The sequence below is a fragment of the Paracoccus stylophorae genome (assembly GCF_028553765.1).
GTDB classification, from domain to species: domain Bacteria; phylum Pseudomonadota; class Alphaproteobacteria; order Rhodobacterales; family Rhodobacteraceae; genus Paracoccus; species Paracoccus stylophorae.
The window spans coordinates 3,251,652-3,305,264 of the sequence record NZ_CP067134.1; the positions used below are offsets into that span (position 1 = coordinate 3,251,652).

Genomic DNA, 53,613 nt, shown 5'->3' on the forward strand with positions numbered 1-53,613 from the left:
ATGATGAAGCTGCGCCAACCCTGCCGGATTCCTTGGAAATTTCGCCTCCGCGACCCCCGATGAATAAAAATATCCTGCTTTATCAAACTCTTGATCTTCTGCCTATTTTAGCGGCAGGTTCACGAAACCGTAACGATTGCTGGCCCGGGGCCGCCTCTCTCACAGCTCGCCCACAGAGTTATCCACAGGAGTCGTGGACAGCTTCACCCTTGCATTCGCCCTGCGGAACTTGCAGCCGGGGGCGGGAATCACTTTCTAAGCTGACATGACGCAAAAGACCGGCCACGCGCTGATACACGACTATCTGCGAACCCTTGACGGCAGTCCCGGCGTCTATCGGATGCTGGATGCGCAGGGGGCGGTTCTGTATGTCGGCAAGGCGCGCGACCTGAAGGCGCGGGTGTCGAACTATGCACGACCCTCGGGCCACTCGGCGCGGATCGCGCGGATGATCCGCGACACCGCCTCGATGATGTTCCTGACCACGCGCACCGAGACCGAGGCGCTGCTGCTGGAACAGAACCTCATCAAGCAGCTGAAGCCGCGCTATAACGTGCTGCTGCGCGACGACAAGTCGTTCCCGAACATTCTTGTCGCCAAAAGCCACGACTTTCCGCAGATCAAGAAACATCGCGGCGCCAAGTCGGAAAAGGGCGACTATTACGGCCCATTCGCCAGCGCGGGCGCCGTCAACCGCACGCTGACCCAGTTGCAGCGCGTCTTCCTGCTGCGCAACTGCACCGATTCCACGTTCGAATCGCGCACCCGGCCCTGTCTTCTGTACCAGATCAAGCGGTGCAGCGCGCCCTGTGTCGGACGCATCGACAAACGGGAATACGGCGCATTGGTGGCCGATGCCGAACGGTTCCTGCAAGGCAAGACGACCGACATCCAGGCCGCGCTGGCCGACGAGATGGCCCGCGCCGCCGAGGCGATGGAATACGAACGCGCCGCCGCGCTGCGCGACCGGATCAAGGCGCTGACGGCGGTGCAATCGGTTCAGGCCGTGAACCCGCGCGGCGTGGCCGAGGCCGATATCGTCGCGCTGCACATGGAAAGCGGTCAGGCCTGCGTTCAGGTCTTCTTCATCCGCGGCAATCAAAGCTGGGGCAACCGCGATTTCTATCCCCGGCTTGGCGGCGTCGAAAGCCCGGACGAGGTGATGCAGGCGTTCCTGCTGCAATTCTATGACGACAAGCCGCCGCCCCGGCAGATCCTGCTGTCCCATGCGCCCGAAGATCCCGATCTGACCGCCGATGTGATGGCCGGCCGCGCGGGCCGCAAGGTCGAGGTGCTGGTCCCGCAGCGCGGCGAGAAGGTCGAACTGGTCGCCAACGCCCTGCGCAACGCCCGCGAAAGCCTGGCCCGGCGCATGTCCGAAAGCGCGGCGCAGGCCCGGCTGCTGGAAGGGGTCGGCGAGGCGTTCGACCTGCCGGTCACGCCGCGCCGGATCGAGATCTATGACAACAGCCACATCATGGGCACGAACGCGGTCGGCGGCATGGTCGTCGCCGGTCCCGAAGGCTTCATCAAAAGCCAGTATCGCAAGTTCAACATCAAGGGCACCGAGATCACGCCGGGCGACGATTTCGGCATGATGAAAGAGGTGCTGACGCGCCGCTTCAGCCGCCTGCTGAAGGAAGACCCCGACCGCCGCACCGACGCCTGGCCCGATCTGCTGCTGATCGACGGCGGCGCCGGGCAGGTCTCGGCCGTGGACGGCATCCTGGCCGATCTGGGAGTTGACGATATTCCGGTGGTCGGCGTCGCCAAGGGCGTGGACCGCGACCACGGGAAAGAGGAATTTCACCGCCCCGGACGCCGCCCCTTCGCGCTGCGCATGAACGATCCGGTGCTGTATTTCATCCAGCGCCTGCGCGACGAGGCGCATCGGTGGGCCATCGGCACCCATCGCGCCAGGCGCGCCAAGTCGGTGATGGCCAACCCGCTGGACGAGATCGCGGGAATCGGCGCGGCGCGCAAACGCGCGCTGCTGGCCCATTTCGGCAGCGCCAAGGCCGTCAGCCGCGCCGGGGTCGAGGATCTGCAGGCGGTCGAGGGCATCTCGGCCGCGATGGCGCAGAAGGTCTATGACCATTTTCATGCCAAGGGCTGACGGCTTTTGCACCGCCTCATCTGATCGGTCAAAATTTACGGTAGCTGCTTACCGCCTGCCCGGCGTTGCTTCACGTTATGGTTGCGACCTGCTCATCCGAACCCTTGATGAAGAAGAAGGAGGCTGCCATGCCCCACCTCCCCCCTTTCGGCCGTGTCGTGGACCGCAGGCCGGTCCACGCCCCCGACGATGCGCTGTCGCAGGACCGATGGACCGATTCCGGCGATGAACTGATCCGGCTGAACGCCAGAATCACCGACAACAATATCGGCGGCAGCGATCCGACCTTGCAGGTTCGCGCCCATGACGGCGTCAACTGGACCATCGAACTGGCCAGCCGCAGCCGCAATGCCAGGGCGGGGCTGACCGAATCGCAGGCGCTGCCCGGCGATCAGGTCTCGGTCGTCGGCCGCCGGACGGCGCAGTTCGGCGAGAACCGCATCAAGGCCACGCATGTCACCATCGGCGACAAGACGTTCGATCTGTCCGAGGAGGGCGCGGCCTGAGGCCTTGAACCCGCGCGCGGCAATGCGCCGCACCGCGGCCGGCGGACCCGGCGGGCCGATTGGCCCGGCGCGGCACCGCCGCCTCTTCCCAACCGGCGCGGCAAGGACTAGCCTGCCGCCATGCCCTGGAACATTCCCAATCTTCTGACCCTTCTGCGGCTGCTGGCGGCGCCGGCGGTGCCGCTGATGTTTCTGTATTTCCACCGTCCCTGGGCTGACTGGGCGGCGCTGACGATCTTCCTGATCGCGGCGATCACCGACTGGTTCGACGGCTATCTGGCGCGCGCATGGGAACAGGAAAGCCGCTTCGGCGCGGCCATGGACCCGATCGCGGACAAGGCGATGGTGGTGATCGCCATCGTCGTCATCACCGGCTATTCCGGGATGAACCCGTGGCTGATCCTGCCCGCGACCGTCATCCTGTTCCGCGAGGTGTTCGTATCCGGCCTGCGCGAATTTCTGGGCTCCAGCGCAAAGCTGCTGAAGGTCACCAGGCTGGCCAAGTGGAAGACGACCTGCCAGATGGTCGCCATCGCGGTGCTGTTTCTGGGCACCGGGCTTGCCTATGTCGAACATGGCCGGCCGCCTCTGGTCGGCGAAGGCCAGTTGCCGTGGTCCGACAGCTGGTCCGATCTGGCCAACCAGATCGGTCTGGCGCTGATCTGGATCGCGGCCGCGCTGACCGGCTGGACCGGTTGGGACTATTTCGCCAAGGCGCGGCCCCATCTGAAGGAGCCCGGACATGACGCTTGACGTGCTTTACTTTGCCTGGCTGCGCGAACGCATCGGCCTGCCGCGCGAAACGGTGCAGACGCAGGCGGTCACCGTGCGCGATCTGGTCGCGGAACTGTCGGCACGCGACGATTGGCACGCCGCCGCCTTTGCCGATCTTGGCGCGGTGCGCTGCGCCGTCGATCAGGTGCTGACCGATCTGGACGCGCCGCTTGGCGAGGCCCGCGAAGTGGCGTTCTTCCCGCCGATGACCGGAGGTTGAGATGTCTGCCCGCGTCCAGTCCGACCCTTTCGATCCGGCGGCCGAACTGGCCGGCTTTGGCCGGGGCGCGGGTGCGGTCGTGACCTTCACCGGCATCGTGCGCGACGACACCGGCCGAATGGCCGCGCTTGAGATCGAACATTATCCCGCCATGACCGAACGCGCCCTGGCCGAATTCGGCGAACGGGCGGCACGCCGGTTCGACCTGACGGACTGGCGTATCGTCCATCGCCACGGCCGGCTTGCGGTCGGCCAGCCGATCATGATGGTCGCCACCGCCGCGCGTCACCGCAAGGCGGCCTTTCAGGCGGCGGATTACCTGATGGACTGGCTGAAATCGCGCGCGCCGTTCTGGAAACGCGAAATCGCTCAGGACGGCGGCAGCCGATGGGTGGACGCGAAAGCCGATGACGAAGACGCGCTGACCCGCTGGCAGCACGACCTCTAGACCGCCGCCGCAGGCCGCGTCGCGGAACCCGCGCCCCGCCCTGTCGTTGGGACCCAAAGCCCCCTCGACAGGAGCGTTCCATGACCTATTCCCGTTTTCTGGCCACCATCGCGGTCTCGACCGTCGCCATGTTCGTGATGATGTATCTCAACACCTATGCCTGGGGTCATGTCTGGTTCAGCCAGACGCGGGCATGGATGGCGCTGTATATGGGCGGCGGCATGGCGATCGTCATGCTGGCGGCGATGTGGGGGATGTTCCCCCACCGGACCGCCAACATCACCGGTCTGGTGCTGGCGGCTTTGATCTTCCTTCTGGGCGTGTTCATGGTGCGCAGCCAGACCACGGTAAACGACGTGTCGTGGATGAAGGCGATGATCCCGCACCACTCGATCGCGATCCTGACCAGTTCGCGGGCCAATATCGAGGATGCGCGGGTGCGCGCCCTGGCCGACCGGATCATCGAGGCGCAGCGGCTTGAGATCGCCGAGATGGAGGCGCTGATCGCCGATCTTCAGGGTGGACCGACCGCAACCCCCGCCGTGGATGGCCGGTGATCGGCGGCAGGAAAGGAGACCACGCGATGTCCAGAACCGCCACACTTTACCGCATGGTGATGCCCAAGCATCTGTGCCCGTTCGGGCGCAAATCGAAATGGCTGCTGGAAAGGCACGGTTTCGAGGTCGAGGATCACAAGCTGCGCACGCGCGAGGAAACCGACGCCTTCATGCAGGAACACGGGGTGGACACCACGCCGCAGGCCTGGATCGACGGCGAACGCATCGGCGGATACGACGATCTGCGCGCACATTTCGGAAATCCGCTGCCGGAAGAGGGCGACACCAGCTATACCCCCGTCATCGCGATCTTTGCGGTCGCGGCCCTGATCGCGCTGGCGATGTCATGGCTGATCGGCGGTCCTTGGTGGATGGTGGTGCCGCGCTTTGCCGCGACCGCGATGGTGCTTCTGGGGCTGCAGAAATTGCAGGACGTGGAAAGCTTTTCCACGATGTTTCTCAACTATGACCTGCTGGCGCAGAAATGGGTGCCTTACGGTTATGCCTATCCGTTTCTGGAAACCGGGGCGGGCATCCTGATGATCGCCTCGGTCCTGCCGTTCCTGTCCGGGCCGGTCGCGCTGTTCATCGGCTGCATCGGCGCGTGGTCGGTGTTCCGCGCCGTCTATATCGAGAAACGGGAACTGAAATGCGCCTGCGTCGGCGGCAACAGCAACGTGCCGTTGGGCTTCGTGTCGCTGACGGAAAATCTGGTGATGATCGGGATGGGGGCCTTTACGCTGCTGCGCGCCGTGATGTGAGGCCCGGTCCCGCCCGCTGCCTCAGATCGGCAGGGGCGAGTGTCACGACGCCAGCTTCATCATCGCGATGCCGCCCACGATCAGCGCCGCCGCCCCCAGACGGCCGGGCGTGACAGCCTCGCCGAACAGCACGATGCCCAGAACGAAGCTGCCAAGCGCGCCGATCCCCGTCCAGACCATATAGGACGTGCCAAGCGGCAATTCCCGCATCGCCAGCGCCAGCAGCCAGAATGAGCTGATCATCCCCAGAACCATGATCGCGGTGGGCCAGAACCGGGTGAAGCCGTCGGATTGCTTCATCGCCGTGGCCCAGACGATTTCCAGCAATCCGGCGACAAGCAGGGTAAGCCAGGGCATCGAAACTCTCCGAAAAAAAAGGCCGGGCCGTCCCGGCGCGCATGACCCGAACAAAGCAAGGTCGTCCTTGACGCGGACCCTAATTGCGGCGTCGGCGGCGGGCAAGCCTGCGCCGCTCCTCGCCCTCTTTCCAAATACCTCCGGGGGTCGGGGGGCAGGCAGCCCCCCGCCGTCGCGGGACGCAGGGCAAGGCCGCCATCGTGGTGCCTCAGCGCAGCCCCAGACCGGCGCGCATCATCAGGCGGCGCACCGGGGCGATGCCGTAAAGCCCGCCCAGGGCGGCTGCGCGCAGATCGCGCAGGGGCCGCGCGCGCGCCTGGCTGGCGCGGTTCAGCGCGTCGATGCCCAACAACCGCGCATAGGCGTCGGGACGACGCGCCCGGTCATAGTCGCGCAGCGACTCCGCCCGGCCCGGATCGTCGCCCGACAACTCGATCAGCGCGCCAAGATCGGCCAGGCTCATGTTCAGGCCCTGCGCGCCGATGGGCGGCACGACATGGGCCGCCTCGGCGATCAGCGCCGTGCGCGGCCCGGCGAACCGATCCGCGATCTGGCTGATGATGGGCCAGCGGGTCAGCTGCGTCGCCTGCGTCAGATGGCCCAGCACGCCGGCGGAACGGGCGTTCAGCTCAACCTCGAACGCCTCGCGCGGCAGCGCCGCCAGCCGCGCGGCCTCGCGCCCGTCCTCCATCCACACCACGGCCGAGCTGGGCCGGCCGTCGCGATCCGGCAGCGGGACCAGCGTGAACGGCCCGCCCGAACGGTGGATCTCGGTCGAGACATTGTCGTGGGGCCGCTCATGCGTGACGGCGAATGCCAGCGCCTTCTGGCCATAGCGCAGGGTCCGCACGCCGATGCCCAACGCGCGGCGCACCGGCGAATCGCGCCCGTCGGCCCCGATCAGCAGGCGCGCGCGCAGACGCCGCCCGTCCGACAGGCCGACCAGCGCGCCTTCGTCGCGGGCCACGACATCAGCGGTGCCGGTGCCGGGCTGAAAGCGCACCGTCTGCAACTGCGTCAGCCGCGCCGAGATTTCGCGCCGCAGCAGCCAGTTGGGCAGGTTCCAGCCAAAGGGCTGATCGCCGATCTCGGAGGCATCGAATTCGCGGGTCAGCCGGGCCTCGGGGCGCGCGCCGCCCGCATCCACGATCCGCATCACCTGCAAGGGCGTGGCAAAGGGCGCCAGCCGGTCCCACAGCCCGATCCGCCGCAGCAGGTCGACCGAGGGCGCAAGGAACGCGGTGGACCGCAGATCGGCGCCCGAGGCGGCCTCGTCCGTCACCGGCGGCGCGGGATCGACGCACAGCACCGAAAACCCGCGCGACCCGAAAGCTGCGGCGGCGATCAGCCCGGCGATGCCGCCGCCCGAAATCAGGATGTCGATATCTTCGAAATCGCCGGCCATTACCGCCCCCGCATGGATGCGCCGACCCTGCGCCAGCCACGCGGGCGGCGACAGGGGACGCGCTGTCGCAGCCTAGTTGCCTGCGGTGAAGGCCAGCATGATCGCGAACACGATCACCGTCAGGACGATGCCGATCAGGCCCAGCACGTGCAGGCCGAAGGCCAGGACCAGCAGCACGGCCACGACCAGCACGGCGGCGATGGCCAGATAGATGCGGACGGCAAGGCGGTGGCTTTCGGAATCGGAAAGATCGGACATGGCATGGGCTCCTTCAGGGATCGGCGCGTTCCGCCTTCATCTAGCCCGGATCAGGACCGCGCGGCAATCGCCTGCAGAAAGCCGGTCAGATCGTCGGTCCGGTGGCCGACATGATCCATCGCGTCGTCCGCCGCGTCGTCAACCGCATCGGCATCGCTGCTCGGTCCGCGATGCCCCGGCCCGACCAGAACGGTGCGCATCCCCATGCTGTGGGGAATCTCCAGATTGCGGGGATCGTCCTCGAAAAACGCGGCGCGGGTCGGGTCGATCCCGGCCATCTCGATCACCGCGTCGAATGCGGCGCGCTGCGGCTTGGGATGGAAACCGGTTTCCTCGACGCCATAGATCGCCTCGAACAGATCCAGCCCGCGCGCGGCCAGCACCTTGCCGGCATAGGTCGAATCGGCGTTCGTGTGCACGATCTTGCGCCCCGGCAGCGCGGCGATGGCGGCGGCCAGATCGGGCGCCGGGGCAAGCGCGGTGAAATCGATGTCGTGAACCTCGGCCAGATAGGAAAGCGGGTCGATCGCGTGTTCGGCCATCAGCCCGGCCAGCGTCGTGCCGTGCCGGCGCCAGTAATCGCGCCGCAGATGATCGGCGTCCCCCTGTTCGACCGCAAGCAGCCGCATGACATAGGCGGTCATCCGCGCCTCGATCTGCGGAAACAGCGCCATGTCGGGCGGGTAAAGCGTATTGTCCAGATCGAAGATCCAGACATTCACATGCGCGAAATCCATATGCGCCGCATATCCCGGCCACGGCGCGCTTGCAATCGCCGACGCCAGCGCCAATCGTGTCGGCCATGAAGGACGACGCCTATTCCCTGATCCTGACCGCCATCGAGGCGGGCACATACCGCCCCGGCGACCGGCTGGTCGAATCCGAGCTGGCCGAGCGGTTCGGCGTCAGCCGCACCCCCGTGCGCGAGGCGTTGCAGCGGCTTGAGACGCAGGCGATGCTGGTCCGCGACGGGCGCAGCCTGATCGTCGCCTCGCTGGATCACAACCAGCTGGCCGAACTGTATGTCGTGCGCGCCGAGCTCGAGGCGCTGGCGGCGCGGCTGGCCGCGCGCCACGCCACCCCCGAAGAGGTCAGGGTGCTGGCGCAGATGGTGGCCGAGGATCACAAGGCCATCGGCAATCCGCAGATGCTGGCCCGCGCCAACAAGCGGTTTCACCACCAGATCCATCTGGCCTCGCATAACCGGTATCTGGTCCAGCAGCTTGATCTGGTCCATCGCAGCATGGCGCTGATGGCGCGAACCTCGCTGGCCGCCGACGGGCGGGGCGAAACGGCGCTGGCCGAACACAAGCGGATCGTCGATGCCATCGCGGCGGGCGATGGCGACGCCGCCGACCGCGCGCTGCGCCAGCATATCTCGATGGCGTGGGAAACCCGCCTCAGGCTCGAGGCGCAGGGCGATCATGCCTGACCCGGCGCCGCTGACCCTGACACAGGCCGATCCCAAGAACCTGATCCGCGAAAGTTTCCGGATCGAGGGGATCGGCGCACCCGAATGCCGGTCGATCTTCGTGGACTGGGCGCTGTCGCTGCCCGATCACGTCGCGCCGGTCTCGGCCATCCGCCTGCTGCTGGATCACTATGCGCCGCAGGCGGCCCCCGGCGCGCAGGCCCATCCGATGGTCGCGGTGCTGGTCGAGGGGGCGCAGTCGGGCGCATCCGTCGCGCGGCGGCGCGGCGGCCGCGCCGCCCGGCTGGCGCGATGATCCCGTGACCGGCCGCCTGATCCGCACCGAAGACGATCTGGCCGAGGGCGCGGCCCATCTGGCGCGGGTCTGCCCGGTCTGGGCGCGCATCCTGCCCCGGATCGGTCCGCTGCCGCTGCGCCGCCGCGAGGACGGGTTCGACGCCATCGCCAGCGCCATCGTCGGGCAGCAGATCTCGGTCGCGGCGGCGGCCTCGATCTGGGAGCGGATGGCGGTGGCGGGTCTGCTGACGCCGCAGGGCATCGCCGCCGCCAGCGACGAGGATCTGCGCAAGGCCGGGCTGTCGCGGCCCAAGGCACGCTATCTCAGGGGCATCGCCGCCGCGAATCTCGACTGGCACGCGCTGCGCGAGATGAGCGACGATGATGCCATTGCCACACTGGTCGCGCTGCCGGGTATCGGCGTCTGGACGGCCGAGATCTATCTGAAATTCGCGCTTGGCCGCCCGGATGTCTTCGCCGCCGGCGATCTGGCCCTGCAAGAGGCCGCGCGCCAGATGTACGGGCTGAAGGATCGTCCCGGCCCCGCCGCCCTGCGCGAGATGGCGCAGCCCTGGCGTCCCTGGCGTGCGGTTGCGGCGCGGGGGCTGTGGGCCTATTACCGGCTGGCAAAAGGACGCGAGGGAATCCGATGACAGAACTGAAATCCGCCCGCAAGGGACCGCAGGACGCGGATGCGGTGGTCGTGTTCCTGCACGGCTATGGCGCGGACGGCGCCGATTTGCTGGGTCTGGCCGACCCGCTGGCCCCGCATCTGCCGAAGACCGCGTTCTACGCCCCCGACGCGCCCGAACGCAGCCGGAACAATCCGCTTGGCTATCAATGGTTTCCGATCCCGTGGCTGGACGGGTCGTCCGAACAGGACGCGAAGACGGCGATGGAGGGCTCGGTCGCGGCGATCAACGGGTTCCTGGACAAGGTCCTGGCCGATGAGGGGCTGTCTGCCGACCGGATGGTGGTGGTCGGATTTTCGCAGGGAACGATGATGGCGCTGCACGTTCTGCCCCGCCGCGCCGAGGCGGTGGCGGGCATCGTCGGATTCTCGGGCCGGCTGCTGGCGCCCGAATCGCTGGCGGCCGAGGCCCGCGTGAAGCCGCCCGTCGTGCTGATTCATGGCGATCAGGACCCGATGGTTCCGTTCGAGGATATGGCACTGGCCGGCGAGGCGCTGGAAAAGGCCGGGTTCACCGTCTATGGCCATGTGATGAAGGGCACCGGGCACGGCATTGCGCCCGACGGCTTGTCCGTCGCGCTTGCCTTCATCAAGGATCGGTTGGGCAAATAGGCGACACTCGCGCCTCAGCGCCAGATCGCGGGGTCGGCAATCTCGATCGAATTTCCGGCCGGATCGCGGAAATAGATCGAGCGGGCGCCGTTCGGCCAATGGAAATCCGCCTCGATCCCGATTCCGTGCGCCAGAAGATGCGTGCGCCACGCATCCAGCATGTCCCCTTCGGCGGCAAGGCAGACATGGCCCGGCCCGCGCGTACCGTGCGGCGGAACCGGAAACCGCGCGTCCGTGGACGGCGGTTGTTCGGTCGCGTCGGGCCGAAAGACCAGCAGGACCTGCGGGCGCGGCGTGTCGGTCACGCGAAAGAAGACGTGGCGGCCCGGGACGGACTGGAACGGGTGCAGCCCGATCACATCGCGCCAGAAGACCGTGGCCGCCTCCAGATCGTCGGCGTAAAGCGCGGTTTCCAGCGTTCCAAGCAGGTCGGGCGGGGTCTTCGACATACCGATACAGTGCCATTGCGGCCGTCAAAGGGCAATCTTCCCGCGCGGCGTGATCGCGGCGGACGCGACAACTGCGCGTGACAGATACATGCGGGGGGTTGTCAGGGCCTCGACCCGATATATAGTCGCTTTTGCGAATCTGACGGGCTCCCCCGCCGCGCCAAGTGGGGGGCAGGCGGGAAGGCACCATGCTGGACGAATATCATCGGACGGAATTTCGGACCCGGTTCGTGCGCGAACCCGGCAATCTGCGCCATCACCCCGCACTGGTGCTGAACGCGGATTATCGGCCGCTCAGCTATTATCCGCTGTCGCTGTGGCCCTGGCAGGAGGCGATCAAGGCCGTCTTCCTTGATCGCGTGACCATCATCGCCGAATACGACGAGGTGGTCCGAAGTCAGCGGCAGGCGTTCAGGATCCCGTCGGTCGTCGTTCTCAGAGATTACGTGAAACCCCAGAAGCGCGTGGCATTCACGCGCTTCAATCTTTTTCTGCGGGATGAATTCTGCTGCCAGTATTGCGGCGCGCGCGGCGATCTGACCTTCGATCACGTCGTCCCTCGATCTCGCGGGGGGATCACCAGTTGGGAAAACGTGGTCGCAGCCTGTTCGCCCTGCAATCTGCGCAAGGCCAATCGCAGCCTGCGCCATTCCGGGATGAGCCTGCGCCGCAAACCGCGCCAGCCCTCGCCCGAAGAAATGCATTCGGTCGGACGCCGCTTTCCGCCCAATCACCTGCACGAAAGCTGGATGGATTTCCTTTACTGGGACGCCGAACTGGAAAGCTGAGCCAGAACGCCCGGCAGATCGCCATATCCGGTCGCCCGCCGTTCATATCGCAATCCCAACCGCTCGGCCGCCTCTTGCGCCCGCGCGTCCAGATCCGGATCGTCGGTCTGCGCCAGATAGATCAGGCGGTCGTAATGGCCGAAATACATGTCCCGCAGTTCCGGGTGCCGGTCCAGCCACAGCGCCCGCCACACGAAGGCATCGAACTGACGGACCAGAAAATCGGTCAGGTAGAACGCGGTGAATTCCTGTTCGGCGCGTCCCGCATGGGCCGCCACACCATCGAAAAACGCATAGCAGTGCGGACCGGGAATCATCTCGACGCCCAGCTTCGCGCAGCGCGCCTGCAACAGCCCGCCGGTGCCGCAATCGGCATAGACGACGACGATCCGGTCGTAATCGTCGCGATATTTCAGAACCGCGGCCTCGACCGCGTCGGGGATCCGTTCGGGACGCAGATGCAGATCCGCGGGCAGGCAATGCAGGTCCATGTGGTGCCAGCCATTCGCATCGCGGATCGCCAGCAACTCGCGCGCCAGCGCGCCGCAGGCCAGCATCAGGCAGCGCGGGGCTGCGGCGATCGGAAAGGCGGGCTCAGCCCTCGTGGTCATGCCGGTTGCGCTGACCCAGATGCAGCAGGGCCGCAGCCGTCAGCACGATCAGCGCCAGCGCGATTTCGGGCACGCCGGCGGCGAAGAACACGAACAGGGTCAGCGCCGCGGCCAGCAGCACGGCGACGATCAGCAGCAGGAAATGCGGCAATGGCATGACGACCCCTCTTCTTCCTTCCAATATGGGTCGCGGAAACGGGGATGAAAAGCCCGCGAAAGAAGAAAATCCGCGACGGTTTCATGCGCGACAGGGGGCGGCGGCGCAGCGCCGATGCGGCGGCCACCTACCAGCGCAACATGCGCCGCCCGGCCAGCGCGCCGACGGTCGCCACGATCAGGATGCCGATGCCGTACCAGGTCAGGAAGAACAGCGGCAGATCCTCATTGCAGTGCAGCGCATAGACGCAGGCGGCCAGCCCGCCGCAGGCCAGCCCCAGCATGGCACCGCTGCGCGCGGGCGCGGGGCTGGCCCCCTCGGCCAAGACGCGCAGCCCCGGAAACAGCGGCAAAAGACCGAACAGCGTGATCGAGATCAGGCACTGGATCGCGGAATTGCCGCGCATATCCGGCCACAACGTCCCCGGCGCGGCCGAGATCGCGGCCACCAGCCACCACAGCAGCGCCCCGCCGCCGATCAGCACCGGCAGCCACCTTGCCGGCACCGCATGTTCCTGCGGCCGCGTCATCCGCAGCGCGGCGTAAAGCGCAGGCAGCGCCACGGCCAGCGGCAGCAGCCATTTCATCCGCGTCACCGGCTCGTCCAGCGCCGCACGCAGATCGGGCCGAATCCCCAGCACCAGCATCAGCAGCACGACCGCCGCCAGCAGCCCCGCCCCCGCCCGCAGCAGCAGACGCGGCGCAATCGGGCGGGGCGGCGTTGCATCGGCCGCCAGCAGCGCGATCAGGGTTGGGGTGCGCATCACGCCCCCTCCCGGCGCAGCCGGGCCAGACGCTGCAACGCCCGGTGCAGCGCCACGCGCAACCCGCCGGCGGTCAGGCCCAGGCGCGCGCCGCATTCCGCGTGGCCACGCTCTTCCAGCGCCAGGCATCGCAACAGGGCGGCATCGCGTTCGGGCAGCCGGCCGATCAGCGATTCGGCATCGCGCCGTTCCAGCGGATCGGGCGCGGGGTCGGCGGGCAGCGAATCGGCAAAATCGTCCACCGGGACATGCACATGCCGACCGCGACGGCGAAAGGCATCGACCAGCTTGTGACGCGCGATCGCATAGACCCAGGGGCGCAGCGGCCGGTCGCTGTCCCATGTCGTACGCTTCAGATGGATCGCCAGCAATGTTTCCTGCACCACATCCTCGCACCAGGCCGCATCCATGCCCGCCGCCCGCGCCCGAACAAGGCCGCGCACGACCGGCGTCACATCGGTCAGCAACTGCCGATAGGCCCGCCGATCGCCCGCGATCGCGTGCCGCATCAGTTCGGACCAGTCCGCGTCAGCACGTCCGCCCTGTGTCATCATCGGTTTTCCCTACGCGCTGACCCGCCCCATCGTTACAGCATCGGCGCTGCCCGGTCTGCACGTCACGACCTCGTGAACGATGTAACGCATCGCGCCCCTTCGGCGAATGGCCTTGCGGGACGGCCCTGCCGCCCATCCAACACAGGAGAGTCAGAAGATGAGCCCGAAACTCGCAGCAGCAATCGCCACCGCCGTCAGCCTTGCCGGCGCGGCCGCCCATGCAGACGACGCCAAGAAAAGCGCCGAGATGGAAAAATGCTATGGCGTCGCCCTGGCCGGTCAGAACGACTGCGCGGCCGGCCCCGGCACGACCTGCGCCGGAACCTCGACCAAGGACTATCAGGGCAACGCTTGGAAGCTGGTGCCCGCCGGCACCTGCTCCGAGATCGAGACGCCGGCCGGCCATAACGGCGCGCTGGAACCGATCGAGATGTGATCCACGACGGGCGCGGGTCGTTTCGATCCGCGCCTGACGCGCCGCAGACACGGCGCAACCCGATCAGGTTTCAGAAAGGCATCCGATGACCCTGCCCGCCTTGCCCGGTGTCGGCTTCAAGCCGCAGCATTTCCCCGCGATCCGGAAGACCCGCCCCGATCTGGGTTTTTTCGAGGTTCATGCCGAAAACTACATGGGTGCCGGCGGCGCCCCGCACGCCATGCTTGCGGCGCTGCGACGCGATCACGCCATCTCGATCCACGGGGTCGGGCTGTCGATCGGCGGCCCGCAGCTGAACGAGGATCATCTGGCCCGCGTGAAGGCGCTGTGCGACCGGTATCAGCCCGACAGCTTTTCCGAACATCTGGCCTGGTCAAGCCACGGCACCGAGTATCTGAACGATCTGCTGCCTCTGCCTTATACGCGGCAGACGCTGGACCGGGTCTGCGATCACGTGGACCGCGTGCAGGAGGTTCTGGGACGCCCCCTGCTGCTGGAAAATCCCGCCACCTATCTGGTCTTCGCGCACAGCGATATTCCCGAAACCCGGTTCTTGGCCGAGATTGCGCGGCGCACCGGATGCCTGCTGCTGCTGGACGTCAACAACGTCTTCGTCAGCTGCGTCAATCACCGGACCGATCCGCTGGCGTGGCTTGACGACTTCGCGCTGGATCTGGTCGCCGAGATCCATCTGGGCGGCCACGACCACGAGGATCTGCCCTCGGGCCCGCTGCTGATCGACGCCCACGGGGCCGAGGTGGCCCAGCCGGTCTGGGCGCTGTACGACGCGGTTCTGGAACGGGCCGGGCCGCTGCCGACGCTGATCGAATGGGACAACGACGTTCCCGAATGGAACCTGCTGCTGGCCGAGGCCGACCGCGCCGCCGCCATGCTGTCGGATCGGAGGCGCCATGCCGCGGCCCAGTGACAGCGACGCAGAATTCACCCGCGCTTTCCGCGCCGCGCTGGCCGGCGGTGCGGTGCCCGATTTCGTGCGTGCGCCGGACCCGGCCGAGGCTGCAAGCCGCTTTGCGGTCTATCGCAACAACGTCGCCCACAGCCTGCGCACGGCCCTGTCGCGGCGGTTTCCGGCGATCCGGCGGCTGGTCGGCGGGACGTTCTTCGATGCCATGGCGGCCGAGTTCGTCGCCGCGCACCCGCCCGCCTCGCCGGTCATCCAGGAATGGGGCGATGAGTTTCCGCGCTTTCTGACGATGTTTCCGCCCGTCGCCACCCTGCCCTTTCTGGCCGATGTGGCGCGGATCGAATGGGCGCGCGGCCGCGCCTATCACGCCGCCGACGCGGTGCCGATGCCGGCCGGAAACCTGGGCCAGACCGGGCCGCTGCGGCTGCACCCGTCGCTGCATCTGCTGCATCTGGACCATCCCGCCGTCAGCATCTGGCAGGCCAACCAGCCAGACCGGGACGGCCGGACCGACGCCGTGGGCGCCCAGATCGCGCTGATCTGGCGGCGTCCAGATTTCAGCGTCTCGGTCCAACCGCTATCCCAGATGGACGGCGGCTTCATCGCGGCGCTGATGCAGGGCGCGCCGATGGCGGCGGCCGCCGTGCTGACCGACCCGGTGCCGATGCTGACGCTGCTGCTGCGCGACGGGCTGATCTGCGACCCGGGGGCGCCGTCATGACCGCCCGCCCCGCAGGTTCCGGCCCCGCCGCAGGGCTGCGGTGGGCCAACCGGCTGGCCGACCGCATCCCGTACGCGCCTGTCGCGCTGGCCGCGCGGCTGTTTCCGGCGGCCGTCTTCTGGGCCAGCGGGCGCACCAAGCTGGACGGGTTCAGCCTGAAACCCTCGGCCCTGTATCTGTTCCAGACCGAATATGCCCTGCCGCTGATCCCGCCCGCAGCGGCGGCACGGCTGGCGGCGACGGCCGAACATGTGTTGCCGGTTCTGCTGGTGCTGGGACTGATGACGCGGCTGTCCGCGCTGGCGCTGCTGGCGATGACGGCGGTGATCCAGATCTTCGTCTATCCGTCGGCCTGGCAGACCCACGGGTTGTGGGCCGCCTGTTTCCTGATCGTGATCGCGCGCGGACCGGGCGCGTGGTCGCTGGACGCGGCACTTGGGCTGGACCGTGCCGCGCGCTGAGGCCACGCGGACCGGCAGTCACGCCGGCTCAGATCAGCCTGGCATGTTCCAGCGCCGCGTCGATCAGGCGGCGCGTCGGTTCGGTCAGCGCGACCAGCGGCAGGCGCACGCGTTCGTTGCACAGCCCCAGCCGCGACATCGCGTATTTCGCCCCCACAAGGCCGGGTTCGACGAAGATCGCGTGATGCAGCGGCATCAGCCGGTCCTGGTATTCCAGCGCCAGCGCATAATCGCCGCGCAGCGTCGCCTCTTGAAACTCGGCGCACAGTTTCGGCGCGACATTCGCCGCCACGCTGATGCAGCCGACCCCGCCATGCGCGTTGAAGCCAAGCGCGGTCGCATCCTCGCCCGACAGCTGGATGAAATCCGGCCCGCAGGTGATGCGCTGCTGGCTGACGCGCTCCAGCCTACCGGTGGCGTCCTTGACGCCGATGATCTGCGGCAGATGCGACAGCACGCCCATCGTCTCGGGCAGCATGTCCACGACCGACCGGCCCGGGATGTTGTAGATGATGATCGGCAGGTCCACCGCCTCGGCCAGGGCGGTGTAATGGGCGATCAGCCCGGCCTGCGTCGGCTTGTTGTAATAGGGCGTGACCACCAGCGCAGCGTCGGCCCCCACCTCCTGCGCGTGCCGGATCAGGCCGATTCCCTCGCGGGTCGAGTTCGACCCCGCCCCCGCGATCACCGGCACCCGGCCCGCGGCCAGCCGCACGACCTCTTCCACGACCAGACGGTGTTCCTCGTGCGTCAGGGTCGGGCTCTCGCCCGTCGTGCCCACCGGCACCAGCCCGTGGCTGCCCTGATCGACGTGCCAGTCGACCAGTTTCTTCAGCGTGTCCAGATCCAGTTCGCCGTCCTCGGTGAACGGCGTGACCAGTGCGGGCAACGAACCCTTGAACATGACACGCTCCTTGGTGATCCTTTCATGTGGCGCCTAACTACGCCCGGGCGCGGAACTTGCCAAGGTTGTGAATTGCGTCCGCCCGCCGTGGCGGCCACACATGTGGATGATGCGACTTCTGCGCGACATGTTGGGGGCCGCGCTTCTGGCGATGATGCCCCTTGCCACCCCCGCCGCACTGGCCGAGGACCGGGGCGCGATGGCGCTTGCGCTGGCGGCGGCCGATGCGCGCGATTGGATCACGGCGCGCAACGCGGCCGTGCGCTCTGGCCCGGTGGCCGAGGCACTGGTCGGCTGGCAGGCGCTGCGGGCGGGGTTCGGCGATTTCGACGATTATCTGGGCTTCATCCGCAACCATCCCGACTGGCCGGGCCTGGCCCTGCTGCGTCAGCACGGCGACACGCGGCTGCGCCCCGATCTGCCGCCACAGGCGATCCGCGAATGGCTGGGCGACCGTCTGCCCACGACTCTGCGCGCCGAGACGGCCTTGCTGGCGACGCTTGCCCCCGACGCCGCACGCGCCGAACGGGCGCGTTTCTGGACCGCCACGCCGCTTGATCCGGCCGAGGAACGGGCGTTTCTGCAACGCCACGAGCCGCAGTTGACGCCGCTGATGACCGCCCGCGCGACCGCGATGCTGGATCAGGGCGAATGGCGGCAGGCCGAGCGGTTTATGGACCGCCTGCCCGCAGCCGACCGCCCGCTGCTGGCGGCGCGAATCGCGTTGCAGGCCCGCAGGCCGGGCGTGGACGATCTGATCCTGGCGCTGCCCGAAGCCCGGCGCGCCGATCCCGGCCTGACGATGGACCGGTTCCGCTGGCGCGTGGCGGCCAAGCTGCATGACGGCGCGCAAGAGCTGATGCTGGCGGCCTCGACCGGGGAATCGGCGCTGCGGGTGCCGGAAGTCTGGGCCCAGATGCGGGTGGATTACGCCCGTCTGGCGATGCGGCGCGGCGACTGGGCGCTGGCCGAGAGGCTGGCGGCGGCGCATTACCTGCCGCAGGACAGCCGCCATTATGCCGATCTGGAATGGCTGGCCGGGTTCGCGTCACTGAAACAGGACGCGCCGGATCGCGCGCTGGATCATTTCGCGCATCTGGAAACCGTCGTCGGCAGCGCCATCAGCACCGCCCGCGCCCTGTATTGGCAGGGCCGCGCGCATGAGGCCTTGCGCGACGACCGCGCGGCACGGCGCGCCTATGCCCGCGCGGCGCAGAAGCCCGGCGTCTATTACGGCCAGCTGGCGGCGGAAAAGGTCGATGCGGTCATGCCCGCCGCCTATGCCGTGCCCGGCCGCGCCATCGACAGCCTGCCCGACTGGCGCGGCGCGATGCGCGACAACGGCGTCTATCAGGCGGGATTGTGGCTGCTGGCGACGGGCCGGACCGACGAGGCGCAGCGATTCTTCCTGCACCTGGCGGAAACCGCGCAGCCTGCGGACATCGCCCGCATGGCCCGGCTGATGATCGAGGCGGGCGCGCCCTGGCACGGCCTGCGCCTGTCCAAGCGCGCCGCCGATCAGGGCGCGATCTATCCGGCCGCGCATTTTCCGCTGACCGGGCTGGAAAACGCCGAGCTGGGCCTGCCGCCGGAACTGGTGCTGTCCATCGCCAGACAGGAATCCGAATTCAACCACACCGTCAGCAGCCATGTCGGCGCGCGCGGGCTGATGCAGCTGATGCCCGGCACCGCACGACAGATGGCGCAGGCTTTGGGCGAACCCTATCAGCTTGCCCGCCTGACCCGCGATCCGGCCTATAACGCGCGTCTCGGCGCGGCTTATCTGGCGGGGTTGCGCGACCGTTTCGGCACCTCGACCGCGCTGACCGCGTCGGGCTATAACGCCGGGCCGGGGCGGCCGGCGCGCTGGCTGCGGGATTTCGGCGATCTCAGGCGCGAAACCGACCCGGTCGATTGGGTCGAACTAATCCCCTTCGACGAGACGCGCAACTATGTCATGCGCGTGACCGAGGCGATGCCGGTCTATCGCGCCCGCATCCACGGCAAGCCCGCGCCCATCGTGCCGACATGGGATCTGACCGGCGGCGGGCTGATGCCGGCCCCGCCGGTGCGACTGACGCTGGCGCTGTCCGCGCGCCCTGTGCCCAAGCCCTTCATCGGCCCGCTGCTGCCGCCCGGCCGGTCGCTGCCCGTGGCCGAAACCGCCGCGGCGGACGCACCGGGCGGATAACGATCGGACTGGTCGCACCGTCGCGGCCCGGTCAGCCCGCCGTCCGGATCCGCGCGCGCCACAGCGTGAACAGCCCGGCCCCCACCACGATCGCCGCGCCCGTCACCACGTTGGGGCGCAGCTCCTCGGCAAAGACCGCGACGCCGATGATGCTGACCCAGACAAGCTGCGTATAGGCAAAGGGTTGCAGGGCCGACGCCTCGGCCAGCTCATAGGCGCGGATCATCAGGTAATGCGAGGTCATGCCGCAGGCGCACAAGGCGGCCATCCAGATCCAGTCCACCGGCGCCAGCCATTGCCAGTGCCAGATGCCGATCAGCGTGATTCCCCCGGCACCGGCGATGCCGGTCCAGAAGAAGCTGACAATCGACGGATCGTCGCGCGAGACATGGCGCGTCAGCAGCCCGTAAAGCGCGAACATCAGCGCCGCCGCGAAAGGCAGCAGCGCCTCGATCTGCATGACGCCTCCGCCGGGTTGCAGGATCACCAGGATGCCGACAAAGCCGATGGCGATGGCGGTCCAGCGCCGCCAGCCCACCTTTTCGCCCAGAACCGGCCCCGACAGCGCGGCGACCAGCAGCGGATAGGAGGTGAAGACGGCATGGGTCTCGACCAGGCCAAGCCGCACGAACGCCTCGACGATCAGCAGGCTTTCCAGCACCAGGATCACGCCCCGCGCGATCTGCGTCAGCGGCCGCCTTGTGCGGATTGCGCGCGCAAGCCCGCCGGGCTGACGCGACACCAGCGCGGTCACGAACAGCGCGAACACCCAATACCGGATCATCACGACCAGAACCGGCGGATATTCCGACCCCAGCACCTTCGAGAACCCGTCCTGCACCGCAAAGATGAACGCGGTCGCGCACATCAGCAGGATGGCAGGCCCGGTCCGGTCCACGGCGGGCGCGGGCAGACGCGGCGGCACCGGCGGCGGGGCGGATGCCGCGGCGGCGGATGACGAGGAATAGCGGCCCTTGCGGCGGCGGTCGCGGTGGACGGGGTCTGACATGGCGCGTTTCCCTTTGGCCCTGGGCGATGCGGCGGCGGCCGGGCCTCGTCAAGCCGGGCCCGCCCGGCGCGGTATCACGAACGGGCGCGTGGCCGGTCAGTCGCGGGTGCGGATGATGCGGGCGAAGGCGTCGAACAGTTGCGGGTTGGCCGCGATCAGGCGTCCCGATTCCAGCGGATCGTCGCCGTCGCGGATCCCTTCGACCAGACCGCCCGCCTCGCGCACGATCAGGATCCCGGCGGCCACGTCCCAGGGCTGGTTGCCGCGTTCCCAATACCCGTCATACCGCCCCGCCGCGACCCATGCCAGATCCAGCGCCGCCGCGCCCAGACGCCGCGCCCCGGCGCTCAGCGGCATCAGCCGTGCCAGGTCCTGCAAGGCGGCGGGCAGCGGGCCGTGCCCGGCAAAGGGGATGCCGGTCGCAAACAGCGCCTCGTCCAGCCTGCGGCGACCCGAGACGCGCAGACGCTGATCGTTCATGAACGCGCCGCCGCCCTTTTCGGCAAAGAACAATTCGTCCTTGGCCGCGTCGAAAATCACCGCCGCGACGATCTCGCGCTTGTGTTCCAGCGCGATGCTGACGGCCCAGTGCGGCAGGCCGTGCAGGAAATTCGTGGTGCCGTCCAGCGGATCGACGATCCAGCGCCGGGTCGGGTCCTCGCCCGCCTCTTCGCCGGTTTCCTCGCCCAGCCAGCCATAGTTCGGGCGGGCGTTGCGCAATTCCTCCTTGATGATCCGTTCCGCCTCGCGGTCGGCCCGGGTGACGAAATCGCCTGCGCCCTTGACGCTGACCTGAAGGTTCTCGACCTCGCGGAAATCCTTGACGAGGGCGCGACCCGCCTTGCGGGCAGCCTTGATCATGATGTTGAGATTGGCGCTGGCCATCGTTCGCTCCGCATAAGGGGTTGCGCGCGTCATAGGCGCACGCGCCGCAAATGCCAAGGATCAGGCGGCGCCGCGCAGCATCCGCAACGGCTCGGTGCGCGAAAGCCGCAGCACATGCGCCATGTAAGGCTGGCTCAGCGCATCCTCGCGCACCGCCGCATACAGCCTGCGCAACAGCCCGCGCGGCCCCAAGGGCAGCATCGCAAGTTCTGGGTTGGCGGCCTCGCGGCGCAGAACCCAGTCCGGCATGACCGCCACGCCCCGCCCCGACGCCACCAGCATCAGCGCCACCGCGGTCAGTTCGACCGTCCGCTGGCCGGCAGGCTCGATGCCGGCGGGCGTCAGGAAATGGCTGAACACGTCCAGCCGCGCGCGATCCATCGGATAGGTGATCAGCGTCTGGTCGGCCAGATCCTGCGGGTCGGCATGCCCCTTGGCCACCAGCGGATGGCCGGCCGGCACGACCAGCGTCGGCGCATAGTCGAACAGCGGCTGATAGGTGACGCCCGGCACATCCTCGGGGTCGGACGAGATCACCAGATCGACCTCTTCCCGCGCCAGCGCGGGCAGCGCGCCAAAGGCCAGGCGCTGGCGGATATCCACATCCACGTCGGGCCAGGCGCGGCGAAAGATGTCCAGCACCGGCAGCAGCCAGTCGAAACAGGCGTGACACTCCATCGCGATATGCAGCCGGCCGATCCGGCCCGCCTCGACATCCTTGAATTCGGCCTCGGTGGCGGTGACCAGCGGCAGCACCTGTTCGGCCAGCCGCAACAGCCGCATCCCCGCCGCCGACAGCCGCATCGGCTTGGCCCGGCGCACGAACAGTTCCACCCCGGCCTGTTCCTCAAGCGCCTTGACCTGGTGGGACAGGGCCGATTGCGTGATGTTCAGCGCTTCGGCGGCGCGGGCCAGCCCGCCTTCCTGATGAATGGCGCGGACGGTCCGCAGATGACGCAATTCCAGATGCATGTGAGCCGTGTTCAAGTTTATCTTGAAGATTATGAATTTGTCTCACGCGCCGCCGGATGGCACAAGGGGTCATGCAAGAAGGAATCGTCATGGCCCGCGCGACCCCGAAAATCAGCTTCGAGTTCTTTCCGCCCAAGACGCTGGATGCCTCGTTCCGGCTTTGGGAAACGGTGCGCGCGCTGACGCCGCTGGCGCCCGATTTCGTCTCGGTCACCTATGGCGCGGGCGGCACCACGCGGCGGCTGACGCACGAGGCGGTGACGACCATCAACCGCCATTACGGGCTGAACGTCGCCGCGCACCTGACCTGCGTCGAGGCGACGCGCGACGAGACGATGGACATCGTGCAATCCTATGCCGATGCCGGGATCAGCGAGATCGTCGCGCTGCGCGGCGATGCGCCCAAGGGTCAGGACCGCTTTACCGCGCATGAGGGCGGTTTTGCGAACTCGATCGAACTGATCGAGGCGATCGCGGCGCGCGGCGACATGACGATCCGCGTCGGCGCCTATCCCGAACCGCATCCCGACAGCGCCGATTCCGATGCCGATGTGACGTGGCTGAAGCGCAAGATCGACGCCGGCGCGACCAGCGCCATCACCCAGTTCTTCTTCGAGCCGGAAACATTTTTCCGGTTCCGCGACAAATGCGAAAAGGCCGGCATCGATGCGCCGATCATTCCGGGCATCCTGCCGATCCAGGGCTGGGCCGGCGCCCGCCGCTTTGCCCAAAGCTGCGGCACATCCATCCCGCAATGGGCCGAGGATGCGTTCGCGGCCGCGATCCGCGATGGCGGCGACCGCGAACGGCTGCTGGCCACCGCGATCTGCGCCGAGTTGTGCGACCGGCTGATCGCGGGCGGGGTCGAGCGGCTGCATTTTTACACGCTGAACCGTCCGGGCATGACCCGCGATGTCTGCGCCGCACTGGGCATCCAGCCGGTCCGCGATCTTGAGGCGGTCGCCTGAACGCGCCGCCCCTGACCGCGCCGCCCCTGACCGCGCCCATCGCCCGACGGCTCAGGACAGCGCCATCACCGTCGCATTCGCCATCACGCCGAAACCGTTGAAGCGGGTGTTCGTGACCGTCGAATAGGCGCCGGCGCCGTGAAAGACGACATAGTCGCCCTCGGCGATGTCGGCGGGCAGGCTCAGCTCGCCGGGCAGGCGATCGACCGAATCGCAGGTCGGGCCAAAGATCACCCGACCGGCCGCATCGCCCTGCCGGGGCCGCCCCTGCGGATCGAACACCTCAAGCCGGTCCAGATTGCCCACTACCGGCAGTTCCGCCAGCCCGCCATAGACGCCATCGTTCAGAAACACGCTGGCGCCGTCGCGGATGCCCTTGACGCGCGTGACCAGCGAAAACGCATCGGCGCACAGCCCGCGTCCGGGTTCGCAGACCAGATCGGGCGCATTGCCGTCGAAGGCGCGCGCCGCCGTGTCGCGGATCGCGGCGAAGATGGCCTGAAGATCGGGCTCGACCCCGCCGACGCGGTGCGAGGGAAAGCCGCCGCCCACGTTCAGCCTGCGGGCCGCCACGCCCGAATCGTCGCAGATCTCGCGCGCGACGGTGATATAGCTTTGCCACGCCGCCGGATCGACGCATTGCGTGCCCGGATGAAAGGTCAGCGACGGGATATATCCCCGCTTGGCCACCAGTTGCAGCAGTTCCGCCGCCAGCGCCGGCGTCGCGCCAAACTTCGATCCGAAATCATAGACCGCGCCCAGGACCGGCAGCTTGAAGCGGGGCGAGATTTCGACCCCGCGCCCCTCGATCTGCGTCGGCACCATGTCGAAAAGCTTTTCCAGCTCGCTGCGGCTGTCCACCGACCACGAGGTGATGCCGGCGCGCACGGCATGCGCGATCTCGGACCGGGCGCGGACCGGGTTGTGGTAATGCCGCGCGGCCTGCGGCGCCAGCCGCCCGATCAGGTCGATCTCGAACGGCGAGGCGACGTCGAATCCGCTGATGCCCGCAGTGACGAGGTTCTGGACCACGGCCTCATCCGGGTTCGACTTGACTGCATAGGTGACCAGCCCGGGAAACCCGTCCAGAAACTCCCTCGCCCGGTCCTGAAGGACGGTCGGGGCAAAGACCATGACCGGGTTTTCCGGCTGTGTCTGGCGGATCAGTTCGGCCGGGTTGTCCCAGACGGTCTTGTGATGTCCCATGGCGGTCCTTTCGCGCGTAAGAGGGGCCGGATCGGCAGGAAGGGCGGTTCTAACCCAGAATGGCGGTTTTGGGTTCCGATTCCACCGATGAAAAGGATAGATTTGCGGCGTCAGCCGGTTAATATGCCGAAACCTGTGACGATCTGACGAAGTTGCGGAGTCATGGCCTTGGACGATCTGGACCGGAACATCCTGACCCAGCTTGCGCAGGATGCGCGGGTGTCGGTGGCGGTGCTGGCGCGCCGGCTGCGGGTCGCACGCTCGACCGTGCAGACGCGGCTGGAGCGGCTGGAAAGTTCCGGCGCCATCGCCGGCTATACGCTGCGACTGGGCGAAAGCGCGCGTTTGTCGCGCATCCGGGCGACGGTGCTGCTGGTGATCGAACCGCGCGGCCTGCCGGGAATCCTGGCCCGCCTGCGCAACCTGCCCCAGGTCGAGCGGATCCACACCACCAGCGGCCGCGTCGATCTGCTGCTGCAACTCGCCACCGGATCGACGCAGGAACTGGACGATCTGCTGGACCGGATCGGCGGGCTGGACGGGGTGCGGTCCTCGGAAAGCCTGATCCATCTGTCGACCAAGCTTGACCGCGCGGTGTGACCGTCAGCGCAGCCGGAACAGATCGACGAAATCCTGCGCGGCGTCCGCGTCGCCCGACAGCGCGATCCCGCCCGGCGCCAGATCGTTCAGCCGGACCGGACCATAGACGGCGCGGGCCAGATCGTTGCCGCTGCCCGCAAGCGTGAAATCGGCATCGACCTCGCGCACCGCCGCGGCCCGCAGCACGCCATCGCCGTCCAGCGACAGCACGAACCGATCGGGGCCCGAGGCAAAGCCCGCCCGGACATGCCGCCCCTGCGCCGCCGCCGCGTCGATCATCGCGGTCATCGAGATCATCAGCGCCGTCGGGCTGATGAACCGGCGCGGATCGTGGCCCGGATGCATCGCGCCCCACCGGCACATCGCCTGCAACACCGGCAACAGCCCCTGCCCCGATTCCGTCAGCGCATAGACGCCCAAGGCCGCATCGTGGCGCACTACGCCCGCCTGCTGAAGCTGGCTCAGGCGCTGCGTCAGCACGGCGGCCGAAATCCCCGGCAGCCCCGACCGGATCGTCTGGAACCGGCGCGGCGTCAGCATCAGTTCGCGCACGACCAGCAGCGCCCACCTGTCGCCGATCACGTTCAGCGCGTGGGCGGCCAGACAGCCCTCGTCATAGCGGATGCGCGGGGTGTTGCCGTGTTCAGTCATTTTTTAATACTATTGGTTGCTTTTTCATACTTCAAGCGCGATGCTTCGGCTGCGGCGTGAAACGCCGCATAGCGAATCAGCAGGGGGTGACAGATGACGTATTATTCCGGTTTCGTCGCGGCGGTGCCGACCGCGAACAGACAAAGCTATATCGACCATGCCAGGGCCGCGTGGCCGCTGTTCAAGGCACGCGGCGCGCTGCGGATGGTCGAGGGCTGGGGCGAGGATGTGCCGCGTGGCGAGCAGACCGATTTCTATCGCGCAACGCAGGCCAAGGACGACGAGACGCCAGTTTTTTCCTGGGTCGAATGGCCCGACCGCGAAACCTGCGATGCCGCGTGGCGGTCTATGATGGACGACCCCGACATGCAGCAGATGCCCGAGATGCCGTTTGACGGCAAGCGCATGTTCTGGGGCGGGTTCGCCCCCGTCGTGGACGAAAGCTGAAGGGGCGGCTTGCATGGTCAGGATCCACGGACGCCCCGTCTGGTACGAACTTGCCAGCGCCCCCGGCCGCCGCGACGCGGCCGAGGATTTCTATGCCGCGCTGTTCGGCTGGAAGATCGAGGATGCGGGAATGGCGGGGTTCGACTATCGCCTCGCCTCTCGGGACGGGAACATGGTCGCGGGCATGATGCCGATGCCCGACGACGCGCCCGACATGCCGCCTTTCTGGATGGTCTATTTCGGGGTGGACGACGCCGACCGCGCGACGCAGGCGGCGACCGGGGCTGGCGCGCGCGTTCATCGCCCGCCCGCCGATATTCCCGGCACCGGACGTTTCGCGCTGCTGGCCGATCCGCAGGGTGCGGCGTTCGGCATCCTGGACCCCCTGCCGATGCAGGATGAGGGACACGGGCACGCCTTCGACCCGGAAAAGTCAGGCCACTGCCACTGGCAAGAGCTGATGACCGGCGATCCCGACGCCGCCCTGCGATTTTACGGCGAACTGTTCGGATGGGAAAAATCCACCGCCATCCCGATGGGCGCGATGGGAACCTATCAGCTTTTTGCGCATGACGGCGCGGATATCGGCGGGATGCAGGGTCAGGGCGACGCGCCGTTCCCGATCTGGCTGCCCTATTTCGGCCATGACGGCATCGAAGAGGCCATCGCCATGATCCGCGAACTGGGCGGCACCGTCCTGCACGGCCCGCAAGAGGTTCCGGACGGCGCGTTCATCGCCATCGCGCAGGACGTGCAGGGCGCGCATTTCGCCGTGGCCGGGCCAAGAACAAGACGCGCATGACGCGCCCGGTTCTGGCACCGGCGACGCGCAGAAAGGCTGGCACATGAGAATACCGGCCCTGCTGACCGCGTTGCTTCTGTCGCTGCCCGGTGCGGGCGGGGCCGAGACGGCGATTCGCGACGGACATGCAATCTGGTATCGCATCGAGGGCGAGGCATCCGCCGAGAAACCCCCGATCCTGCTGCTGCATGGCGGGATGATGAACACGGATCTGGCGTGGTCGCATCTGATCCCGCGCCTTTCGGCCGACCGCGCCGTCATCGGCATCGACCAGCAGGGCCACGGACACACCGCCGACCGCGCGCGCCCGATCACGCTGGACACGCTGCGCGCCGATACGCTGGCGGTGCTGGACGCGCGGCAGATCGACAAGGCGCATGTCATCGGCTTTTCGCTTGGCGGGATGCAGGCGCTGGATCTGGCGGTGAATGCGCCCGACAGGGTGGCGTCGCTGACCATGATCTCGGCGGGACGCGACGCGCAGGGGTTCCTGCCGGAGCTGGCGCAGATGAACCGCGACCCGACGCATGTTCCCTCAAGCCAGTTGCTGCCGCGCCTGCCCACGCCCAGGGATTTTCTGGACATGCGGCGCGGATACCAGGACCAGAATCCCGACGGTTCGGGCATCATGGTGCCGGTGGCGAAGAAACTGGGCGCACTGCTGAATTCCGAATGGGGCTTCAGCGACGATCAGCTTGCCGCAATCGAGGTGCCGGCGATGGTGGCGATCGGCGACCGCGACTTCATCCGCCCTCGCCCATGCCGTGCAGATCGCCGAAACCGTGCCGGGCGCGTGGCTGACGGTGCTGCCCGACACCACCCATATGCAGATCCTGCATCGCCCCGAACTGCCCGGGATGCTGCTGGACCTGATCCAGCGGGCCGAAGCCGGGGGCTGAGCGTCGCGCCCGCGACCCGGCCGCGAAATCACCTGATGATCGTCTCGGGTCCCATCATCAGCGTCGGCAGCCATGTGCTGAGGAACGGCACATAGGTCACAAGGATCAGGAACACGAACAGCACCGCCAGAAACGGCAGCGCGGCGCGCACGACCCGGATCATCGACATGCCCGCCACGCCCGAGGTCACGAACAGGTTCAGACCGACCGGCGGGGTGATCATGCCGATTTCCATGTTCACGACCATGATGATGCCCAGATGGATCGGATCGACGCCAAGCTCGATCCCGATGGGAAAGACCAGGGGCGCCACGATCAGGATCAGGCCCGACGGCTCCATGAACTGTCCGCCGATCAGCAGGATCACGTTCACCACCACCAGGAACATGATCTTGCCCAGCCCCGCATCCAGCATCATGCCGGCGATATGCTGGGGGATCTGTTCGTCGGTCAGCACGTGTTTCAGGATCAGCGCGTTGGCGATGATGAACATCAGCGTGATGGTCAGCTTCCCCGCCTCCAGCAGCACGTCGCGGGTGCCGGGATGGACGAAGGCGGTGATCAGCGCCTGCGGTTTCTGCCACAGCGGAATGCGCCGGTCGCCGTCGCGCAGCGGTCCCATGTCGCGATAGATGAACACCGCCACGATGAAGGCCCACACGGCGGCGACGGCGGCGGCCTCGGTCGGGGTGAAGATGGCGTTGGTGACGCCGGGCACGCCATACAGTCCGACCATGATGATGACGATCAGCATCAGCCCCCAGAACGCATCCTTGAAGCTGTCCCAGATCTCGGCCCAGCCCAGCCAGTCGCCGCGCGGAAGGTTTTTCCAGATCGCGATGCCCAGGATCGTGGCCATCAGCATCCCCCCGGCCAGCAGGCCCGGAATGACGCCGGCCAGAAACATCCGCCCCACCGACACGTCGGTCGCGCTGGCATAGACGACCATCACGATCGAGGGCGGGATCAGGATGCCCAACGTGCCGGCGTTGCAGATGACGCCGGCGGCGAAATCCTTGGAATAGCCGACCTGCCGCATCGCCGCGATCACGATCGAGCCGATGGCGACGACGGTCGCGGGCGACGATCCCGACAGCGCCGCGAACATCATGCAGGCGAACACGCCCGCAATCGCCAGCCCGCCCGGCAGATGACCCACGCAGGCGATGGCAAAGCGGATGATCCGCTGCGCCACGCCGCCGGTGGACATGAAGGACGAGGCGAGGATGAAGAACGGGATCGCCAGCAGCGTCGCGTGCCCGTCCATCGCGTTGTAAAGCGTCTGCGCGATGGACGCCAGCGAGGTGCTGGAAAACAGCAGCAGGAACAGCGTCGAGGCCAGACCGAGTGAAATCGCGATCGGAACGCCAAGCAGCATCAGCCCGACGATCAGCACGAACAGCAGCGCGACATCCATCTGTCAGTCCTCAAGGTTCATGTGGCGGACATCCTCGACGGCGTCCTCGGCCTCGTGGCTGACGATCAGCGCCTCGCGGCGGCCGGTCCAGACATGCCAGACCGCTTGCAGGATACGAAACAGCAGCAGCGCCACCCCGAAGGGCAGCACGACATAGGGAATGAAGCGCGGCACCTTGTCATAGGGCTCGCCCATGTTGAACACATCGCCCAGCCACGCATTCAGGAACGGCAGCGGGATCTGTTCGGTTTCATAGAACGCACGGTCGCGGGTCGGCACGAAGCCTTCGGGGAACCACCGTCCGCCGGTCTGGCTGAACCCGCCGAACGGCGCCCAGTAATCCCACGCCCCCTTCAGCAGCAGGACCGCATAGAACGTGCACAGCGCGCCCGCGATCAGCGCCAGCACCTTGCGCGCCTTGTGCGGCAGCATGTTGATCACCGCGTCCACGCCCAGATGCGCGTTGACCTTGACCGCATAGGACATGCCCAGCAACACCAGCCACGCAAACAGCGTCAGCGTCAGTTCAAGCCCCCAGATCAGCGAGGTCTGGAAGATGTATCGCATGATGACGTTGACGAAGGTGATGACCGTCATCAGCCCCAGGATCAGCGCGATCAGATTTTCCTCGAAACCATGCACGGCGCGGCCCAGGCGGTCGCGCGGCTGATACCTTTGACTCATGTCCACTCCGGCAGGGAAAGACCCGCCCCGGATGGGGGCGGGCCGGTATTTCAGTGATTTTCGTTGATCGCCTGCGCGGCGTCGATATTGTCCTGACCGACGCCTTCGGCGAACTGTTCCCAGACGGGTTTCATCGCATCGACCCACGCCTGACGCTGTTGCTCGTCCAGCTCGCGGATCTCGCTGCCGGCGTCCAGGATGGCCTGCCGCGCCTCGTCATCGACCTCGTTGACGGCGCCGTTCCGTTCCACCGTCACCTCGTTCAGGATGGTCAGCATCTGCTCGCGCACATCCGCGTCCAGCCCGTCCAGCCAGTCGGTCGAGGCGACGACCAGGTAATCCAGAACGCCGTGATTGGTTTCGGTGATGCCGTCCTGCACCTCGTGGAATTTCTGGCCATAGATATTGGCCCAGGTGTTTTCCTGCCCGTCCACGACGCCGGTCTGCAAGGCGCCATACACCTCGGAGAAGGCCATCGGCTGCGCCGACGCGCCAAGCGCCTCGAACTGCGCGATGATCACGTCCGAGGGCTGGACGCGAAACTTCAGCCCCTTGGCATCCTCGGGCTGGATCAGCGGCCTGTTGGCGGACATCTGCTTCATGCCGTTATGCCAGTATTCCAGCCCCGAGATGCCGCGACGTTCCATCGCGGATTTCATCTCTTGCCCCTGTTCCGAGTTCTGGAACTCGTCCACCGCCGCGATGTTCTTGAACATGAACGGCAGGTCATAGATCTGGTAGACCTTGGTGAAGGTCTCGAATTTCGACAAGGACGGCGCGCCCATCTGCACGTCGCCCTGCAACATCGCCTCAAGCAGCGCATCGTCGTCGTAAAGCGTCGTGTTCGGATAGACCTCGACGCACATCTTGCCGTCCATCTCGGCGTTCACGCGCTCGGCGAACAGCGCCGCGGCGATGCCTTTGGGATGCTTGTCGGAATTGGTCACGTGGCTGAACTTGACGACCGTCTCGCCGCTGTCGCAGCCGGCCGGGTCGGCCAGTGCGCCGGTCGCCATGATCGACAGCCCGCAGGCCGCGGTCAGGATGATCTTCATGGGAATACCTCTCTCTTGCTTTTTTATCTGTGCAGGGCTCTGCCGGCCCCGTCCATGCGTTTGCGTATCTCAACGGTGCGCCGGTCGGGACGCAAGTAAAATCTTTCGCGCGCGCATTCCGGTCCGCCGTCTCTTGGCCTTTCCGCGCCGCTTCGGTAATCCGGTCGCAACAAGGGGACCGCCAGGATGAGCATGGACAAGAGTTTTGACGCACGCGCCGCCGAAGCCCGGATCAGCGCCGAATGGGAACGCATCGGCGCGTTCGCGGCCGGCGCCAACGCCTCGCGATCCGACACGTTCGCGGTGATGATCCCGCCCCCGAACGTGACCGGCAGCCTGCATATCGGCCACGCCTTCAACAACACGTTGCAGGACATTCTTGTGCGCTGGCACCGGATGCGCGGCTTCGACACGCTGTGGCAGCCCGGACAGGACCATGCCGGCATCGCCACGCAGATGGTGGTGGAACGGCGCATGTCGGAACGTCAGGAACCCGGCCGGCGCGAGATCGGGCGCGACGCCTTTGTGGACAAGATCTGGGCGTGGAAACAGGAATCCGGCGACACGATCATGGACCAGCTGAAGCGTCTGGGCGCGTCCTGCGACTGGTCGCGCAACGCCTTTACCATGTCCGGCGCCCCCGGCGCACCCGCGGGCGAGGAGGGTAATTTCCACGACGCCGTGATCCGCGTGTTCGTCGATCTTTACGACAAGGGAATCATCTATCGCGGCAAGCGGCTGGTGAACTGGGACCCGCATTTCGAGACCGCGATCAGCGATCTTGAGGTCGAGAACCGCGAGGTTCCCGGCCATATGTGGCATTTCAAGTATCCGCTGGCGGGCGGCGAGACCTATGAATATGTCGAACGCGACGCCGACGGCAACGTCACCCTGCGCGAGACGCGCGACTATATCAGCATCGCCACGACCCGGCCCGAAACCATGCTGGGCGACGGCGCGGTGGCCGTCCATCCCGACGATCCGCGCTATGCCCCCATCGTGGGCCGACTGTGCGAGATCCCGGTCGGGCCCAGGGAACATCGCCGCCTGATCCCGATCATCACCGACGAATATCCCGACCCCGATTTCGGCTCGGGCGCGGTCAAGATCACCGGCGCGCACGATTTCAACGACTATGGCGTGGCGATGCGCACCGGCATCCCGCTTTACGTGCTGATGGATGGCAAGGCGCGGATGCGCGATGACGGCCTGTCCTACGAGGAAAGCGCCGCCATCGCCACGCGCGCCGCGCAGGGCGAGGACGTGGGCGATGTCGCCAATGTCAACCTGGTGCCCACTGAATTGCGCGGGCTGGACCGTTACGACGCCCGCCGCAAGGTGATCGACGCGATCACCGACGAGGGTCTGGCCGTCACCGACGCCGAGGGCAACCCGATGGTCGAGGCGCGCCAGATCATGCAGCCTTTCGGCGACCGATCCGGCGTGGTGATCGAGCCGATGCTGACCGATCAATGGTTCGTGGACACGCAGCGCATCGTCGGCCCGGCCATCGAGGCGGTGCGCGACGGCCGCACCCGCATCCTGCCGGAACAGCACAGGAAGGTCTATTTCAACTGGCTGGAGAATATCGAGCCGTGGACCATCAGCCGCCAGCTGTGGTGGGGCCACCAGATCCCGGTCTGGTACGGGCTGGATCTGCGGATCGAGAATTTTACCGACGATGAGGGCGACGGCGCGCTGGATGAGGTCGAGCTGTTCGGCCTGCTGGTCGACGGGCTTGTCCACGCGGGCCGGCGCCAGCATTGCGCCGCCGATTTCGATGCCGTGCGGCGCAAGTTCCGCGACGACATCGCCGGCCTGCCGCAGCCGCTGGACATCAGCCGCGTGGTCGAGGTTCGCGACCGCGATGCCGCCATCGACATGCTGTCCCAGAGCCTTGCGGACTATAACCTGTCGCAGGACCCGACCCATCTGGTCTATCCGGTCTGGCGCGATCCCGACGTGCTGGACACCTGGTTCAGCAGCGGGCTGTGGCCCATCGGGACGCTTGGCTGGCCCGACGACACGCCCGAACTGCGCCGGTATTTTCCGACCGACGTGCTGGTCACCGGCTTCGACATCATCTTCTTCTGGGTCGCGCGGATGATGATGATGCAGCTTGAAGTGACCGGAGAGGTGCCGTTCCGCGATGTCTATGTCCACGGGCTGGTGCGCGACGAAAAGGGCGCCAAGATGTCGAAATCCAAGGGAAATGTCATCGACCCGCTGACGCTGGTCGACGAATACGGGGCCGATGCGCTGCGCATGACCCTGACCGGCATGGCCGCGATGGGCCGCGATCCCAAGCTGGGGCCGAAACATGTCGAGGGGGCGCGCAACTTTGTCACCAAGATCTGGAACGCCAGCCGCTTCGCGCAGATGAACGGCGTGCGCGGCGGCGGGCCGCGCCCGGACCCGCGCCACACCGTCAACCGCTGGATCGTCGGAGAGGTGGCGCGCATCCGCATCGCCACCGACGAGGCGCTGGCCAGCTATCGTTTCAACGACGCGGCGACCGGGCTTTACGCCTTTGTCTGGGGCAAGGTCTGCGACTGGTATGTCGAGTTCGCCAAGCCGCTGTTCGACACGGAAAATGCCGAGGAAACAAGGGCTACGATGGGCTGGGTGCTGGACCAGTGCTATCTGATGCTGCACCCGATCATGCCGTTCGTGACCGAGGAATTATGGGCGCTGACGGGGGTGCGCGCGAAGATGCTGGTGCATGGCGACTGGCCCGATTACGGGGCCGAGTTGATCGATCCGGCGGCGGATCGCGAGATGAACTGGGTCATCGCGCTGATCGAGGCGGTGCGGTCGGCGCGCGCGCAGATGGGTGTGCCGGCGGGCGCGAAGCTGGACCTGATCGTGACCGAGGCCGACGAGGCTGCGCGCGCGGCCATGACCGCCAATTCGCCGCTGATCGAGCGGCTGGCGCGGGTCGCCGCGCCCCGTTCCGGCACGGCCGGAACGGGCACCATCGCCGTGTCGGTCACCGGGGCCAGCTTCGCGCTGCCCATCGGCGATGTCATTGATGTGGCGGCGGAAACCGCGCGGCTGCGGAAATCGCTGGCGAAGTCGGAAAAGGATGCCGAGGGTCTGCGCAAGCGGCTGGCGAACCCGAAATTCGCGGCGAATGCCGAGGCCGAGGTGATCGAGGAGACGCGCGACAAGCTGGCCGCGCTGGAGGATGACATCGCCCGGTTGCAGGCGGCGCTGGCGCAGCTGGCGGCGATGTGACGGCCTGCCGCCCGACGCGCGGGCGGCGCGGGCGGAACGGGTATTTGGGCAAAGAAGAAGCAGCGGTGTTGCGCAACGGCGGCGGGCGTTGCGCGGTGCCGCGTTTCGGCGCCTCAGCCGGTTCGGGCCGGGATTTGCTGCATTTGGAGCCGCACGGGCCGTGCACCCAGCGCGCACAGGATGTGCACCGGGCGTACACCGCTTGCGCGCGGTGGCGTTGCGCGCTGCGGCGGCGCGGTTACAGCCGGGACAGCACCTGCGGCAACCTGTCGGCAAGGATGTCGAGTTCCGGGGCGGGGGCGCAGCTGATGCGGATGCAGCGGTTCAGCGGCGCCACGCCCGGCATGCGCACGAAGATGCCGCGATCTTCCAGCGCGGCGACCAGGGCGCGGGCGAAATCGCCGTCGCGGCCGGTGTCGATGGCCACGAAATTGGTGGCCGATGGCAGCGCCGTCATGCCGTTGGCCGCGGCGATGGCGGCCAGACGGTCGCGGGCGGCGGCGACATGGGCCTGCACCTCGGCCAGATGCGCGCGGTCCTGCAACGCGGCCAGCGCGCCGGCCTGCGCGACCCGGTTCACGCCGAAATGATTGCGGATGCGGTCGAACCCGACGATCAGGTCGGGATGGCCGAACGCATAGCCGATCCGCGCCCCGGCCAGCCCGTACGCTTTCGAGAAGGTGCGCATGCGGATCACGCGCGGATCGTCGGGCGCGATCTGCGGCACCGCGTCGGCGGGGGCGAATTCGACATAAGCCTCATCCAGCACCAGCAGCGTGCCCTGGGGCAGGTCGTCCAGCATCGCTTGGACGGTGCGGGCCTTGTGCCAGCTGCCCATCGGGTTGTCGGGATTGGCCAGATAGACCAGTCTTGCGCCGGTCCGGTGGGCCTGTTCGACCAGCGCCGCCGGGTCCTCGGCATCGTTGCGATAGGGGACCTTGTGCAGCACCCCGCCGAAGCCCGCGACGTGATAGTTGAAGGTCGGATAGGCGCCGTCCGAGGTCACGACCGGATCGCCGGGGCCGATCATCAGCCGCACCAGATTGCCCAGCAGCCCGTCCACGCCCTCGCCCACGGTGATGTGGCGCGCGGGCACGGCGAGATGCGCCGACAGCGCCTGCACCAGATCGTGGCTGGACGAATCGCCGTATTGCCACAGGCGCGGCAGTTCCGCCTGCATCGCCCGCAGCGCGTGCGGGCTGGGGCCGAAGCCGTTTTCGTTCGCGCCGATCCGGGCGTCGAAATCCCGGCCCTGCCGGCGCTGGATTTCCTCGGGGCCGACAAAGGGGACGGTGGCGGGCAGCGCGGCGGGGATCGGGGCGAAACGGGGCGGTGTCATGGCCCGAGTGGTGGCCGATTTCGGCGCGACAGGCAAGCGGGACGTGGCAGGGGCGTCTGCCCGCCGCGCCGCGCCGCGTCAGTCGCGGTCGCGGTCGCGCAGCTCCGACCCGCGGCCGTCCAGCATGGCGCGGTCGTCGCGCAGTTCCAGCCACATCGCGTTGACCACCGCCACCAGCGCCGCCAGCGGCAGTCCCAGGATCCAGGCGAAATACCACATCGGTGCCGTCCTTTCAGTAAGAGTGGCTGTCGGGGTCGGACACGTCGTCTTCGGTCACCTTGCCCCACAACACGCGATAGACCCAGGCGGTATAGGCCAGGATCATCGGCAAGAAGATCACCGTCGCCATCAGCATCACGAACAGCGTCTGATGCGAGGACGAGGCATCCCAGATCGTCAGCGAGCTGTGGGGGTCGGTGGTCGAGGGCAGCAGGAACGGATAGATCGTCAGCCCCACCGAGGAGATCATGCCGAACACCGCCATCTTGGACCAGCCCAGCGGCGAAAGTTCCCCGCCAGACCGCAGCGCGCGCCACGCCATCGCGGTGCCCACGAACCCCATCACCGGCGCGATGGCGATCCACGGCCGGTCGGCATAGGCCGACAGCCAGCTGCCGCCATGGATCACGGTGCTGGCCAGCGGGTTCGAGGGGGCGTCGCGCAGCGGCGCCTGGGCCAGCGCATAACCCTCGATCCCGAAGGCCAGCCACAGCCCGGCCAGCGCGTATCCCGCCAGCACAAGCATCGCCGCCACGCTGCCATAGCGGCGGGCGCGGTCGGCAATCGCGCCTTCGGTCTTCAGCACGATCCAGCCCGCGCCGTGCACGATCAGCATCGCCAGCGACACCGCCCCGCAGAGCAGCGCGAAAGGCCGCAGCAGGCCGAAGAACTTGCCGAACGGTCCGCCGTCATAGATCGAGTGCAGATCCGGCGTCAGGTGAAACGGCACGCCCAGAAGCACATTGCCGACCGCCACCCCGAACAGCGCCGCGGGCACCGCGCCGCCGAAGAACAGTGCCCAGTCCCACCGCGCGCGCCATGTCGCATCCTCGCGTTTCGACCGGAACTTGAACGCGACCGGCCGCACGATCAGCGCGGCGAGGATGGCGAACATCGCCAGATAGAACCCCGAGAAGCTGACCGCGTAAAGCGGCGGGAAGGCGGCAAAGATCGCCCCGCCGCCCAGGATGAACCAGACCTGATTCCCCTCCCACACGGGGCCGACGGTGTTGATGACGACGCGGCGTTCGACATCGTTGCGCGCCACGAAGGGCAGCAGCGTGCCGGTGCCCAGATCGAAGCCGTCGGTCAGCGCGAAGGCGATCAGCAGCGTGCCCAGAAGCAGCCACCAGATCAGGCGCAGAGAGTCGAACGAGATCAGTTCATGCAGGATCATGGTGTCACTCGGCCGGGGCAAGGCGGGCGCGATGCGCCGCGTTCCAGTCTTCGGTCAGCTGCACATCCTCGGTCGGTCCCTTGCGGATGAAGTGCAGCAGCAGGCGGATCTCGATCAGGAACAGCACGGTGTAGAAGGTCGCGAACCCGGCGATGGTCAGCAGAAGTTCGGTGACCGACAGGGCGCTGACCGACATCGCGGTGGGCAGGATGCCGTCCACGGTCCAGGGCTGGCGGCCGTATTCGGCCACGATCCAGCCAAGCTCGGCCGCGATCCAGGGCGCGGGGATCATCAGCACCGCCGCGCGCAGCGCCCAGCGCGGATAGCGGCCGCCGCGGAACGAGGACTGGACGAAGAAATAGCCCATCGTCGCGATGAACAGGAAGCCCAGCCCCACCATGATCCGGAAGGACCAGAACAGCGGCCAGACATGCGGGACGGTGTCCCCCGCCGCCTGCACGATCTGCGCCTGCGACGCCTGTCGCGGATCGTCCAGATAGCGGCGCAGCAGCAGGGCGTATCCCAGATCGTCGGAATGTTCCTCGAATCGCTGCATCACGGCGCTGTCGGTCGCCTCGCGGTCCTGCTGGATGGTCATCAGCGCGTCATAGGCGATCAGGCCCGACCGGATGCGGCGTTCGGCCTCGGCCTCAAGCTGGGCGATGCCCGGCAATTCCTCGGTCAGCGAGCGGGTGCCGATCAGGCCCATGACGTAAGGGACGTGGATGGCCCATTTCGTCTCGCGCGCCTGCTGGTCGGGGATGCCGATCAGGGTGAAGGGGGCGGGGGCGGGTTCGGTTTCCCACATCGCCTCGATCGCGGCCAGTTTCATCTTCTGGTTCAGCCCGGCGTCGTATCCCGATTCGTCGCCCAGCACGACGACCGACAGCGCCGAGGCAAGCCCGAAGCTGGCGGCGACGGCGATCGAGCGGCGGGCCAGCGCGATGTGGCGGCCGTGCAGCAGGAACCACGCCGAGACGCCGAGGACGAACACCGAGGCGGTGACATAGCCGGCGCTGACGGTGTGGACGAACTTGGCCTGGGCCACGGTGTTGAACATCACGTCGTAGAAGCTGGTCATCTCCATCCGCATGGTCAGCGGGTTGAATTCGGCGCCCACCGGGTTCTGCATCCAGCCATTGGCGATCAGGATCCACAGCGCCGAGAAGTTCGAGCCGATGGCCACCAGCCAGCCGACGACCAGATGGCCCACCTTGGACAGCCGGTCCCAGCCAAAGAACCACAGGCCGACGAAGGTGGCTTCAAGGAAGAAGGCCATCAGCCCCTCGATCGCCAGGGGCGCGCCGAAGATGTCGCCGACATAGTGGCTGTAATAGGACCAGTTCATGCCGAACTGGAATTCCATCACGACGCCGGTGGCCACGCCCATGGCGAAGTTAATGCCGAACAGCAGGCCCCAGAACTTGGTCATCTGTCGCCAGATCGGGCGGTCGGTCATGACATAGACCGTCTCCATGATCGCGACCAGGATCGACAGGCCCAGCGTCAGGGGAACGAACAGAAAGTGATAAAGCGCGGTCATCGCGAATTGCAGCCGCGACAGCTCGACAACACCGATATCCATCTGCGCGTTCCTTCATGCCGGTCGCGCGGAGATTAGCAGAACGTCCCGCCGACCGACAGGGCGCAGCGCGCGGCATGCGGCCGCGCGACGGCTTGTCGCATCGCGTTTCGGGAATATGTGGGCGGCGGGACGCACCTGCCGCGGCGGGTGCGGGGTCGGCGGGCGCGATCAGAAGGCGCGGAAGGTCATCGTGGTCAGGGTGCGGCTGATATGGGGGATGTCGAACAGCCGGTCCGACAGGAAGCGGCCGACATCCGCCTCTTCCGGGATATAGACCTTGGCCAGCAAATCGTAATCGCCCGAGGTCGAATAGAGTTCGCTGACCACCTCGCGGTCATAGATCGCATCGGCAACCTCGTAGGTCTTGCCGGGTTCGCAGCGGAACTGAACGAAGACGGGACGCATGGGGCCTCCTGTGCGGCGGATGGGCGGATGGGTGGCGCAAGACCCGGTTGGCGCAGGTTAGACCGGCACCGGCTGCGGGGTCCAGTCCCCGCGTCGCCAGCCGCGCCAGAACCGGATCAGCAGCAGCACCGCCGCCACCGACAGGCCCGCGACCAGCCCCAGCCACAATCCGCGCGCCCCCAGCCCCAGCGGAAAGGCCAGCCCCCAGGCAATGGGCATGCCGACCACCCAATAGCTGAAGCCCGCGATCCACATCGGCACCCGCGTGTCGTGCACGCCGCGCAGCAGGCCCAGCGCCACCACCTGCAACGCATCGGTCAGCTGGAACAGCGCGGCATAGAACAGCAGCATCGTGCCGATGGCGACGATGGCGGGCGTCTGCGGATCGGCGGGGTCCAGATACATCCGCACCAGCGGTTCGGGAAAGACCAGATACAGCACCACCGCGAACACCGCGAACCCCAGCGACATGGCCGTGACCGTCACCGCCGCATCGCGCATCCATTGCGCGTCGCCCCGCCCCTTGGCCTGCCCGATGCGCACGGTCGCCGCGTTCGACAGGCCCAGATGCGCCATGAAGGTGATCGAGGCGATCTGGATGGCGATGCCGTGGGCGGCCAGTTCGCGCGTGCCGATCCAGCCCATCATCACGTTCGAGGCGACGAACAGCCCGCCCTCGGCCAGCATGGTCACGCCGATCGGCAGACCCAGCCAGAAGATCGCCCGGAAGGCCGGCCAGTCGGGCCGCCAGAATCGCTGGAACAGATTGTATTTGCGCGCCATCGGCAGCCACGACGCATAGAGCACGAGCATCGCAAGCTGGCTGACCTGCACCGACAGGCTGGCCAGCGCCGCGCCCTGCACGCCCAGTTCGGGCGCGCCCAGATTGCCGAAGATGAACACCCAGTTCATCGCCACGTTCAGCGGCAGGCCGGCCAGCGTCACCCACATCACCACCTGCGTGCGTTCCAGCGCCGCCAGATACGAATTCAGCGTCAGCCCGCCCAGCATCGGCAGCAGGCCCCAGCCGGCGATGCGCAGATAATCCTGCGCCAGTTCCGAGATGCGCGGCGTCTGGCCCAGCGCCAGCAGGATCGGTTCGGAAAACCACATCAGCGGCATGACCAGAAGCGAAAAGATCCCCGACAGCCACAGCGCCATGCGGGCGCCGCGCCGCACCTCGGTCTCGTCGCCGCGCGCGATGCTGGTGGCGATCAGCCCCATCACCCCGGTGCCGAACCCCATGCCCAGAAAGAACAGGATGATCAGAAACGAGGTCGCGATGACCAGCGCCGCCAGTTCCTCGACCCCGTACCAGCCGATCATGACGGTGTCGCTGACGCCGATGGCCATGCGCGCCAGATGGCTGCCGATCAGCGGCAGGCCCAGCGACAGGGTCGCCACGACATGGGGACGATAGCGCAAGCGGAACATCACCGTCCCATAGCCGCGTCGCAGCCGGCCGGCAATCGGGGGCAGGATGCGCGGCGCGGAAAGCCGCCCGGATGCCGTCCTGCGCGGCGGCGGGACCATTGCCGGGTCATCGCCGGGCTTGCAAAAAACGCGCGCGCGCGTGAACCTTTCGGTCGCGGAAATGTTGCACCTTGTGCATTCGATGATGCGCCCCTTGCAGTCGCGGACGCATCGCTTCGGGTCATGGCTGCGGGAGGGGGATGCCATGAACAGGCTTCTTCACGGCTTTCTTGCCAAATTCATCGCCAAGGGCGATCTGACGATCATCGACCATACCGGCCGCGCCGAGCGGTTCGGCGACGGGTCGGGGCAAAAGCTGGTCGTGCGCTTCAACAGCGCCGCGGCCGAACGCGCCGCCGCCGCCAATCCCGCGCTGAAACTGGGCGAGGGATACATGGAGGGCGAGATCGACATGCTGGAAGGCACGGTCTTCGATCTCATCATGCTGGCCCATGCCAATGCCGGGCGCGGATTGATGCCGGCGGTCTGGATGAAGGCGTTCGAGCGGATGCGGATCGCCACAAGGCGGCTGAGCCAGATCAACACGCCGCTGATCTCGCGCGGGAATGTGCGCCGGCATTACGACCTGTCCGCCGATCTGTATCGCAGCTTTCTTGACCCCGACATGCAGTATTCCTGCGCCTATTTCCCCACGCCCGACATCACGCTGGCCAGGGCGCAGCTGCTGAAGAAGCGCCATATCGCGGCCAAGATGCTGCTGACGGACGGGATGGACGTTCTGGACATCGGCTGCGGCTGGGGCGGCATGGCGCTGTATCTGGCGCAGGTGGCGGGCGCGCGGGTCGATGGCGTCACCCTGTCGCGCGAACAGCTTGCCGTGGCGCAACGGCGCGCGCGGCACGACGGCGTGGGCGGCCGAGCGTCGTTTCATTTGCAGGATTACCGCGACATCGACCGGGATTACGACCGGATCGTGTCGGTCGGCATGTTCGAGCATGTCGGCATCAACCATTACCACAGCTTCTTTGCCAGCGCCGCCCGTCTGCTGCGGCCGGACGGCAAGATGCTGTTGCACACGATCGGGCGCGCCAGCCCGCCGGGGGCCACCAATCCATTCCTGCGCCGCTATATCTTTCCCGGCGGCTATATCCCGGCCCTGTCCGAGGTCATGCGCGCGGTCGAGAAATCGGGGCTGTTCGTCACCGATATCGAGATCCTGCGCCTGCATTACGCCGAGACGCTGAAGGCGTGGCGCAGCGCCTTCATGGCCAATCGCGACCGGATGAAGGAGCTGTATGACGAGGCGTTTTGCCGCATGTGGGAGTTTTACCTGGCCGGCAGCGAGGCATCGTTCCGCGAAGGCGACATGGTGGTGTTTCAGCTTCAGCTGGCCCATGGCGCCGACGAGGTGCCCGTCACCCGCGACTATATCGCGCGGGCCGAGGAGCGGCTGGCCGGGCTTGAGGCGGAACGCGGCCTGCCGCCCCCCGCATGGCCCGAGGACTGGCCCGAGAACTGGCTGGAAGGCGGCCGGCTGGCCCCGCCCGAACCGGACGTCCGCCCCGCACGCGGCGCGGCGACGGGCTGAGGGCGAAAGGGCGCGGGCGGGCGCGCCCCTGCCCGCTTGCCGCACCGGGCGGCTTCTGCGATAGAAGGGGCGTTTCGTCCCCGCCCAAAGGCCGCCGCCATGACCTTTCGCGCCCGACATCTTCTGGGCATCGACCATCTTGCGCCGCCCGACATCGTGCAACTGCTTGATCTGGCCGAGACCTATGTGGCGCTGAACCGCCGCACGGTCAAACATTCCGACGCCCTGGCGGGCATGACCCAGATCAACATGTTCTTCGAGAACTCGACCCGGACGCAGGCCAGTTTCGAACTGGCCGGCAAAAGGCTGGGGGCCGACGTGATGAACATGGCGATGGCGCAATCCAGCGTGAAGAAGGGCGAGACGCTGATCGACACGGCGCTGACGCTGAACGCGATGCAGCCCGACCTGCTGGTCGTGCGCCATCCCCATTCCGGCGCGGTGAACCTGCTGGCCGAAAAGGTGACCTGCGCGGTGATCAACGCCGGCGACGGGCGGCACGAACACCCCACCCAGGCGCTGCTGGACGCGCTGACGATACGGCGCGCCAAGGGGCGGCTGCACCGGCTGACCATCGCGATCTGTGGCGACATCGCCCACAGCCGGGTGGCACGCTCGAACCTGATCCTGCTGGGCAAGATGGAAAACCGCATCCGGCTGATCGGCCCCGCGACGCTGATGCCCGCGGGCGCAGCCCAGATGGGGGTCGAGGTGTTCGAGGACATGCGCGAGGGTCTGAAGGGCGCCGATGTTGTGATGATGCTGCGGCTGCAACGCGAACGGATGGATGGCGGCTTCATCCCGTCGGAACGTGAATATTACCACCGCTGGGGGCTGGACGCGGCCAAGCTGTCGCTGGCCGCAGGCGACGCCATCGTCATGCATCCCGGCCCGATGAATCGCGGCGTCGAGATCGACGGCACGCTGGCCGACGACATCAACCGCAGCGTGATTCAGGACCAGGTCGAGATGGGCGTGGCCGTCCGCATGGCCGCGCTGGACCTGCTGGCCCGCAACCTGCGCGCCGAACGCGGCGCGGCCGCAGCGGGGGTGATGGTGTGAGCGCGACGCTGTTTGCCAACGCCCGCCTGATCGACCCGGAGACCGGCAGCGACGCGCCCGGCAGCCTGCTGGTGCGCGACGGGCGGATCGTGGGTGCGGGTGCGCCGGGTGAGGCCGCGCCGGAAGGTGCCGCCGTGATCGACTGTCGGGGTCGGGCGCTGGCGCCGGGGCTGGTCGATTGGGGCGTCAAGATCGGCGAGCCGGGCGAGCGGCACAAGGAAAGCGTGCGCAGCGCCGGGCTGGCCGCGGCGGCGGGCGGGGTCACGACGCTGATCGCGCGGCCCGATACGCTGCCGCCGATCGACACGCCGGAATCGCTGGAATTCGTCACCCGTCGCGCCGCCGACGCGGCGGTGAACATCCGTCACATGGCGGCGCTGACCAAGGCGCGCGAGGGGCGCGAGATGGTCGAGATCGGGTTTCTGACCGATCTGGGCGCGGTGGCCTTTACCGATGGCGTGCGCGTCGTCACCGACACGCGGGTGCTGTCGCGGGCGATGATCTATGCCCGCGGGTTGAACGCGCTGATCGTGGGGCATCCGCAGGATGCGGGGCTGTCGCGCGGCGCGGCGGCGACCGGGGGCAAGTTCGCGTCGCTTTACGGCATCCCCTCGGTCTCGCCCATGGCCGAGGTGATGGGGCTGGATCGCGACCTGTCGCTGGTGGCGATGACCGGCTGCCGCTGGCACGCCGACCAGATCACCGTGGCCGCCGCCCTGCCGGCGCTGGACCGGGCGCGGCAGGCGGGGCTGGACGTGACCGCCGGGATCTCGATCCACCACCTGACGCTGAACGAGTTCGACGTGGGCGATTACCGCACCTTTTTCCGCTTCACCCCGCCCCTGCGGTCTGAAGACGACCGGCAGGCGATGGTGCAGGCGGTGGCCGACGGGGCCATCGACGTGATCGCCAGTTTCCACACCCCGCAGGACGAGGAATCCAAGCGCCTGCCCTTCGAGGCGGCGGCGCCGGGCGCGGTCGGGTTGCAGACGCTGCTGCCCGCCGCGATGCGGCTGTATCACCAGGGCGGGCTGAGCCTGCCGCAACTGTGGCGGGCGATGTCGCTGAACCCCGCACGCCGGCTGGGCCTGCCGTCCGGGCGGCTGTCTGCGGGCGCGCCGGCCGATCTGGTGCTGTTCGATCCCGACGCGCCCTTCGTGCTGGACCGTTTCACCCTGCTGTCGAAATCGAAGAACACCCCGTTCGACGGCGCGCGGATGCAGGGGCGGGTGCTGGGCACATGGGTCGCCGGACAGCGGGTCTTCGGAGAAGGCGCATGAGCCTGATGCTGTGGACCGTTATGGGCTATCTGCTGGGGTCGATCCCCTTCGGATTGGTGATCGCGCGGGTCCTGGGTCTGGGCGATCTGCGCCGGATCGGGTCGGGCAATATCGGCGCGACCAACGTGCTGCGCACCGGCAACAGGCCGGCGGCGCTGGCAACCCTGCTGCTGGATTCGGGCAAGGGCGCCATCGCGGTGCTGCTGGCGCGGCATTTCGGCGGCGAGACGGCGGCGATCCTGGCCGGCGGCGCGGCGTTTCTGGGCCATTGCTTTCCGGTCTGGCTGGGCTTTCGCGGCGGCAAGGGCGTGGCCACCTTTCTGGGCACGGTGATCGCGCTGCACTGGCCCCTGGGGCTGGCCGCCTGCGCGATCTGGCTGCTGACGGCCGCCATCAGCCGCATCAGCAGCCTGTCGGCGCTGATGGCGGCGGCGCTGACACCGGTTCTTGCCTGGGCGATGGGGCGGGCCGATCTGATCCTGGTCAGCCTGTTCATGGCGGCGCTGATCTTTCTGCGCCACCGCGCCAACATCGCCCGGCTGCTGGACGGGTCCGAGCCGCGTCTGGGCCGGAAATCGCCGCGATAGACCCCTTTGCGGTCCGCGCCGGACGCGCAGAACGGAGCAGCCATGCAGATCGAAAAACCCTCCGAAGCCGAGCTGGAACGATTGCGGCGGGGCGAGTTGCCGGACGGGAACATGTGGTGGTCCTGGTGGGGCGGGTTCCGCAATTTCGGGGACTGGATCGGCCCCTATCTCTATCGCAAGCGGACCGGCACCGATCCGCGATTCTGCGCGCCAGGTCATGTCCCCGAGGGGATCACCGTGCATTTCACCTGCGGCAGCATCATCCAGAAGATCCGCCGCAAGAACCGCGCCGAGATCTGGGGCAGCGGCATCAAGACGCCGGACGATTTCTTCATGCGGCCCAAGGCGGTTCACGCGGTTCGCGGGCCGCTGACGCAGCAGGTGATCGCGCGGCGCGGGTTCGATGTGCCGGACGTCATGGGCGATCCGGGGCTGTGTCTGCCGCATTTCTATCGGCCCGCGGATCCGGTCAAGACGCACCGGCTGGCGATCGTTCCGCATTTCTATGATTTGCCGTTCTGGCAGCGCAACATGGGGCTTTTGCCCGACGATGTGCGCATCATCGACCTGCGGCAGCCGGTCGAGCAGGTGGTGGACCATATTGCGGCAAGCGAGGCTGTGCTGTCGTCGTCGCTGCACGGGATCATCGAATCCCACGCCTATGGCGTTCCTTGCGGATGGCTGGCGTCGTTTTCCGCCGAGCTGATGGAAAACGATTTCAAGTTTCAGGATTATTTCAGGTCGGTCGGGATGGAGGGGATGACGCGAATCAAGATCCGCCTGCCCTTCGACAGCGCCGATTACCGGCAGGATCTGAGCCTGCCCGATGCCGACCTGACCGCGATCGGTGACAGGCTGCTGGCGGTGTGTCCGTTCTGAAGGGGCGGCGCGCGCCTCAGCGTTCGGCGACCAGATTGCGGCCGGCCGGGCGCGGGGTCGGGCGGGTGCGGCAGGGGGTTCGGCGGCGGGCTGGCTGGCGGGGCCGGTTCGGGCTGCGCCTGCGCGACCTGACGCAGCCTGGTCGAGGAGAACGGGACCGGCGTGGCGGGCAGGCGGTCCACGGACGCGCCTTGTGCGGCCAGACGGCGCAGCGCCTCGGCCCCCTTGCGCGCGGAGATCGCGATCGAGATCAGCGCCATGCACGCCCCGGCCAGCAGCAGCAGCGTCACAAGGCCCAGAACGCCGGCATAGATCGGCAGCGGCGGCACCACGTCCGATTGCGTCGCCAGCCTGACCACGGCAGCGATCAGCGCGACCAGCCCGACCAGAAACACGGCCGCCACCAGACGTTGAGTCCACTCCATCAGATCCGCCCGCATCGCACCCTCGTCCTTCGTTGCGCGTTTCGTCATGGGGTGCCACCGGCGGGGCCGCAATTCAAGCCGCCACCTCCCCTTTTGCGCTCACGCTCACGTGCGGCGTTGCATTGGATGGAACGGGTTTCAGCCGCGTTCGGCCAGACGCTCGACGGCTTCGGCTGTGCGGCGGGTGTTGTTGTAGATGCCCAGCCCCAGATAGATCATGCCGGCCATGACGGCGAGGTAGATCGCGCCGCCCAGCCAGACCAGCAATCCCTGCAGGATTCCGCCCTGCGGGCTGAACATCGCAACGAAGCCGCCAAAGAGAATTGCCGCGGCGCCGAGGATCACCACCGCGTTGACGATCCGCTCAAGCCACAGGATGAAAAAATCGCGCATGACCCGCCTCCTGAATACTCGCACGGAAGCGAGGGTGGCAGGCGGCCGCCAAGGCCGCAAGGTCAATAGGAATATTCGGCATAGATGCGGGACAGGTCGCCCTGCCATTCGCCGTGATATTTCTCCAGCAGCTCGTCGGCGGGGACGCGGCCCGTATCGACGCTTTCCTTCAGCGCGTTCAGGAAATGCGTCTCGTCCGCGATCATGCCGCCGGCGCCGGCGCGGGCGCGGTTCTTCAGCCCGGCTTCGGCGATGGCCACCACCTCGCGCGCCAGATCGTGCAGGCGGACGCCGTTCGCCTCGCCCTGCAACGCATCGCGGCCGGCGGCGCGGCGCAGCCCCTCGCGCGTGTCGTGGTCCCAGCCCTTGACCAGATCCCAGGCCGCATCCAGCGCGGTCTGGTCATAGGTCAGCCCGACCCACAGCGCCGGCAGCGCGCACAGCCGCCGCCACGGCCCGCCATCGGCGCCGCGCATCTCGATGAACTTCTTCACCCGCGCCTCGGGGAACACGGTGGTCAGGTGATCGGCCCAGTCCGACAGGGTGGGGATCTCGCCCGGCAGGGCGGGCAGGCGGCCGTTCAGGAAATCGCGAAAGGATTGTCCCAGCGCGTCGATATAGCGGCCGTCGCGATAGACGAAATACATCGGCACATCGAGGACGTAATCGACCCAGCGGTCATAGCCGAACCCGTCCTCGAACGCGAAGGGCAGCATGCCGGTGCGGGCGTCGTCCAGGTTCTGCCAGATATGGGCGCGCCAGCTTTTCATGCCGTTGGGCTTGCCGTCGAGGAACGGCGAATTGGCAAACAGCGCCGTCGCCACCGGTTGCAGCGCCAGCGCCACGCGCAGCTTCTGCACCATGTCGGGTTCCGAAGCGAAATCCAGATTCACCTGCACGGTGCAGGTGCGATACATCATCTGCTTGCCCAGCGTGCCGACGCGGTCCATGTAATCGGTCATCAGCCGATAGCGGCCCTTGGGCATCATCGGCATCTGGTCGCCCGACCAGATCGGCGCCGCGCCCAGCCCGATGAAGCCCGCGCCGATGCCGTCGGCCACCGCCTTCACCTCGGACAGGTGCTGGTTCACCTCGTCGCAGGTCTGGTGGATGTTTTCCAGCGGCGCGCCGGACAGTTCCAGCTGCCCGCCCGGTTCCAGGCTGACATTGGCGCCGTCGCGTTCCAGCCCGATGATGTTGCCCTGTTCCAGCACCGGCGACCAGCCGAAGCGTTCCTGCAACCCGGTCAGCATCGCCTTGATGGAACAGTCGCCGTCATAGGGCAGCGGCAGTTTTTCGGGTTTGCAATAGCCGAACTTCTCGTGCTCGGTGCCGATGCGCCACGCCTCGCGCGGTTTTTCGCCGGCTTCGATATAGGCGGCAAGCTGGTCGCGGCTTTCGATGGGGCCTCCGCCCTGCTGGGGAATGGACATGGTCGAGGCCTTTCGCGGATTGCGGGTCGGTCACAGGTGACAACAGGGGCCGGTCAAGTCAACCCGCGTCGGACGGGTCTGCGCCAAACGGTGCGCACCGCGTCGCTTTGATCCGCGACATGGGCCAGCGCCGCCGACACCTCGCCCATGTCAAGGCCGGGCAGCGCGGTAAAGGCATGGGCCAGCGCATCGGCGCCGGCGGCATCGACCGGGATCAGCAGCGCCTCGCCCGCGGCGTTGCGCAGCCGCCAGTGGCCGTGACCCTTCAGCCGCAGCAGGCGGATCTCGACCAGGTCGCGCAGCGCGATCTCTCCGCCCAGCGTGTGCGCGCCGTAAAAGCGGATCGCGCCCTCGACCACCTCGACCACGCCGGGCGCATCCACGGGGCGGCGAAACGGCAACCTGCGCCACGCGCCGACCAGCAGCGCGGCCCCGATCAGCACCACGAACGCGCCCAGCAGCAGAAAGAACCAGCCGCCGCGCAGGGCCAGCCACAGCCCGAAGGCCGACACCGCCAGCGCCGACAACGGCTCGGCCTGCCGGCGCAGCCAGTCGCGCAGGGCCGGGCGGATCATCGCCGCGCTGCGGGCGGTGCCGCGCGCCGCATTGTCAGCATCGTTGCCATCTGCGTTCCCTGCGGTTCCGCGCCGGGTTCCCTCCGCGCCGCATCCTTTCCGCGCCATGTGATACCCCTGCCCGCCCGCGCCGTCGAGGGGCGGCGCGGGAACGGTCTGCGGGGCGATCGCGCAGGGCTGGCGCAGGCGCAACCGGCATGTCACATCTGGGGTGCGCACCGCTCTTGCCGGTGCAGGATGGGACGATGCGATGAGCAGACCTGACACGAATCTGTGGCGCGTCAGCAGCGCCGAAACGCTTGCGGCGCCGGGGATCGCCGAGGATGCCAGCGCCGATCTGGTGATCATCGGCGGCGGCTTTACCGGCTGTTCCGCCGCGCTGGAGGCGGCGCGGCGCGGGGCGCGCGTGATCCTGCTGGAGGCGCGGACCATCGGGCATGGCGGATCGGGCCGGAACGTGGGCCTGGTCAATGCCGGGCTGTGGCTGCCGCCCGACGATGTGCTGGCCATCACCGGCGAGCGTGCCGGGCATCGGCTGCTGGGCGCGCTGGCAGAGGGGCCTGCGACGGTGTGGCGGATCATTGCGCGCGAGGACATCGACTGCGACCCGGTGCGGCGCGGCACGCTGCATCTGGCCCATGCGCCTGCCGGTCTGCGCGATCTGCGCCGCCGGCATCGGCAGGGCAACCGGCTGGGCGCGCCGGTGCAGTTGCTGGACGCCGCCGAAACCGCGCGCCGCGTCGGCAGCGCCTGTTTCCACGGCGCGCTGTGGGACCCGCGCGCGGGTACGATCCAGCCCCTGGCCTATTGCCGGGGTCTGGCGCGGGCCGCGCGCGCGGCCGGCGCGCGCCTGCACGAAAACGCGCAAGCGACCGCGATCCGGCATCAGGCCGGGGTCTGGCAGGTGGAAAGCGGCGGGCACCTTGTCCGCGCGCCCCTGCTGCTGATGGCCACGAACGCCTATCACGACGCGTTGTCGGGCAGCGCCGGGCCGCAATTCGTGCCGGTCAGCTTCAGCCAATTCGCGACCGCGCCGCTGCCCCCGGACCTGCGCCGCCGCATCCTGCCGGGCGGCGAGGGGTGCTGGGACACCGCCACGGTGATGACATCGCTGCGGATGGATCGCGACGGCCGGCTGATCCTGGGCGCCATCGGCAATGTCGAGGGGGCGGGCGGGCCGGTCCATGCGGCCTGGGCGCGGCGCAAGCTGCGGCGGCTGTTTCCGGAACTGGCGGGTCAGCCCTTCGCCAATGTCTGGCGCGGCCGGATCGCGATGACCGGCGATCACGTGCCCCGCATCGTCCGGCTTGGCCCCGGCGGGCTGAACGTCTTTGGCTATTCCGGTCGCGGCATCGCGCCCGGCACCGTGTTCGGCACCGCCGCCGCCGCGGCCCTGCTGGAGGGGGACGAGGATGCGCTGCCCCTGCCCGTCTCGGCCGCGCATGACGAGCGGATGACGGCGCTGCGCGGCATCTGTTACGAAACCGGCGCGACGCTGGCGCATCTGGCGGGGCCTGTGCCGTTCCGCTGACCGCGCCCGGCAGTCGATGCACAGGGGCCAGTCCCGGACTCCCGCGCCGGACGGGATCATCAGCCCTGTTCGGGGCGGTCGCGGACCAGCCCGGCGGTGGCGCTGCGCGCGGCGGGCTGATCCTCGGCCACGGCACCGCTTTCGACGATTTCGCGGGCCTCTTCCTCGTCGTCGTCCTCGATGGCGGGGGGGTCCTCTCCGGCCAGGAAATTGCCGAATTTTTCCCATCCGGGAACGTGGTCGGCCAGCACCCGCAGCACGACCAGCACCGGCACCGCGATCACCATGCCCAGCACCGACCACAGCCACGCCCACAGCGCGACGGCCAGAAACACCACGACCGTGTTCATCTGCAAGCGGCGCGAGACGAAATAGGGCGTGATCAACTGCCCCTCAAGCGCGGTCAGCGCCAGATAGGTGCCCGCCACCATCGCCGGCCAGAACAGGCCGGGCAGCATCACCAGCGCGACGATGGCAGCGATGGTGACGCCGGCGATCGCGCCCAGATAGGGGATGAAGTTCAGAACGAACGCGCCCAGCCCGAACAGCACCGCGCCGGGCATGCCCCACGCCCACATCGCCAGCCCCACGGCAAGGCCCAGACAGGCGTTGATGATCGTGATCGCGCCCAGATAGCTGCCCAGCGAATCCTCGATCTCGCGCAGGGCCAGATAGGCGCTGCGTTTCTCGCGCATGGAATCGAAGCTTTGCACGATCTTCAGATACAGCAGATCGCCCGACGCGATCATGAAGAACATCAGGATCAGGGTGAACAGCACCTGCCCCAGCAGCTGCGGCGTCAGTTTCAGCACCGTCTCGAACGTCGAATCGCCGTCTTCCTCGACCCGGATCGTGGGTTGTGCGGCGGCGTCCTCGTCCTCGGTCGCCTGCACGTCGTCGATCTTTTTCGCCGCCTGCTGGAATTCGCGCATCGATTCGCGGACGCGCTGGAATTTCTGTTCAAGCTGGGCGCTGATCGTCGGGATATTCTCGGCCGCGCGGTTGATCGGGCCGCTGGCGGTATAGGCAAACACCGTCACGGCGATCAGGATGCCAAGGGTGACGATGGCGGCGGTGACGACATCGGGGATGCCGCGACGTTCGTTGAACCGGCGCAGCGGGGTGAAGACGAAGAACAGCAGGATCGCCATCGTCACCGGCATCAGGAAATCGCGCGCGGCGGCGACGGCGGCAAATCCCAGAATCAGGAAGATGCCGACGACGGCCCAGTTGGCGACACCGCTGCCGCCCGCGCCCTCATCCGGGCTTCGGCGCGGGAAACGGTGACCGTCCCGTCGCTTCATCGGCAAATTCCCCCCTGCTGCCGCGCGATTATCGCTGTCGGCCGATCCGGAACGCCGCCTGCGGGCCGATTGTTCCGGCCCACCGCGGCGGTCCCGCGCTGTTCTGCCCGTGCGGGCGCAGCCGTCAGATCGGGTGATCGCCCGTGGCGTCGATCACCCGCGTGGGCAGGCCCATCCGGCCCAGAAGTTCCAGGAACGGGCGGGCCGGCATGTCCTCGACATTGACCATCCGGCCCACGTCCCAGCTTCCGCGCGCGATCAGGATGGCGGCGGCCACGGGCGGCACGCCGGCGGTATAGCTGATGCCCTGGCTGCCGACCTCGTCATACGCATCCTTGTGGTCGGCGACGTTGTAGATGAACACCTCGCCCTCGACCCCGTCGCGGCGGCCCCGGACCAGATCGCCGATGCAGGTCTTGCCGGTGTAGTCGGGCGCAAGGCTGGCCGGGTCGGGCAGCACCGCCTTGACGACCTTCAGCGGCACGACCTCCTGCCCCTCGGCGGTGGTGACGGGATGTTCGGACAGCAGGCCCAGATTCTTCAGCACGGTGAAGACGTTGATGTAGTGATCGCCGAAGCCCATCCAGAACCGCACATCGGCATCCTTGTACCGCGCCGACAGGCTGTGCACCTCGTCATGGCCGGAAAGATAGGCGGTGTGCTTGCCGATGACCGGCAAATCCCATTCGCGCCCGACCTCGAACATGGCGTTTTCCTGCCATTCGCCGTTCTGCCAGGAATAGACCGTGCCGGTGAATTCGCGGAAATTGATCTCGGGGTCGAAATTGGTCGCGAACCAGCGGCCGTGGCTGCCGGCGTTGACGTCCACGATGTCGATGCTGTCGATCCGGTCGAAATACTCATCCTCGGCGAATCGTGCATAGGCGTTCACGACGCCGGGATCGAACCCGGCACCCAGAACGGCGGTGATGCCCGCCTTTTCGACATCCTCGCGGCGCTTCCATTCGTAATTGGCGTACCAGGGCGGCGTTTCGCAGACCTTGGCCGGGTCCTCGTGGATGGCGGTGTCGATATAGGCGGCGCCGGCGCGGATGCAGCCTTCCAGCACAGTCATGTTGATGAAGGCCGTGCCCACATTGATGACGATCCTCGCGTCGGTCTTGCGGATCAGCGCCTCGACCGCATCGGCATCCATGGCGTCCAGCGCGTGGCTGGTGAAGGGCATCTTGTGGCCCTTGTCGCGCAGGCTGTCCACGATGGCGTCGGCGCGCGCCTTGGTGCGGTTGGCGATGTTCAGATCGCCGAATTCCGCCGCCCATTGCGCGACCTTGTGCGCCGTCACTTGCGCGACGCCGCCCGCGCCGATGATGAGGAGGTTCTTCTTGGCCAATTCAGACTCCTTTCACAGGGAAAGAGGGGTCACAGGGTTAAGCGGGACGCCCTAGGACAGGCTGGATTTGTATTCGTCATAGGAAAAGCTGCGGACGGTGCGGATCGTTCCGTCCTCTTCCCGGATCGCGATGGCGGGCATGGCGACGCCGTTGAACCAGTTCTTCTTGACCATCGTATAGCCTGCCGCGTCCGCGATGCCGATGCGGTCCCCGATCTTCAGCGGACGGGCGAAACGCGCATCGCCGAAAATATCGCCCGCAAGACAGGTCTTGCCGGCGATCTGGTATTCGTGCGGGCCGTCCTGCGGCAGCTTGGCCGTCTCGCGATAGATCAGCAGATCCAGCATATGCGCCTCGATGCTGCTGTCCACGATCGCCACCTGCTTGCCGTTGTCGATCAGGTCCAGAACGCTGACCTGCAGCGTGGTGGTGCCGGTGATGCTGGCCTCGCCCGGTTCCAGATAGACCTGCACGCCGTGTTTCTGGCTGAACGCGGCCAGCCGGTCGGCCAGCCGGTCCAGCGGATAGCCGTCGCCGGTGAAATGGATGCCGCCGCCCAGGCTGACCCAGTCCAGCCTTTGCAGGATGTCGCCGAATTCGGATTCGATGCGGCCAAGCTGGTGGTCGAACAGGTCGAAATCCGCGTTCTCGCAGTTATAGTGGATCATCACGCCGCTGATCCGGTCCATGGCGGCGTCAAGCCGCGCGATGTCCCATTCGCCCAGGCGGCTGAACGGGCGCGCCGGGTCGGCCAGATCGAAGCCGCTGGTGGAAAAACGCGGGTTCAGCCGCAGCCCGGTGGCGATGCCGCCAGCCTTGCCGACAAAGCGGTCCAGCTGG

At 67.4% G+C, this 53,613-nt stretch carries 60 protein-coding genes (1 of these 60 cut by a window edge); 29 read left to right on the forward strand and 31 right to left on the reverse strand.

What is annotated here, in order from left to right:
* Nucleotides 1-265 precede the first annotated feature (265 nt).
* The 7 genes from uvrC to JHW45_RS16145 all read left to right on the forward strand — a co-directional run bounded on the left by uvrC (nt 266) and on the right by JHW45_RS16145 (nt 5,382).
* Entirely contained in the window at nt 266-2,116 is a 1,851-nt protein-coding gene (gene uvrC / locus JHW45_RS16115) for an excinuclease ABC subunit UvrC (RefSeq protein WP_272858597.1), read from the forward strand.
* Nucleotides 2,117-2,244: 128 nt separating this feature from the next.
* A complete protein-coding gene (locus JHW45_RS16120; RefSeq protein ID WP_272858598.1) occupies nt 2,245-2,622 on the forward strand; it encodes a hypothetical protein in 378 nt (125 codons plus the stop codon).
* A 120-nt stretch (nt 2,623-2,742) separates the two neighbouring features.
* A complete protein-coding gene (gene pgsA, locus JHW45_RS16125; RefSeq protein WP_272858599.1) occupies nt 2,743-3,375 on the forward strand; it encodes a CDP-diacylglycerol--glycerol-3-phosphate 3-phosphatidyltransferase in 633 nt (210 codons plus the stop codon).
* Nucleotides 3,365-3,616, forward strand: coding sequence for a molybdopterin converting factor subunit 1 (gene moaD / locus JHW45_RS16130; RefSeq protein WP_272858600.1), 252 nt, complete (start codon nt 3,365-3,367; stop codon nt 3,614-3,616). The genes pgsA and moaD overlap by 11 nt, the downstream gene beginning before the upstream one ends.
* 1 nt (nt 3,617) lies before the next feature.
* Nucleotides 3,618-4,064: a molybdenum cofactor biosynthesis protein MoaE gene (locus JHW45_RS16135; protein ID WP_272858601.1), complete on the forward strand. Its 447-nt coding sequence runs from the start codon at nt 3,618-3,620 to the stop codon at nt 4,062-4,064.
* A gap of 80 nt (nt 4,065-4,144) precedes the next feature.
* The gene (locus JHW45_RS16140) at nt 4,145-4,621 is read left to right on the forward strand and encodes a DUF305 domain-containing protein (protein WP_272858602.1); all 477 of its coding nucleotides are present in this window, start codon (nt 4,145-4,147) and stop codon (nt 4,619-4,621) included.
* Nucleotides 4,622-4,647: 26 nt separating this feature from the next.
* Complete coding sequence (locus JHW45_RS16145) at nt 4,648-5,382, forward strand: MauE/DoxX family redox-associated membrane protein (RefSeq protein WP_272858603.1); 735 nt, start codon at nt 4,648-4,650, stop codon at nt 5,380-5,382.
* 42 nt (nt 5,383-5,424) lie between these two features.
* Here the strand turns inward: JHW45_RS16145 and JHW45_RS16150 are convergent, their stop codons facing one another.
* The 4 genes from JHW45_RS16150 to JHW45_RS16165 form a co-directional block, all read right to left on the reverse strand.
* Nucleotides 5,425-5,739, reverse strand: coding sequence for a DMT family transporter (locus tag JHW45_RS16150; protein ID WP_272858604.1), 315 nt, complete (start codon nt 5,737-5,739; stop codon nt 5,425-5,427).
* Between the two features lie 208 nt (nt 5,740-5,947).
* The gene (locus JHW45_RS16155; RefSeq protein ID WP_272858605.1) at nt 5,948-7,144 is read right to left on the reverse strand and encodes a UbiH/UbiF family hydroxylase; all 1,197 of its coding nucleotides are present in this window, start codon (nt 7,142-7,144) and stop codon (nt 5,948-5,950) included.
* 72 nt (nt 7,145-7,216) lie between these two features.
* On the reverse strand, nt 7,217-7,402 hold the full coding sequence (locus JHW45_RS16160) for a hypothetical protein (RefSeq protein WP_272858606.1): 186 nt from the start codon (nt 7,400-7,402) through the stop codon (nt 7,217-7,219).
* 50 nt (nt 7,403-7,452) lie between these two features.
* Nucleotides 7,453-8,139 carry a pyrimidine 5'-nucleotidase gene (locus JHW45_RS16165; protein ID WP_272860645.1) on the reverse strand — a complete coding sequence of 229 codons (687 nt, stop codon included), beginning with the start codon at nt 8,137-8,139 and terminating at the stop codon, nt 7,453-7,455.
* A 65-nt stretch (nt 8,140-8,204) separates the two neighbouring features.
* Between JHW45_RS16165 and JHW45_RS16170 the strand changes: the two genes are divergently transcribed.
* From JHW45_RS16170 to JHW45_RS16185, 4 genes are read left to right on the forward strand one after another with little or no spacing between them, the layout of a single operon-like run.
* A complete protein-coding gene (locus JHW45_RS16170) occupies nt 8,205-8,834 on the forward strand; it encodes a GntR family transcriptional regulator (protein WP_272858607.1) in 630 nt (209 codons plus the stop codon).
* The gene (locus tag JHW45_RS16175; RefSeq protein ID WP_272858608.1) at nt 8,827-9,129 is read left to right on the forward strand and encodes a hypothetical protein; all 303 of its coding nucleotides are present in this window, start codon (nt 8,827-8,829) and stop codon (nt 9,127-9,129) included. Before JHW45_RS16170 ends, JHW45_RS16175 begins: the two co-directional genes overlap by 8 nt.
* A gap of 4 nt (nt 9,130-9,133) precedes the next feature.
* Nucleotides 9,134-9,763 carry a DNA-3-methyladenine glycosylase family protein gene (locus tag JHW45_RS16180; RefSeq protein WP_272858609.1) on the forward strand — a complete coding sequence of 210 codons (630 nt, stop codon included), beginning with the start codon at nt 9,134-9,136 and terminating at the stop codon, nt 9,761-9,763.
* Nucleotides 9,760-10,413 carry an alpha/beta hydrolase gene (locus JHW45_RS16185; protein ID WP_272858610.1) on the forward strand — a complete coding sequence of 218 codons (654 nt, stop codon included), beginning with the start codon at nt 9,760-9,762 and terminating at the stop codon, nt 10,411-10,413. The genes JHW45_RS16180 and JHW45_RS16185 overlap by 4 nt, the downstream gene beginning before the upstream one ends.
* A 14-nt stretch (nt 10,414-10,427) precedes the next feature.
* On the opposite strand, the gene JHW45_RS16190 is transcribed toward JHW45_RS16185, so the two are convergent.
* Nucleotides 10,428-10,862: a VOC family protein gene (locus tag JHW45_RS16190; RefSeq protein ID WP_272858611.1), complete on the reverse strand. Its 435-nt coding sequence runs from the start codon at nt 10,860-10,862 to the stop codon at nt 10,428-10,430.
* 188 nt (nt 10,863-11,050) lie between these two features.
* On the opposite strand from JHW45_RS16190, the gene JHW45_RS16195 reads away from it, so the two are divergent.
* Entirely contained in the window at nt 11,051-11,650 is a 600-nt protein-coding gene (locus tag JHW45_RS16195; RefSeq protein WP_272858612.1) for an HNH endonuclease, read from the forward strand.
* On the opposite strand, the gene JHW45_RS16200 is transcribed toward JHW45_RS16195, so the two are convergent.
* The 4 genes from JHW45_RS16200 to JHW45_RS16215 form a co-directional block, all read right to left on the reverse strand.
* Nucleotides 11,623-12,261, reverse strand: a complete 639-nt coding sequence (locus JHW45_RS16200; RefSeq protein ID WP_272858613.1) for a DUF1638 domain-containing protein — start codon at nt 12,259-12,261, stop codon at nt 11,623-11,625. The genes JHW45_RS16195 and JHW45_RS16200 overlap by 28 nt on opposite strands.
* The gene (locus tag JHW45_RS16205; protein ID WP_272858614.1) at nt 12,245-12,418 is read right to left on the reverse strand and encodes a hypothetical protein; all 174 of its coding nucleotides are present in this window, start codon (nt 12,416-12,418) and stop codon (nt 12,245-12,247) included. The genes JHW45_RS16200 and JHW45_RS16205 overlap by 17 nt, the downstream gene beginning before the upstream one ends.
* A gap of 127 nt (nt 12,419-12,545) precedes the next feature.
* The gene (locus JHW45_RS16210) at nt 12,546-13,181 is read right to left on the reverse strand and encodes a DUF1109 domain-containing protein (RefSeq protein ID WP_272858615.1); all 636 of its coding nucleotides are present in this window, start codon (nt 13,179-13,181) and stop codon (nt 12,546-12,548) included.
* Entirely contained in the window at nt 13,181-13,735 is a 555-nt protein-coding gene (locus tag JHW45_RS16215) for a sigma-70 family RNA polymerase sigma factor (RefSeq protein WP_272858616.1), read from the reverse strand. The genes JHW45_RS16210 and JHW45_RS16215 overlap by 1 nt, the downstream gene beginning before the upstream one ends.
* 157 nt (nt 13,736-13,892) lie before the next feature.
* Between JHW45_RS16215 and JHW45_RS16220 the strand changes: the two genes are divergently transcribed.
* The 4 genes from JHW45_RS16220 (at nt 13,893) to JHW45_RS16235 (ending at nt 16,278) form a co-directional block, all read left to right on the forward strand.
* Nucleotides 13,893-14,171, forward strand: a complete 279-nt coding sequence (locus tag JHW45_RS16220; RefSeq protein WP_272858617.1) for a BufA1 family periplasmic bufferin-type metallophore — start codon at nt 13,893-13,895, stop codon at nt 14,169-14,171.
* Nucleotides 14,172-14,256: 85 nt separating this feature from the next.
* Nucleotides 14,257-15,099, forward strand: a complete 843-nt coding sequence (gene bufB / locus JHW45_RS16225; protein WP_272858618.1) for an MNIO family bufferin maturase — start codon at nt 14,257-14,259, stop codon at nt 15,097-15,099.
* Nucleotides 15,083-15,817 (forward strand): HvfC/BufC N-terminal domain-containing protein, encoded by a 735-nt coding sequence (locus JHW45_RS16230; protein WP_272858619.1) that lies wholly within the window; start codon nt 15,083-15,085, stop codon nt 15,815-15,817. The genes bufB and JHW45_RS16230 overlap by 17 nt, the downstream gene beginning before the upstream one ends.
* Entirely contained in the window at nt 15,814-16,278 is a 465-nt protein-coding gene (locus tag JHW45_RS16235; protein WP_272858620.1) for a DoxX family protein, read from the forward strand. Before JHW45_RS16230 ends, JHW45_RS16235 begins: the two co-directional genes overlap by 4 nt.
* 28 nt (nt 16,279-16,306) lie before the next feature.
* Here the strand turns inward: JHW45_RS16235 and dapA are convergent, their stop codons facing one another.
* Complete coding sequence (dapA, locus tag JHW45_RS16240) at nt 16,307-17,182, reverse strand: 4-hydroxy-tetrahydrodipicolinate synthase (RefSeq protein WP_272858621.1); 876 nt, start codon at nt 17,180-17,182, stop codon at nt 16,307-16,309.
* Between the two features lie 106 nt (nt 17,183-17,288).
* Here dapA and JHW45_RS16245 point away from each other — a divergent pair, with 106 nt between their 5' ends.
* Nucleotides 17,289-19,373, forward strand: a complete 2,085-nt coding sequence (locus JHW45_RS16245; RefSeq protein ID WP_272858622.1) for a lytic transglycosylase domain-containing protein — start codon at nt 17,289-17,291, stop codon at nt 19,371-19,373.
* 31 nt (nt 19,374-19,404) lie between these two features.
* Here JHW45_RS16245 and JHW45_RS16250 read toward each other — a convergent pair whose 3' ends face one another.
* The 3 genes from JHW45_RS16250 to JHW45_RS16260 form a co-directional block, all read right to left on the reverse strand.
* Nucleotides 19,405-20,382, reverse strand: coding sequence for a DMT family transporter (locus JHW45_RS16250; RefSeq protein ID WP_272858623.1), 978 nt, complete (start codon nt 20,380-20,382; stop codon nt 19,405-19,407).
* A gap of 96 nt (nt 20,383-20,478) precedes the next feature.
* Nucleotides 20,479-21,267, reverse strand: a complete 789-nt coding sequence (locus JHW45_RS16255) for an inositol monophosphatase family protein (RefSeq protein WP_272858624.1) — start codon at nt 21,265-21,267, stop codon at nt 20,479-20,481.
* A 60-nt stretch (nt 21,268-21,327) separates the two neighbouring features.
* The gene (locus JHW45_RS16260) at nt 21,328-22,239 is read right to left on the reverse strand and encodes a LysR family transcriptional regulator (RefSeq protein ID WP_272860646.1); all 912 of its coding nucleotides are present in this window, start codon (nt 22,237-22,239) and stop codon (nt 21,328-21,330) included.
* Nucleotides 22,240-22,328: 89 nt separating this feature from the next.
* On the opposite strand from JHW45_RS16260, the gene metF reads away from it, so the two are divergent.
* Nucleotides 22,329-23,207 (forward strand): methylenetetrahydrofolate reductase [NAD(P)H], encoded by an 879-nt coding sequence (metF, locus tag JHW45_RS16265; protein ID WP_272858625.1) that lies wholly within the window; start codon nt 22,329-22,331, stop codon nt 23,205-23,207.
* Between the two features lie 51 nt (nt 23,208-23,258).
* Here metF and JHW45_RS16270 read toward each other — a convergent pair whose 3' ends face one another.
* Nucleotides 23,259-24,413, reverse strand: a complete 1,155-nt coding sequence (locus JHW45_RS16270) for a type III PLP-dependent enzyme (protein ID WP_272858626.1) — start codon at nt 24,411-24,413, stop codon at nt 23,259-23,261.
* A 168-nt stretch (nt 24,414-24,581) separates the two neighbouring features.
* Here JHW45_RS16270 and JHW45_RS16275 point away from each other — a divergent pair, with 168 nt between their 5' ends.
* Nucleotides 24,582-25,013 (forward strand): Lrp/AsnC family transcriptional regulator, encoded by a 432-nt coding sequence (locus JHW45_RS16275; protein ID WP_272860647.1) that lies wholly within the window; start codon nt 24,582-24,584, stop codon nt 25,011-25,013.
* Between the two features lie 3 nt (nt 25,014-25,016).
* Here the strand turns inward: JHW45_RS16275 and JHW45_RS16280 are convergent, their stop codons facing one another.
* The gene (locus tag JHW45_RS16280) at nt 25,017-25,664 is read right to left on the reverse strand and encodes a winged helix-turn-helix transcriptional regulator (protein WP_272858627.1); all 648 of its coding nucleotides are present in this window, start codon (nt 25,662-25,664) and stop codon (nt 25,017-25,019) included.
* Between the two features lie 93 nt (nt 25,665-25,757).
* On the opposite strand from JHW45_RS16280, the gene JHW45_RS16285 reads away from it, so the two are divergent.
* Genes JHW45_RS16285 through JHW45_RS16295 form a run of 3 tightly spaced genes read left to right on the forward strand, consistent with a single transcriptional unit; the run spans nt 25,758 to nt 27,907 of the window.
* Nucleotides 25,758-26,111: a DUF1428 domain-containing protein gene (locus JHW45_RS16285; RefSeq protein WP_272858628.1), complete on the forward strand. Its 354-nt coding sequence runs from the start codon at nt 25,758-25,760 to the stop codon at nt 26,109-26,111.
* 13 nt (nt 26,112-26,124) lie between these two features.
* A complete protein-coding gene (locus JHW45_RS16290; protein WP_272858629.1) occupies nt 26,125-26,913 on the forward strand; it encodes a VOC family protein in 789 nt (262 codons plus the stop codon).
* A 43-nt stretch (nt 26,914-26,956) separates the two neighbouring features.
* Nucleotides 26,957-27,907 (forward strand): alpha/beta fold hydrolase, encoded by a 951-nt coding sequence (locus JHW45_RS16295; protein WP_272858630.1) that lies wholly within the window; start codon nt 26,957-26,959, stop codon nt 27,905-27,907.
* Here JHW45_RS16295 and JHW45_RS16300 read toward each other — a convergent pair.
* From JHW45_RS16300 to JHW45_RS16310, 3 genes are read right to left on the reverse strand one after another with little or no spacing between them, the layout of a single operon-like run.
* On the reverse strand, nt 27,841-29,229 hold the full coding sequence (locus JHW45_RS16300; RefSeq protein ID WP_272858631.1) for a TRAP transporter large permease: 1,389 nt from the start codon (nt 29,227-29,229) through the stop codon (nt 27,841-27,843). The genes JHW45_RS16295 and JHW45_RS16300 overlap by 67 nt on opposite strands.
* Nucleotides 29,230-29,232: 3 nt before the next feature.
* Nucleotides 29,233-29,913, reverse strand: coding sequence for a TRAP transporter small permease (locus JHW45_RS16305; protein ID WP_272858632.1), 681 nt, complete (start codon nt 29,911-29,913; stop codon nt 29,233-29,235).
* A gap of 50 nt (nt 29,914-29,963) precedes the next feature.
* Entirely contained in the window at nt 29,964-30,968 is a 1,005-nt protein-coding gene (locus tag JHW45_RS16310) for a DctP family TRAP transporter solute-binding subunit (protein ID WP_272858633.1), read from the reverse strand.
* Between the two features lie 186 nt (nt 30,969-31,154).
* On the opposite strand from JHW45_RS16310, the gene JHW45_RS16315 reads away from it, so the two are divergent.
* The gene (locus JHW45_RS16315; RefSeq protein ID WP_272858634.1) at nt 31,155-34,205 is read left to right on the forward strand and encodes a valine--tRNA ligase; all 3,051 of its coding nucleotides are present in this window, start codon (nt 31,155-31,157) and stop codon (nt 34,203-34,205) included.
* A 238-nt stretch (nt 34,206-34,443) separates the two neighbouring features.
* Here JHW45_RS16315 and JHW45_RS16320 read toward each other — a convergent pair whose 3' ends face one another.
* From JHW45_RS16320 to JHW45_RS16345, 6 genes are all read right to left on the reverse strand, one after another.
* Nucleotides 34,444-35,544, reverse strand: coding sequence for a pyridoxal phosphate-dependent aminotransferase (locus JHW45_RS16320; RefSeq protein WP_272858635.1), 1,101 nt, complete (start codon nt 35,542-35,544; stop codon nt 34,444-34,446).
* A gap of 78 nt (nt 35,545-35,622) precedes the next feature.
* On the reverse strand, nt 35,623-35,763 hold the full coding sequence (gene cydX, locus JHW45_RS16325; RefSeq protein ID WP_272858636.1) for a cytochrome bd-I oxidase subunit CydX: 141 nt from the start codon (nt 35,761-35,763) through the stop codon (nt 35,623-35,625).
* Nucleotides 35,764-35,776: 13 nt separating this feature from the next.
* Nucleotides 35,777-36,940, reverse strand: coding sequence for a cytochrome d ubiquinol oxidase subunit II (gene cydB, locus JHW45_RS16330; RefSeq protein ID WP_272858637.1), 1,164 nt, complete (start codon nt 36,938-36,940; stop codon nt 35,777-35,779).
* Between the two features lie 4 nt (nt 36,941-36,944).
* Nucleotides 36,945-38,525: a cytochrome ubiquinol oxidase subunit I gene (locus JHW45_RS16335; protein ID WP_272858638.1), complete on the reverse strand. Its 1,581-nt coding sequence runs from the start codon at nt 38,523-38,525 to the stop codon at nt 36,945-36,947.
* Between the two features lie 168 nt (nt 38,526-38,693).
* Nucleotides 38,694-38,930 carry an Lrp/AsnC ligand binding domain-containing protein gene (locus JHW45_RS16340; RefSeq protein ID WP_272858639.1) on the reverse strand — a complete coding sequence of 79 codons (237 nt, stop codon included), beginning with the start codon at nt 38,928-38,930 and terminating at the stop codon, nt 38,694-38,696.
* Between the two features lie 57 nt (nt 38,931-38,987).
* Nucleotides 38,988-40,364, reverse strand: coding sequence for an MATE family efflux transporter (locus tag JHW45_RS16345; protein ID WP_272860648.1), 1,377 nt, complete (start codon nt 40,362-40,364; stop codon nt 38,988-38,990).
* A 244-nt stretch (nt 40,365-40,608) separates the two neighbouring features.
* Between JHW45_RS16345 and JHW45_RS16350 the strand changes: the two genes are divergently transcribed.
* The 5 genes from JHW45_RS16350 (at nt 40,609) to JHW45_RS16370 (ending at nt 45,760) form a co-directional block, all read left to right on the forward strand.
* Nucleotides 40,609-41,952: an SAM-dependent methyltransferase gene (locus JHW45_RS16350; RefSeq protein ID WP_272858640.1), complete on the forward strand. Its 1,344-nt coding sequence runs from the start codon at nt 40,609-40,611 to the stop codon at nt 41,950-41,952.
* A 99-nt stretch (nt 41,953-42,051) separates the two neighbouring features.
* Nucleotides 42,052-43,014, forward strand: coding sequence for an aspartate carbamoyltransferase catalytic subunit (locus JHW45_RS16355; protein WP_272858641.1), 963 nt, complete (start codon nt 42,052-42,054; stop codon nt 43,012-43,014).
* The gene (pyrC, locus tag JHW45_RS16360) at nt 43,011-44,294 is read left to right on the forward strand and encodes a dihydroorotase (RefSeq protein ID WP_272858642.1); all 1,284 of its coding nucleotides are present in this window, start codon (nt 43,011-43,013) and stop codon (nt 44,292-44,294) included. Before JHW45_RS16355 ends, pyrC begins: the two co-directional genes overlap by 4 nt.
* Nucleotides 44,291-44,881, forward strand: coding sequence for a glycerol-3-phosphate 1-O-acyltransferase PlsY (gene plsY, locus JHW45_RS16365; protein ID WP_272858643.1), 591 nt, complete (start codon nt 44,291-44,293; stop codon nt 44,879-44,881). The genes pyrC and plsY overlap by 4 nt, the downstream gene beginning before the upstream one ends.
* A gap of 42 nt (nt 44,882-44,923) precedes the next feature.
* Nucleotides 44,924-45,760 carry a polysaccharide pyruvyl transferase family protein gene (locus JHW45_RS16370; RefSeq protein ID WP_272858644.1) on the forward strand — a complete coding sequence of 279 codons (837 nt, stop codon included), beginning with the start codon at nt 44,924-44,926 and terminating at the stop codon, nt 45,758-45,760.
* On the opposite strand, the gene JHW45_RS16375 is transcribed toward JHW45_RS16370, so the two are convergent.
* The 4 genes from JHW45_RS16375 to JHW45_RS16390 all read right to left on the reverse strand — a co-directional run bounded on the left by JHW45_RS16375 (nt 45,682) and on the right by JHW45_RS16390 (nt 48,586).
* Nucleotides 45,682-46,233: a hypothetical protein gene (locus tag JHW45_RS16375; protein ID WP_272858645.1), complete on the reverse strand. Its 552-nt coding sequence runs from the start codon at nt 46,231-46,233 to the stop codon at nt 45,682-45,684. The genes JHW45_RS16370 and JHW45_RS16375 overlap by 79 nt on opposite strands.
* A 90-nt stretch (nt 46,234-46,323) precedes the next feature.
* A complete protein-coding gene (locus JHW45_RS16380; RefSeq protein ID WP_272858646.1) occupies nt 46,324-46,578 on the reverse strand; it encodes a hypothetical protein in 255 nt (84 codons plus the stop codon).
* Between the two features lie 62 nt (nt 46,579-46,640).
* Nucleotides 46,641-48,011 (reverse strand): glutamate--cysteine ligase, encoded by a 1,371-nt coding sequence (locus tag JHW45_RS16385; protein ID WP_272858647.1) that lies wholly within the window; start codon nt 48,009-48,011, stop codon nt 46,641-46,643.
* A gap of 53 nt (nt 48,012-48,064) precedes the next feature.
* Nucleotides 48,065-48,586 (reverse strand): hypothetical protein, encoded by a 522-nt coding sequence (locus tag JHW45_RS16390; protein ID WP_272858648.1) that lies wholly within the window; start codon nt 48,584-48,586, stop codon nt 48,065-48,067.
* 250 nt (nt 48,587-48,836) lie between these two features.
* Here JHW45_RS16390 and JHW45_RS16395 point away from each other — a divergent pair, with 250 nt between their 5' ends.
* Nucleotides 48,837-50,117: an NAD(P)/FAD-dependent oxidoreductase gene (locus JHW45_RS16395; RefSeq protein ID WP_272858649.1), complete on the forward strand. Its 1,281-nt coding sequence runs from the start codon at nt 48,837-48,839 to the stop codon at nt 50,115-50,117.
* A gap of 59 nt (nt 50,118-50,176) precedes the next feature.
* Here the strand turns inward: JHW45_RS16395 and JHW45_RS16400 are convergent, their stop codons facing one another.
* The 3 genes from JHW45_RS16400 to JHW45_RS16410 form a co-directional block, all read right to left on the reverse strand.
* Nucleotides 50,177-51,421 carry an AI-2E family transporter gene (locus tag JHW45_RS16400; protein ID WP_272858650.1) on the reverse strand — a complete coding sequence of 415 codons (1,245 nt, stop codon included), beginning with the start codon at nt 51,419-51,421 and terminating at the stop codon, nt 50,177-50,179.
* A gap of 124 nt (nt 51,422-51,545) precedes the next feature.
* The gene (locus JHW45_RS16405) at nt 51,546-52,772 is read right to left on the reverse strand and encodes a saccharopine dehydrogenase family protein (protein WP_272858651.1); all 1,227 of its coding nucleotides are present in this window, start codon (nt 52,770-52,772) and stop codon (nt 51,546-51,548) included.
* A gap of 51 nt (nt 52,773-52,823) precedes the next feature.
* Nucleotides 52,824-53,613, reverse strand: the 3' portion of a protein-coding gene (locus tag JHW45_RS16410) for a carboxynorspermidine decarboxylase (protein ID WP_272858652.1). The gene runs 311 nt beyond the window's last position; the window shows 790 of its 1,101 coding nt (coding positions 312-1,101); the start codon falls outside the window, past its right edge; its stop codon occupies nt 52,824-52,826.

Excerpts from the sequence above, each read along its gene's own strand:
- uvrC (WP_272858597.1), top strand. The coding sequence starts at position 266 with ATGACGCAAAAGACCGGCCACGCGCTGATACACGACTATCTGCGAACC.
- JHW45_RS16120 (WP_272858598.1), top strand. The coding sequence starts at position 2,245 with ATGCCCCACCTCCCCCCTTTCGGCCGTGTCGTGGACCGCAGGCCGGTC.
- pgsA (WP_272858599.1), top strand. The coding sequence starts at position 2,743 with ATGCCCTGGAACATTCCCAATCTTCTGACCCTTCTGCGGCTGCTGGCG.
- moaD (WP_272858600.1), top strand. The coding sequence starts at position 3,365 with ATGACGCTTGACGTGCTTTACTTTGCCTGGCTGCGCGAACGCATCGGC.
- JHW45_RS16135 (WP_272858601.1), top strand. The coding sequence starts at position 3,618 with ATGTCTGCCCGCGTCCAGTCCGACCCTTTCGATCCGGCGGCCGAACTG.
- JHW45_RS16140 (WP_272858602.1), top strand. The coding sequence starts at position 4,145 with ATGACCTATTCCCGTTTTCTGGCCACCATCGCGGTCTCGACCGTCGCC.
- JHW45_RS16145 (WP_272858603.1), top strand. The coding sequence starts at position 4,648 with ATGTCCAGAACCGCCACACTTTACCGCATGGTGATGCCCAAGCATCTG.
- JHW45_RS16150 (WP_272858604.1), bottom strand. The coding sequence starts at position 5,739 with ATGCCCTGGCTTACCCTGCTTGTCGCCGGATTGCTGGAAATCGTCTGG.
- JHW45_RS16155 (WP_272858605.1), bottom strand. The coding sequence starts at position 7,144 with ATGGCCGGCGATTTCGAAGATATCGACATCCTGATTTCGGGCGGCGGC.
- JHW45_RS16160 (WP_272858606.1), bottom strand. The coding sequence starts at position 7,402 with ATGTCCGATCTTTCCGATTCCGAAAGCCACCGCCTTGCCGTCCGCATC.
- JHW45_RS16165 (WP_272860645.1), bottom strand. The coding sequence starts at position 8,139 with ATGGATTTCGCGCATGTGAATGTCTGGATCTTCGATCTGGACAATACG.
- JHW45_RS16170 (WP_272858607.1), top strand. The coding sequence starts at position 8,205 with ATGAAGGACGACGCCTATTCCCTGATCCTGACCGCCATCGAGGCGGGC.
- JHW45_RS16175 (WP_272858608.1), top strand. The coding sequence starts at position 8,827 with ATGCCTGACCCGGCGCCGCTGACCCTGACACAGGCCGATCCCAAGAAC.
- JHW45_RS16185 (WP_272858610.1), top strand. The coding sequence starts at position 9,760 with ATGACAGAACTGAAATCCGCCCGCAAGGGACCGCAGGACGCGGATGCG.
- JHW45_RS16190 (WP_272858611.1), bottom strand. The coding sequence starts at position 10,862 with ATGTCGAAGACCCCGCCCGACCTGCTTGGAACGCTGGAAACCGCGCTT.
- JHW45_RS16195 (WP_272858612.1), top strand. The coding sequence starts at position 11,051 with ATGCTGGACGAATATCATCGGACGGAATTTCGGACCCGGTTCGTGCGC.
- JHW45_RS16200 (WP_272858613.1), bottom strand. The coding sequence starts at position 12,261 with ATGACCACGAGGGCTGAGCCCGCCTTTCCGATCGCCGCAGCCCCGCGC.
- JHW45_RS16205 (WP_272858614.1), bottom strand. The coding sequence starts at position 12,418 with ATGCCATTGCCGCATTTCCTGCTGCTGATCGTCGCCGTGCTGCTGGCC.
- JHW45_RS16210 (WP_272858615.1), bottom strand. The coding sequence starts at position 13,181 with ATGCGCACCCCAACCCTGATCGCGCTGCTGGCGGCCGATGCAACGCCG.
- JHW45_RS16215 (WP_272858616.1), bottom strand. The coding sequence starts at position 13,735 with ATGATGACACAGGGCGGACGTGCTGACGCGGACTGGTCCGAACTGATG.
- JHW45_RS16220 (WP_272858617.1), top strand. The coding sequence starts at position 13,893 with ATGAGCCCGAAACTCGCAGCAGCAATCGCCACCGCCGTCAGCCTTGCC.
- bufB (WP_272858618.1), top strand. The coding sequence starts at position 14,257 with ATGACCCTGCCCGCCTTGCCCGGTGTCGGCTTCAAGCCGCAGCATTTC.
- JHW45_RS16230 (WP_272858619.1), top strand. The coding sequence starts at position 15,083 with ATGCCGCGGCCCAGTGACAGCGACGCAGAATTCACCCGCGCTTTCCGC.
- JHW45_RS16235 (WP_272858620.1), top strand. The coding sequence starts at position 15,814 with ATGACCGCCCGCCCCGCAGGTTCCGGCCCCGCCGCAGGGCTGCGGTGG.
- dapA (WP_272858621.1), bottom strand. The coding sequence starts at position 17,182 with ATGTTCAAGGGTTCGTTGCCCGCACTGGTCACGCCGTTCACCGAGGAC.
- JHW45_RS16245 (WP_272858622.1), top strand. The coding sequence starts at position 17,289 with ATGATGCGACTTCTGCGCGACATGTTGGGGGCCGCGCTTCTGGCGATG.
- JHW45_RS16250 (WP_272858623.1), bottom strand. The coding sequence starts at position 20,382 with ATGTCAGACCCCGTCCACCGCGACCGCCGCCGCAAGGGCCGCTATTCC.
- JHW45_RS16255 (WP_272858624.1), bottom strand. The coding sequence starts at position 21,267 with ATGGCCAGCGCCAATCTCAACATCATGATCAAGGCTGCCCGCAAGGCG.
- JHW45_RS16260 (WP_272860646.1), bottom strand. The coding sequence starts at position 22,239 with ATGCATCTGGAATTGCGTCATCTGCGGACCGTCCGCGCCATTCATCAG.
- metF (WP_272858625.1), top strand. The coding sequence starts at position 22,329 with ATGGCCCGCGCGACCCCGAAAATCAGCTTCGAGTTCTTTCCGCCCAAG.
- JHW45_RS16270 (WP_272858626.1), bottom strand. The coding sequence starts at position 24,413 with ATGGGACATCACAAGACCGTCTGGGACAACCCGGCCGAACTGATCCGC.
- JHW45_RS16280 (WP_272858627.1), bottom strand. The coding sequence starts at position 25,664 with ATGACTGAACACGGCAACACCCCGCGCATCCGCTATGACGAGGGCTGT.
- JHW45_RS16285 (WP_272858628.1), top strand. The coding sequence starts at position 25,758 with ATGACGTATTATTCCGGTTTCGTCGCGGCGGTGCCGACCGCGAACAGA.
- JHW45_RS16290 (WP_272858629.1), top strand. The coding sequence starts at position 26,125 with ATGGTCAGGATCCACGGACGCCCCGTCTGGTACGAACTTGCCAGCGCC.
- JHW45_RS16295 (WP_272858630.1), top strand. The coding sequence starts at position 26,957 with ATGAGAATACCGGCCCTGCTGACCGCGTTGCTTCTGTCGCTGCCCGGT.
- JHW45_RS16300 (WP_272858631.1), bottom strand. The coding sequence starts at position 29,229 with ATGGATGTCGCGCTGCTGTTCGTGCTGATCGTCGGGCTGATGCTGCTT.
- JHW45_RS16305 (WP_272858632.1), bottom strand. The coding sequence starts at position 29,913 with ATGAGTCAAAGGTATCAGCCGCGCGACCGCCTGGGCCGCGCCGTGCAT.
- JHW45_RS16310 (WP_272858633.1), bottom strand. The coding sequence starts at position 30,968 with ATGAAGATCATCCTGACCGCGGCCTGCGGGCTGTCGATCATGGCGACC.
- JHW45_RS16315 (WP_272858634.1), top strand. The coding sequence starts at position 31,155 with ATGAGCATGGACAAGAGTTTTGACGCACGCGCCGCCGAAGCCCGGATC.
- JHW45_RS16320 (WP_272858635.1), bottom strand. The coding sequence starts at position 35,544 with ATGACACCGCCCCGTTTCGCCCCGATCCCCGCCGCGCTGCCCGCCACC.
- cydX (WP_272858636.1), bottom strand. The coding sequence starts at position 35,763 with ATGTGGTATTTCGCCTGGATCCTGGGACTGCCGCTGGCGGCGCTGGTG.
- cydB (WP_272858637.1), bottom strand. The coding sequence starts at position 36,940 with ATGATCCTGCATGAACTGATCTCGTTCGACTCTCTGCGCCTGATCTGG.
- JHW45_RS16335 (WP_272858638.1), bottom strand. The coding sequence starts at position 38,525 with ATGGATATCGGTGTTGTCGAGCTGTCGCGGCTGCAATTCGCGATGACC.
- JHW45_RS16340 (WP_272858639.1), bottom strand. The coding sequence starts at position 38,930 with ATGCGTCCCGTCTTCGTTCAGTTCCGCTGCGAACCCGGCAAGACCTAC.
- JHW45_RS16345 (WP_272860648.1), bottom strand. The coding sequence starts at position 40,364 with ATGTTCCGCTTGCGCTATCGTCCCCATGTCGTGGCGACCCTGTCGCTG.
- JHW45_RS16350 (WP_272858640.1), top strand. The coding sequence starts at position 40,609 with ATGAACAGGCTTCTTCACGGCTTTCTTGCCAAATTCATCGCCAAGGGC.
- JHW45_RS16355 (WP_272858641.1), top strand. The coding sequence starts at position 42,052 with ATGACCTTTCGCGCCCGACATCTTCTGGGCATCGACCATCTTGCGCCG.
- plsY (WP_272858643.1), top strand. The coding sequence starts at position 44,291 with ATGAGCCTGATGCTGTGGACCGTTATGGGCTATCTGCTGGGGTCGATC.
- JHW45_RS16370 (WP_272858644.1), top strand. The coding sequence starts at position 44,924 with ATGCAGATCGAAAAACCCTCCGAAGCCGAGCTGGAACGATTGCGGCGG.
- JHW45_RS16375 (WP_272858645.1), bottom strand. The coding sequence starts at position 46,233 with ATGACGAAACGCGCAACGAAGGACGAGGGTGCGATGCGGGCGGATCTG.
- JHW45_RS16380 (WP_272858646.1), bottom strand. The coding sequence starts at position 46,578 with ATGCGCGATTTTTTCATCCTGTGGCTTGAGCGGATCGTCAACGCGGTG.
- JHW45_RS16385 (WP_272858647.1), bottom strand. The coding sequence starts at position 48,011 with ATGTCCATTCCCCAGCAGGGCGGAGGCCCCATCGAAAGCCGCGACCAG.
- JHW45_RS16390 (WP_272858648.1), bottom strand. The coding sequence starts at position 48,586 with ATGATCCGCCCGGCCCTGCGCGACTGGCTGCGCCGGCAGGCCGAGCCG.
- JHW45_RS16395 (WP_272858649.1), top strand. The coding sequence starts at position 48,837 with ATGAGCAGACCTGACACGAATCTGTGGCGCGTCAGCAGCGCCGAAACG.
- JHW45_RS16400 (WP_272858650.1), bottom strand. The coding sequence starts at position 51,421 with ATGAAGCGACGGGACGGTCACCGTTTCCCGCGCCGAAGCCCGGATGAG.